This is a genomic window from Nocardia sp. NPDC127526 (assembly GCF_042672265.1).
Classification (GTDB): Bacteria; Actinomycetota; Actinomycetes; order Mycobacteriales; family Mycobacteriaceae; genus Nocardia.
Genome location: NZ_JBHXVO010000008.1, coordinates 228,819 through 285,379 on the forward strand (window position 1 = coordinate 228,819; position 56,561 = coordinate 285,379).

Annotated in this window: 52 protein-coding genes and 1 pseudogene (2 of these 53 cut by a window edge); 31 read left to right on the top strand and 22 right to left on the bottom strand. The window is 68.7% G+C overall.

What is annotated here, in order from left to right; translation table 11 throughout:
* Positions 1–200, top strand: the 3' end of a protein-coding gene (locus ACFVIV_RS17220) for an alpha-(1->3)-arabinofuranosyltransferase family protein (protein WP_379197252.1). Its footprint begins 4,531 nt before the window's first position; the window shows 200 of its 4,731 coding nt (coding positions 4,532–4,731); its start codon lies off the left edge, out of view; the stop codon is at positions 198–200.
* A 19-nt stretch (positions 201–219) separates the two neighbouring features.
* On the opposite strand, the gene ACFVIV_RS17225 is transcribed toward ACFVIV_RS17220, so the two are convergent.
* Entirely contained in the window at positions 220–1,461 is a 1,242-nt protein-coding gene (locus tag ACFVIV_RS17225; RefSeq protein ID WP_379197254.1) for an acyltransferase family protein, read from the bottom strand.
* Positions 1,462–1,651: 190 nt separating this feature from the next.
* On the opposite strand from ACFVIV_RS17225, the gene ACFVIV_RS17230 reads away from it, so the two are divergent.
* From ACFVIV_RS17230 to ACFVIV_RS17240, 3 genes and pseudogenes are all read left to right on the top strand, one after another.
* Complete coding sequence (locus tag ACFVIV_RS17230) at positions 1,652–2,827, top strand: DUF3068 domain-containing protein (protein ID WP_379197258.1); 1,176 nt, start codon at positions 1,652–1,654, stop codon at positions 2,825–2,827.
* Between the two features lie 222 nt (positions 2,828–3,049).
* Positions 3,050–4,441: a polysaccharide biosynthesis protein gene (locus ACFVIV_RS17235; protein ID WP_379197261.1), complete on the top strand. Its 1,392-nt coding sequence runs from the start codon at positions 3,050–3,052 to the stop codon at positions 4,439–4,441.
* 90 nt (positions 4,442–4,531) lie between these two features.
* Positions 4,532–5,317 (top strand): annotated as a pseudogene (locus ACFVIV_RS17240) (hypothetical protein); the annotation flags it as partial.
* 1,424 nt (positions 5,318–6,741) lie between these two features.
* Here ACFVIV_RS17240 and ACFVIV_RS17245 read toward each other — a convergent pair.
* Positions 6,742–7,923 (bottom strand): glycosyltransferase family 4 protein, encoded by a 1,182-nt coding sequence (locus ACFVIV_RS17245; protein WP_379197263.1) that lies wholly within the window; start codon positions 7,921–7,923, stop codon positions 6,742–6,744.
* 187 nt (positions 7,924–8,110) lie between these two features.
* Between ACFVIV_RS17245 and ACFVIV_RS17250 the strand changes: the two genes are divergently transcribed.
* Complete coding sequence (locus tag ACFVIV_RS17250) at positions 8,111–8,998, top strand: class I SAM-dependent methyltransferase (RefSeq protein WP_379197265.1); 888 nt, start codon at positions 8,111–8,113, stop codon at positions 8,996–8,998.
* Here ACFVIV_RS17250 and ACFVIV_RS17255 read toward each other — a convergent pair.
* Both ACFVIV_RS17255 and ACFVIV_RS17260 read right to left on the bottom strand, forming a co-directional pair.
* Positions 8,960–9,262, bottom strand: a complete 303-nt coding sequence (locus tag ACFVIV_RS17255; RefSeq protein WP_379197267.1) for a hypothetical protein — start codon at positions 9,260–9,262, stop codon at positions 8,960–8,962. The genes ACFVIV_RS17250 and ACFVIV_RS17255 overlap by 39 nt on opposite strands.
* 204 nt (positions 9,263–9,466) lie before the next feature.
* On the bottom strand, positions 9,467–9,670 hold the full coding sequence (locus ACFVIV_RS17260) for a hypothetical protein (protein ID WP_379197269.1): 204 nt from the start codon (positions 9,668–9,670) through the stop codon (positions 9,467–9,469).
* A gap of 264 nt (positions 9,671–9,934) precedes the next feature.
* On the opposite strand from ACFVIV_RS17260, the gene ACFVIV_RS17265 reads away from it, so the two are divergent.
* Complete coding sequence (locus ACFVIV_RS17265; RefSeq protein ID WP_379197271.1) at positions 9,935–11,368, top strand: aldehyde dehydrogenase; 1,434 nt, start codon at positions 9,935–9,937, stop codon at positions 11,366–11,368.
* A gap of 118 nt (positions 11,369–11,486) precedes the next feature.
* On the opposite strand, the gene ACFVIV_RS17270 is transcribed toward ACFVIV_RS17265, so the two are convergent.
* From ACFVIV_RS17270 to ACFVIV_RS17280, 3 genes are all read right to left on the bottom strand, one after another.
* Positions 11,487–13,313 carry a phosphoenolpyruvate carboxykinase (GTP) gene (locus ACFVIV_RS17270; protein WP_379197273.1) on the bottom strand — a complete coding sequence of 609 codons (1,827 nt, stop codon included), beginning with the start codon at positions 13,311–13,313 and terminating at the stop codon, positions 11,487–11,489.
* A gap of 224 nt (positions 13,314–13,537) precedes the next feature.
* Entirely contained in the window at positions 13,538–15,193 is a 1,656-nt protein-coding gene (locus ACFVIV_RS17275) for a hypothetical protein (RefSeq protein ID WP_379197275.1), read from the bottom strand.
* Between the two features lie 586 nt (positions 15,194–15,779).
* Positions 15,780–16,448 (bottom strand): hypothetical protein, encoded by a 669-nt coding sequence (locus ACFVIV_RS17280; protein ID WP_379197277.1) that lies wholly within the window; start codon positions 16,446–16,448, stop codon positions 15,780–15,782.
* Between the two features lie 251 nt (positions 16,449–16,699).
* Here ACFVIV_RS17280 and ACFVIV_RS17285 point away from each other — a divergent pair, with 251 nt between their 5' ends.
* The 4 genes from ACFVIV_RS17285 to ACFVIV_RS17300 are packed head-to-tail and all read left to right on the top strand — an operon-like array spanning position 16,700 to position 23,026.
* A complete protein-coding gene (locus ACFVIV_RS17285) occupies positions 16,700–18,043 on the top strand; it encodes a lipase family protein (protein WP_379197279.1) in 1,344 nt (447 codons plus the stop codon).
* Positions 18,044–18,102: 59 nt separating this feature from the next.
* Positions 18,103–18,906 (top strand): tRNA (guanosine(46)-N7)-methyltransferase TrmB, encoded by an 804-nt coding sequence (gene trmB, locus ACFVIV_RS17290; RefSeq protein WP_379197281.1) that lies wholly within the window; start codon positions 18,103–18,105, stop codon positions 18,904–18,906.
* A complete protein-coding gene (locus ACFVIV_RS17295) occupies positions 18,903–19,649 on the top strand; it encodes an NYN domain-containing protein (RefSeq protein WP_379197283.1) in 747 nt (248 codons plus the stop codon). Before trmB ends, ACFVIV_RS17295 begins: the two co-directional genes overlap by 4 nt.
* Positions 19,649–23,026: an MMPL family transporter gene (locus ACFVIV_RS17300; protein ID WP_379197285.1), complete on the top strand. Its 3,378-nt coding sequence runs from the start codon at positions 19,649–19,651 to the stop codon at positions 23,024–23,026. Before ACFVIV_RS17295 ends, ACFVIV_RS17300 begins: the two co-directional genes overlap by 1 nt.
* Positions 23,027–23,195: 169 nt before the next feature.
* On the opposite strand, the gene ACFVIV_RS17305 is transcribed toward ACFVIV_RS17300, so the two are convergent.
* The 6 genes from ACFVIV_RS17305 to ACFVIV_RS17330 form a co-directional block, all read right to left on the bottom strand.
* Positions 23,196–25,130 carry a DUF2339 domain-containing protein gene (locus ACFVIV_RS17305; RefSeq protein WP_379197287.1) on the bottom strand — a complete coding sequence of 645 codons (1,935 nt, stop codon included), beginning with the start codon at positions 25,128–25,130 and terminating at the stop codon, positions 23,196–23,198.
* Positions 25,131–25,382: 252 nt separating this feature from the next.
* Complete coding sequence (locus tag ACFVIV_RS17310) at positions 25,383–26,207, bottom strand: alpha/beta fold hydrolase (protein ID WP_379197289.1); 825 nt, start codon at positions 26,205–26,207, stop codon at positions 25,383–25,385.
* Between the two features lie 72 nt (positions 26,208–26,279).
* Positions 26,280–27,044 carry a DUF1707 domain-containing protein gene (locus ACFVIV_RS17315; RefSeq protein ID WP_379197291.1) on the bottom strand — a complete coding sequence of 255 codons (765 nt, stop codon included), beginning with the start codon at positions 27,042–27,044 and terminating at the stop codon, positions 26,280–26,282.
* A 60-nt stretch (positions 27,045–27,104) separates the two neighbouring features.
* Entirely contained in the window at positions 27,105–27,773 is a 669-nt protein-coding gene (locus ACFVIV_RS17320) for a response regulator (protein ID WP_379197293.1), read from the bottom strand.
* Positions 27,774–27,787: 14 nt separating this feature from the next.
* Entirely contained in the window at positions 27,788–28,963 is a 1,176-nt protein-coding gene (gene macS / locus ACFVIV_RS17325; RefSeq protein WP_379197295.1) for a MacS family sensor histidine kinase, read from the bottom strand.
* On the bottom strand, positions 28,947–30,167 hold the full coding sequence (locus tag ACFVIV_RS17330; protein ID WP_379197449.1) for an AI-2E family transporter: 1,221 nt from the start codon (positions 30,165–30,167) through the stop codon (positions 28,947–28,949). The genes macS and ACFVIV_RS17330 overlap by 17 nt, the downstream gene beginning before the upstream one ends.
* Positions 30,168–30,406: 239 nt before the next feature.
* Here ACFVIV_RS17330 and ACFVIV_RS17335 point away from each other — a divergent pair, with 239 nt between their 5' ends.
* The 3 genes from ACFVIV_RS17335 (at position 30,407) to ACFVIV_RS17345 (ending at position 33,530) form a co-directional block, all read left to right on the top strand.
* Positions 30,407–31,924, top strand: coding sequence for an adenylate/guanylate cyclase domain-containing protein (locus ACFVIV_RS17335; RefSeq protein WP_379197451.1), 1,518 nt, complete (start codon positions 30,407–30,409; stop codon positions 31,922–31,924).
* Between the two features lie 4 nt (positions 31,925–31,928).
* The gene (locus tag ACFVIV_RS17340; RefSeq protein WP_379197297.1) at positions 31,929–33,080 is read left to right on the top strand and encodes a YbhN family protein; all 1,152 of its coding nucleotides are present in this window, start codon (positions 31,929–31,931) and stop codon (positions 33,078–33,080) included.
* Positions 33,081–33,152: 72 nt separating this feature from the next.
* Positions 33,153–33,530, top strand: coding sequence for a DUF3054 domain-containing protein (locus ACFVIV_RS17345; RefSeq protein ID WP_379197299.1), 378 nt, complete (start codon positions 33,153–33,155; stop codon positions 33,528–33,530).
* A 173-nt stretch (positions 33,531–33,703) separates the two neighbouring features.
* Here ACFVIV_RS17345 and ACFVIV_RS17350 read toward each other — a convergent pair whose 3' ends face one another.
* Positions 33,704–35,272: an NTF2-like N-terminal transpeptidase domain-containing protein gene (locus ACFVIV_RS17350; RefSeq protein ID WP_379197301.1), complete on the bottom strand. Its 1,569-nt coding sequence runs from the start codon at positions 35,270–35,272 to the stop codon at positions 33,704–33,706.
* A gap of 450 nt (positions 35,273–35,722) precedes the next feature.
* Here ACFVIV_RS17350 and ACFVIV_RS17355 point away from each other — a divergent pair, with 450 nt between their 5' ends.
* From ACFVIV_RS17355 to ACFVIV_RS17375, 5 genes are all read left to right on the top strand, one after another.
* Complete coding sequence (locus ACFVIV_RS17355) at positions 35,723–36,346, top strand: hypothetical protein (RefSeq protein WP_379197303.1); 624 nt, start codon at positions 35,723–35,725, stop codon at positions 36,344–36,346.
* Between the two features lie 13 nt (positions 36,347–36,359).
* Positions 36,360–36,797 (top strand): type II 3-dehydroquinate dehydratase, encoded by a 438-nt coding sequence (gene aroQ, locus ACFVIV_RS17360; RefSeq protein ID WP_379197305.1) that lies wholly within the window; start codon positions 36,360–36,362, stop codon positions 36,795–36,797.
* A 321-nt stretch (positions 36,798–37,118) separates the two neighbouring features.
* Positions 37,119–38,048 carry an ABC transporter ATP-binding protein gene (locus tag ACFVIV_RS17365; RefSeq protein ID WP_379197307.1) on the top strand — a complete coding sequence of 310 codons (930 nt, stop codon included), beginning with the start codon at positions 37,119–37,121 and terminating at the stop codon, positions 38,046–38,048.
* Entirely contained in the window at positions 38,045–38,896 is an 852-nt protein-coding gene (locus ACFVIV_RS17370) for an ABC transporter permease (protein WP_379197309.1), read from the top strand. Before ACFVIV_RS17365 ends, ACFVIV_RS17370 begins: the two co-directional genes overlap by 4 nt.
* The gene (locus ACFVIV_RS17375; protein ID WP_084528515.1) at positions 38,886–39,122 is read left to right on the top strand and encodes a helix-turn-helix transcriptional regulator; all 237 of its coding nucleotides are present in this window, start codon (positions 38,886–38,888) and stop codon (positions 39,120–39,122) included. The genes ACFVIV_RS17370 and ACFVIV_RS17375 overlap by 11 nt, the downstream gene beginning before the upstream one ends.
* 12 nt (positions 39,123–39,134) lie before the next feature.
* Here ACFVIV_RS17375 and ACFVIV_RS17380 read toward each other — a convergent pair whose 3' ends face one another.
* Together ACFVIV_RS17380 and ACFVIV_RS17385 are read right to left on the bottom strand one after the other, a co-directional pair.
* On the bottom strand, positions 39,135–40,013 hold the full coding sequence (locus tag ACFVIV_RS17380) for an NAD(P)-dependent oxidoreductase (protein WP_379197311.1): 879 nt from the start codon (positions 40,011–40,013) through the stop codon (positions 39,135–39,137).
* A gap of 18 nt (positions 40,014–40,031) precedes the next feature.
* Entirely contained in the window at positions 40,032–40,907 is an 876-nt protein-coding gene (locus ACFVIV_RS17385) for an NAD(P)-dependent oxidoreductase (RefSeq protein ID WP_379197313.1), read from the bottom strand.
* A gap of 180 nt (positions 40,908–41,087) precedes the next feature.
* Between ACFVIV_RS17385 and ACFVIV_RS17390 the strand changes: the two genes are divergently transcribed.
* A complete protein-coding gene (locus tag ACFVIV_RS17390; protein WP_379197453.1) occupies positions 41,088–41,402 on the top strand; it encodes a winged helix-turn-helix transcriptional regulator in 315 nt (104 codons plus the stop codon).
* 19 nt (positions 41,403–41,421) lie between these two features.
* On the opposite strand, the gene ACFVIV_RS17395 is transcribed toward ACFVIV_RS17390, so the two are convergent.
* Positions 41,422–42,534 (bottom strand): glycerate kinase, encoded by a 1,113-nt coding sequence (locus ACFVIV_RS17395; RefSeq protein ID WP_379197315.1) that lies wholly within the window; start codon positions 42,532–42,534, stop codon positions 41,422–41,424.
* Between the two features lie 97 nt (positions 42,535–42,631).
* Here ACFVIV_RS17395 and ACFVIV_RS17400 point away from each other — a divergent pair, with 97 nt between their 5' ends.
* On the top strand, positions 42,632–42,961 hold the full coding sequence (locus ACFVIV_RS17400) for a GNAT family N-acetyltransferase (RefSeq protein ID WP_379197317.1): 330 nt from the start codon (positions 42,632–42,634) through the stop codon (positions 42,959–42,961).
* 91 nt (positions 42,962–43,052) lie between these two features.
* Here ACFVIV_RS17400 and ACFVIV_RS17405 read toward each other — a convergent pair whose 3' ends face one another.
* Entirely contained in the window at positions 43,053–43,811 is a 759-nt protein-coding gene (locus ACFVIV_RS17405; RefSeq protein WP_379197319.1) for a lysophospholipid acyltransferase family protein, read from the bottom strand.
* 158 nt (positions 43,812–43,969) lie between these two features.
* Between ACFVIV_RS17405 and ACFVIV_RS17410 the strand changes: the two genes are divergently transcribed.
* The 3 genes from ACFVIV_RS17410 to ACFVIV_RS17420 are packed head-to-tail and all read left to right on the top strand — an operon-like array spanning position 43,970 to position 45,845.
* The gene (locus ACFVIV_RS17410; protein WP_379197321.1) at positions 43,970–44,584 is read left to right on the top strand and encodes a YqgE/AlgH family protein; all 615 of its coding nucleotides are present in this window, start codon (positions 43,970–43,972) and stop codon (positions 44,582–44,584) included.
* A 44-nt stretch (positions 44,585–44,628) separates the two neighbouring features.
* Entirely contained in the window at positions 44,629–45,135 is a 507-nt protein-coding gene (locus ACFVIV_RS17415; protein ID WP_379197323.1) for a sigma-70 family RNA polymerase sigma factor, read from the top strand.
* Positions 45,132–45,845, top strand: coding sequence for an anti-sigma factor family protein (locus ACFVIV_RS17420; RefSeq protein WP_379197325.1), 714 nt, complete (start codon positions 45,132–45,134; stop codon positions 45,843–45,845). Before ACFVIV_RS17415 ends, ACFVIV_RS17420 begins: the two co-directional genes overlap by 4 nt.
* A gap of 99 nt (positions 45,846–45,944) precedes the next feature.
* On the opposite strand, the gene ACFVIV_RS17425 is transcribed toward ACFVIV_RS17420, so the two are convergent.
* The 3 genes from ACFVIV_RS17425 to ACFVIV_RS17435 all read right to left on the bottom strand — a co-directional run bounded on the left by ACFVIV_RS17425 (position 45,945) and on the right by ACFVIV_RS17435 (position 48,324).
* On the bottom strand, positions 45,945–46,715 hold the full coding sequence (locus ACFVIV_RS17425; protein ID WP_379197327.1) for an ABC transporter permease: 771 nt from the start codon (positions 46,713–46,715) through the stop codon (positions 45,945–45,947).
* Positions 46,715–47,665, bottom strand: coding sequence for an ATP-binding cassette domain-containing protein (locus ACFVIV_RS17430; protein WP_379197329.1), 951 nt, complete (start codon positions 47,663–47,665; stop codon positions 46,715–46,717). The genes ACFVIV_RS17425 and ACFVIV_RS17430 overlap by 1 nt, the downstream gene beginning before the upstream one ends.
* A gap of 134 nt (positions 47,666–47,799) precedes the next feature.
* The gene (locus ACFVIV_RS17435; RefSeq protein WP_379197331.1) at positions 47,800–48,324 is read right to left on the bottom strand and encodes an EXLDI protein; all 525 of its coding nucleotides are present in this window, start codon (positions 48,322–48,324) and stop codon (positions 47,800–47,802) included.
* A 138-nt stretch (positions 48,325–48,462) separates the two neighbouring features.
* Between ACFVIV_RS17435 and ACFVIV_RS17440 the strand changes: the two genes are divergently transcribed.
* From ACFVIV_RS17440 to ACFVIV_RS17455, 4 genes are read left to right on the top strand one after another with little or no spacing between them, the layout of a single operon-like run.
* Entirely contained in the window at positions 48,463–50,169 is a 1,707-nt protein-coding gene (locus ACFVIV_RS17440) for a thiamine pyrophosphate-binding protein (protein WP_379197332.1), read from the top strand.
* 2 nt (positions 50,170–50,171) lie between these two features.
* Positions 50,172–50,831, top strand: coding sequence for an SRPBCC family protein (locus tag ACFVIV_RS17445; protein ID WP_379197334.1), 660 nt, complete (start codon positions 50,172–50,174; stop codon positions 50,829–50,831).
* 10 nt (positions 50,832–50,841) lie between these two features.
* Positions 50,842–51,882 (top strand): 3-oxoacyl-ACP synthase III family protein, encoded by a 1,041-nt coding sequence (locus ACFVIV_RS17450; protein WP_379197336.1) that lies wholly within the window; start codon positions 50,842–50,844, stop codon positions 51,880–51,882.
* Entirely contained in the window at positions 51,879–52,967 is a 1,089-nt protein-coding gene (locus ACFVIV_RS17455) for an aminotransferase class I/II-fold pyridoxal phosphate-dependent enzyme (RefSeq protein ID WP_379197338.1), read from the top strand. Before ACFVIV_RS17450 ends, ACFVIV_RS17455 begins: the two co-directional genes overlap by 4 nt.
* Here the strand turns inward: ACFVIV_RS17455 and ACFVIV_RS17460 are convergent.
* The gene (locus tag ACFVIV_RS17460; protein WP_379197340.1) at positions 52,921–53,889 is read right to left on the bottom strand and encodes a bile acid:sodium symporter family protein; all 969 of its coding nucleotides are present in this window, start codon (positions 53,887–53,889) and stop codon (positions 52,921–52,923) included. The two genes, ACFVIV_RS17455 and ACFVIV_RS17460, sit on opposite strands and share 47 nt — an antisense overlap.
* A 107-nt stretch (positions 53,890–53,996) precedes the next feature.
* Between ACFVIV_RS17460 and ACFVIV_RS17465 the strand changes: the two genes are divergently transcribed.
* From ACFVIV_RS17465 to ACFVIV_RS17480, 4 genes are all read left to right on the top strand, one after another.
* Complete coding sequence (locus ACFVIV_RS17465) at positions 53,997–54,926, top strand: TIGR04222 domain-containing membrane protein (RefSeq protein ID WP_379197342.1); 930 nt, start codon at positions 53,997–53,999, stop codon at positions 54,924–54,926.
* Positions 54,927–55,162: 236 nt separating this feature from the next.
* Positions 55,163–56,059 (top strand): DUF692 domain-containing protein, encoded by an 897-nt coding sequence (locus ACFVIV_RS17470; RefSeq protein ID WP_379197344.1) that lies wholly within the window; start codon positions 55,163–55,165, stop codon positions 56,057–56,059.
* Positions 56,056–56,400, top strand: coding sequence for a hypothetical protein (locus tag ACFVIV_RS17475; RefSeq protein ID WP_379197346.1), 345 nt, complete (start codon positions 56,056–56,058; stop codon positions 56,398–56,400). Before ACFVIV_RS17470 ends, ACFVIV_RS17475 begins: the two co-directional genes overlap by 4 nt.
* 70 nt (positions 56,401–56,470) lie before the next feature.
* On the top strand, positions 56,471–56,561 hold the beginning of the coding sequence (locus ACFVIV_RS17480) for a hypothetical protein (protein ID WP_379197348.1). Its footprint extends 206 nt past the window's final position; 91 of the gene's 297 nt are visible here — the first part of the coding sequence; the start codon lies at positions 56,471–56,473; its stop codon lies beyond the right edge, outside the window.

The following is a 56,561-nucleotide window of genomic DNA, read 5'->3' on the forward strand; positions in this document are numbered from 1 at the left end:
CACGATTCCGGCCGCGCGGCTGGTCGCGCCTTCTCGTCGGCATCGCCGGTGCGGGAACGGCGATCTCCATGGCCGCGCTGTCCACCGGACCGTGGCGTTCGCCCGAGGGCTATCTGGGCGGTTCGCTGTGGGTGCAGCTGCCCGCGCTGGCGGCGATCGTCGCGGTCGGATTGGCCGCGCTGCCCACGCGGCGCGACTGATCGAGACCGCGCAGGGCCTTCAGCCGAAGCGGCGGCGGGTCCACACCCGCACCGGCTCCTCGATCAGCGCGTAGCTGGCGGCGGCCAGCGGCAGCGTGAAGAGCACGGTCAGCAGGTAGACCACCACGAAATCGCCCCGGAACGGCACGATGCCGAAAACCGGGAACACGATGGACAGCACGGCCAGATGCCAGATGAAGATGCCGTAGGACCAGCGGCCCAGGGCGGCGGCGGTGCGGCTCTCCAGCCAGCGGTGCGGAATATCCGGGCGCAGCACCAGCGGCGCCAGCAGGCCGAAACCGATGACGGTGCCCAGCGCCATCTTCCCCACGTACTGCCAGGGCTGGCCGTGCGTGAGCCCGGGCGGCCCGGCCAGATCGGTGGTCGCCAGCAGCATGGCGATCAGCGCGAGCGGCCACATGAGCCATCGATTGCCCGCGATCCGGCGCCACCGCGGCGCATCCTGATCCGCCAGTTCGGCCAGCAGCATTCCCGCGGCGAACCAGGGCAGATAGCCCGGCAGCCAGTTGTCGGCATTGGTGCCCTCGGGGGTCGGCACCGGCAGCAGATTCCAGCCCAGGCACAGCACGGCCACCGTCAGCACCGCGGGCACCCGCCAGCGCGCCCGCTGCCCGCGCAACCACGCCAATCCGAAGGCCAGCAGCGGAAGCACCAGGTAGAAGGCGACTTCCACGGACAGGCTCCACATCTGGGTGAGCCCATCGGTCAGCGTGTAGGGGACGAACACCTGCAGCAGGCCGAGATTCGCCAGCCATACCCGCAACCCGGCGGTATGCGCGGCATTGGGCAGCAGGATCAGCACCGCGAACACCACCGCCCAATAGGCGGGCAGGATGCGCGCCGCGCGATGCAGCAAATACCGTCCCGCCTTCGGTGCGGTCCCGAGGCCGCGCGCGGCCTTGGCGTGCGGGCGCCACAGCAGGAATCCGGACAGCGCGAAGAACACCGCGACGGCCATATCGAATCGCTCCCACACCCGGCCGAGCACCGGGTGCGCGGTGGCGCCTGTCTGGAATGCGACATGGGTCAGGACCACGCCGAGGGCCGCCAGGGCGCGCATGCCCTCCAGCGCCGGGACGAAACTGCCCAGCCGGGGGCGTGCGGAGGTGGTCGTCGCGGCATCCGATGCCGCCGTCACCTGCGCTTCGGGAATCGCGACGCCCTCCCGCTCACCAGGTGGTGAGTCGTCCGTCCGAACCGGGCGGGCCGGATCGGAGGAGGGGTGCAGCGTCGAAGTCATAGGGGTCCAGTTTGCATTGTCCCGCCCGTATCTGAGCACCCTGTGTTTGACTTAGGCGCGTTTCGCCAGGTTTTCCTGCCTCGGGGAGACGCATACCACGCCCGGACTGTTAGTGTCGGGGCTCACGAGTGCTGCGCGGCGACCGCAACGCTCACAAGAACGACCTGTTCGGATGACGAGGAGAACCTGCATGGCACTGAGTGCCGGTACCAGAAGGACGGTGGCCTGCCTGCTCGTAGGGCTGGGTGCGATGCTGCTCGTCGCCGCGATCATGATCCCCACCTATACGGTGAGCCGGCTCGCGAAGACCCCGCTGGACCTGGAGATCACGACCGTCGCGACCAATGTCCCGGGGACCCCCAGCGAGGTGCTGGACTCCAAGTCCCTGACTTCGGCAGAGGGCTCGGCGAAGGTGGACACCAACGTCCCCCTGGTCTCGCAGCGCTTCGTCACCGTCGAAGACCCCGCGAATGCGGAGGAGCTGACCATCCAGGCCGGTCAGACCCTGCGCCGCACCGACAAGCAGGGCGACACCGGCCTGCTCACCGCCACCATCGACCGCGTCACCGTGGACCGCAAGAGCGGTGAGCCGGTCAGCGAGGTCGACGGCGGACCCAATGGCGCCATCGCGGTGACCGTGGACAAGCAGGGCCAGTCCGTCATGGACCCGGTCCAGCACGTCGGCCTGCAGTACCGTTTCCCGATCGGCACCGAGAAGAAGACCTACCCCTACTTCGATCTCAACGCGCGCAAGACCTTCGACATCAACTTCGTCGAAGAGACCGAGATCAACAGCATGAAGGTCTACCACTTCCAGCAGACCATCCCGGTCACCGACCTGTCGACGGTCGCCAACGCCCCCACCAACAAGATCAGCGGTCTCACCGCCGCCAAGTGGGGCGTGGAAGGCGGGGACACCCCCATCACCATGACCCGCTTCTACACCAACACCCGCGACCTGTGGGTGGAGCCGGAGACCGGCACCGTGGTCAAGGGCGGCGAGCAGCTGCACCTCTACTACGCGCGCAGCGGTGACAAGCCCGAGGTGACCGCGCTCAAGGGCACCATCGTCTTCGACGAGAACACCGTCGAGTCGCAGATCGCCGTGGCCAAGGAGAACATCGACAAGCTGTCGCTCTACGGCCGCACCATGCCGATCATCCTCGGCATCATCGGCGCCATCGCCCTGATCGCCGGCGCCGTCATCGGCTTCCTCGGCGGCTCGGGCAGCGGCCCGGCCCCCGTGCGCCGCGTCGCCCCCGCGGGCGGCCCGGCACCGGCCCGGGGCGGCAACTTCGCCGATGCCCCGACCGAGCAGATCGACATCAGCAAGACCCAGCAGATCAATACGGACAAGAAGCCCTGATCCGCTGACCTGATCGAGCGGCCCCGCACCTTTCGGGTGCGGGGCCGCTCCATATTCACCCCGCCCACCGCGACACGGGGAAGGCGCGGCCGTTCCTGGCGCGGCGCCTGCCCCGAACCAAGCCGGCCCCGAAGTCCGCTGCGAACGCCCGGGAACCGCTGGTTCTACCGTGGGAGGCGGCCCTTCTCGTAGCACCCCGATACCAGGTGGGAGCATTGCATCGTGTCCGTTGTACGCCGTCTGCCCGTAGTAGCGGACCTGACCTTGGTCACGGCAGGCGCGATGACGGCGAACATCGCGGGCTATCTGCTGCAACTCCTCGCCAGCCGCTGGCTCGGCGTCACCGGCTACAGCCCCTTCGCCAGCCTGCTGGCCGTCCAACTCCTCTGCGCCGTCCCCGCGCTGGCCCTGCAGAATGTCGTGGCCCGCGAAATCGTCCGCGGCGCACCCCTTGCCGCCGCCCGCGGTCTGGCCCTGCGCTGCGCCGGACTGGTCGCGATCCTCGCCCTGGTGCTGGTCCCCGTCGTGAGCGCGGTCCTGAATGTCGGCCTGGCCGCCTCGGCCGCCGCCCTGTGCGCCGCGCCCGTGCTGGTCCTGCTCTCCGGTGAACAGGGTGTTCTCCAGGGCCGCAGCCGCTTCCGCGAACTGGCCATGGTGCTCGGTGGAGCGGGCATCGCGCGGGTCACCCCCGCGCTGATAGTGCTCGCCGCCGGCGGCGGAACCGCCCCGGCCCTGTGGGCCGCCGCCGCCGGTATCGCCATCGCCGCCGCCGCAGCCCGGCGCGCGGCGGATACGACATCGGTATCGACGAGTTCGCCCGCCGCTACGGCCCTTCCCCCGCAGCCCCTCGACCCCGGCGGGGCAGATCCCCGACCGCCTCTCGGCTCCGACGCGGCGGACCTCATCGGTACTCCCTCGGATTCGCAAGGCGCGGGCGGGAAGTCCGCGTCGAATCTGTCCGGCAGAGCGCGGAAGTATGTCGGGGACGTCGGCGTACTGCCGGTGTTCCGCGCGGCGCAGGTGCAGGCGGCGTTGATGGCGTTGTCGTCGGCGGATCTGCTGGTGTCGCGCATTGTGCTCAGCGAGGACGAGGCCGGGCGGTATGCGCTCGGGGCGATCGCGGCCAAGATCGCTTTCTGGCTGCCGCAGGCGGTCGGGGTCGTGCTGTACCCGAAAATGGCGCAGCCGCAGCATTCCGCGCGCGCCATGCGGTCGGCGCTGGCGGTGCTGGTCGGTGTCGGCGCTCTCGGGGTGCTCGGTGCGGCCGTGGCGGCGCCGCTCGCACCGCTGCTCGCCGGACAGGATTACGCGCCGGTGCAGGGCTATCTCTGGTTGTTCGCGCTGCAAGGCGCATTGCTCGCGGTGCTGCAGGGCGCGTTGCTCTCCGCGATCGCCGCGGACCGCACGGCCCCGGCCGCCATCACCTGGATCGGCCTGGCGATGGGCGTCACCGTCATGCTGATCTCCGCCCACTCGGTGCTGACCCTGATCACCATCGCCACGGCGACAGCGGCCCTCACCACCCTCGTCATCTCGGTCATAGCCCTGCGCACCGCCCGCACCGGAAACGAAAGCGCTGCGACCGTCCCCGATTCCGGGCCGGACGGCACGTAGGGTGCCCGTGTGAGCGAGGAGCCGAAGCCGCCGCGAACCCGCCTGCTGCCCATCCCGGCCACCTGGGTCCCCGCGGCCTACAGCCTGCTGCTGGCCGTACTCGTCCTCGGCCCCCTCCTGGGCTCCGGCTACCTGCTCCTCCGCGACGCCGTCAGCACCCCCCGCTCCTACCTCACCGACTCCGCCCTCGGCCTGGGCGACGCCGCCCCCCGAGCCGTCCCCCAGGACGCCCTGATCGCCGTCCTCTCCACAGTGATCGACGGCGGCCTAATCGTAAAAGCGATCCTCCTGTCAGCCATCTGGCTAGCAGGCTGGGGCGCGGCCGTCCTGTCCCGTGAACTCCTCCGAGCCCCCCTCGCCCCCCAACTGGTGGCCGCCACGGTCGCCATCTGGAACCCCTACGTAGCCGAACGCCTCCTCCAAGGCCACTGGAGCCTCCTCACCGGCTACGCCGCCCTCCCCTGGATCGCCGTACTGGCCACCAGAATCCGCACGGGTACAACACACACCCTGCTGACCTGGACCACACTCGCCGGTTGCCTGGCAGCCGCCGGGCTCACACCGACCGGCTCCCTACTAGCGGCCTGTGTCGCTCTGGTCCTGGTGGGGCGGCGGAATCTGCTTGGCACCCTTGCGCTCTGGATCGCCGCGTCCGCGCCCTGGCTGATGGCCACCGCCCTCTCGGGTGCGGGCGCCGAACCCTCCGATCCCGCAGGCGTCGCCGCCTTCGCCGCACGCGCCGAACCATGGCTCGGGACGCTGGGCAGCCTCGCCGGATTGGGCGGCATCTGGAACAGCACCGCGGTACCCGAGTCGCGCACAACGTTTTTCGCGCTCATCGGCACGGTCCTCCTGCTCGGCCTGGTCGCCACCGGCATACGCGCCGTCATCGGCCGCACCCCGGCACCCGCTGCCCTCCCGCTCGGGGGCCCGAACTCCGGTGACGAACACAGCACTCGCGCAGACGTATTCGATGCCGAGGGGATCGAGCCACCCGCCACGCATGCGGGCGAGGCGCGTACCGAACCGAGCGCGGATCCAGCCGGGCACAGCGCTCACCCGCCGAGTGGCGACGCTGAGCAGCGGCAGGCTCACCTACGCGGTGCGGGCACTGGGCGGAACCTCGATACATCAGGTGCCGCCCCGGTGCGGCAGGGCGCTCATGCACCGGGCGCGGGGGTTGCCAGGCCGGATGCCGAGGGAGTTGTTCGGTCGGCGCGTCGCAGGCTGGTAGCGCTCGCGGTGTTGGCGATCGTGCCGCCGGCACTCGGGGCGACGGGGTGGGGACTGTCGGCTGGAGAGTTTCTGGTGACGACGGTGCCGGGGGCCGGGCTGCTGCGGGATACGCAGAAGTTCGTGGCATTGGCTGTGCCTGCGTATGCGCTGTGCGCGGCAGCGGGCTGCCGGGTGGTGGCGCAGTGGATTGCGGCGGCTCGGGAGCGGGCCGAGGGTGTGACGGAAGGGGCGGACCCGGTCGGGCAGACGGCCGCGCTGGAGCGGAGCGCTGTGCCCGGCGACGAGGGAGAGGACGGCGGGCGGGGTCGCAGTCGATCAGGTGGGGTGGCAGCGCTTTTCATCGTCTTGCTGCTCATTGCGCTGCCGGATTTGGCCTGGGGAGTGGGTGGGGCGATGCGGCCGGTGCACTACCCCGCAGGGTGGGAGCGGGTGGCGGCTCTGGTTGATGAACCGGGGACCGGGGATGTGGCGGTGTTGCCGGGTGGGATGTTCCGGAAGTTCTCGTATTCCGGGGCGGCGCCGGTGTTGGATCCGGCACCTCGGATGTTGCCGCGGGATGTGTTGCAGACCGGGGAGTTGCCGGTGCGGGGGGCGACTGTTTCCGGGGAGGGGAGCCGGGCTCGGGAAGTCGAGCGGGTGTTGTTGCGGGGTGGGTCGGCGGCGGAGTTGGCGCGACTCGGGGTGGGGTGGGTGCTGGTGGAGGGCGGGACGCCGGGGCCGATGGGGGAGTCGAAAGACACGCTGGCGCAGTTGACTTCGGTGTATGCGGATCGGGATTTGCAGTTGTATCGGGTGCGGGGGGATTATTTCGCGGCGGACGGGTTTCCGGGGGCACGGGTGATTTCCGGTGCGGCGCATCTGTTGTGGGCCGGGCTGCTGGTCACCGGAATCCTGGCGGCGGGCGGGCAGATGCTGGGGCGGCGGGTGCGGGCCGGGTCAGTCTTCGGGGAACCCGAGCCAGAATCCGATGGCGATCAGGATGGCACTCACCACGGCGATCACCGGAATGATCCACATACGTAGAGACTACGTAGCGTAGTAGAGATTTGCCAGGGGTTCCGGCGCTACGAGAGTTGTTCCGCGGGAGCACTATTGACAAGGCCCGCGACGCGACCGCCGCCAGCGACCGCGGACAGCACCTGGTGCACGCCGTTTCCGGTTTGCTCCCAGGAGAATTCGCGGGCGCGGGAGCGCGCCTTCTCCCCCAGCACGGTGCGCGCCTCGTGGTCGTCGAGCAGATCGCCCACTGCCGCGGTGAGCTGGGCGACGTCGTCGACGAGCAGGCCGGTCACGCCGTCGACGATGGAATCGGTGAGCCCGCGGGAGCTGCGGTAGCCGACGGTGGGCACGCCGTGCTGCGCCGCCTCGATGACGGCCAGGCCCCAGCCTTCCTTGCGGGAGGGCAGCACGTGCACCCAGGCGCGGGACAGCAGTTCGTGTTTGCGGTCCTCGTCGACATGCCCGTGGAAGGTGACGGCGTCGGCGATGCCGAGCTCGCGGGCGTGGGCGCGCAGGTTGTCGGCCCACCAGCCGTCGCCGATGACATCCAGGTGCAGGTCCGGAATGCGCGCGCGCAGACCGGCCACGGCCGCCATGGCGTCCTCGATCTGCTTGTGCGGCACCAGCCGGGACAGCACCACGACGCTGGGGTGCGCGGTGCGGGTGGCGTCGTCCCCGGCGGGCAGGTGCGCGGGCACCGGTTCGGCGCCATTGCGCACCACCGCGATGCGGGCCGCTTCCACGCCGAGCGCGGTCAATTCCTCGGCCGAGGGCAGCGACACGGTCAGGTACTGGTTGCCGCGATGCACACGCGGCGACAGCGTGGATTCGATCCACCAGCCGATCCGCCCGATCAGCTTGCCCGCCACCGGCCACTGCTCGCGATGCCCGTGATGCACCAGCACCACGGTCGGCGCCTGGGTCGCGGTCCGGGCGAAGAAGGGGATCCCGTTCTGGGTGTCGATGACCGCGTCAGGGCGGATTCCGGCCAGCGGCCCGAGCCCGAATCGCCCCAGCGCGATGGCCGCGAGCGCCCGCGGGTACACCGTGTACCGCCCGCCCGCGCGGCTGATGTCGATGCCGTCGATCCGTTCCCGCTTGGCGGCCCCCGGATACCGCGCGGTCCGCAGCGTGACCTTCACACCCCGGGCGGCCAGCTGCGCCCCCACCTGCTCCAGATACCGCTCGCTCCCGCCGCCCTGCGGATGCCCGGTGTCGCGCCAGCACAGCAGCAGCACTTCACGCACGGGTTGATCTCCAGGGTCACTGACAGGAATTGCGGACAATGGGCTACACCCTATCGCCCGATGTCAATATTCGAGCCCTCAGTGGTCAAACGACCTGTTGTTACCGGCCGGACCCAGGGCGGGGTCCGGGGCCGCGAGCCCCGGGCGGGAGATGTCGCCGGCCGGTCGCTGTGCGAGACTGGCCGCCATGCTTCGCGCCGAAGACACCGGATCACGCCGCGCCGGACGACGTCCGCGTTTCGCCCGCCGGGCGACGCTGCGCCGGTCGCTACGGCTGCTCGGCAGCTTCCGCTTCGAGCAGACCGATCCGGCGCTGTTCTACGGCGGGGTGGCGACCGATACCGCCGATCTGGTCGGCGACTTCTACCGCGATCTGACCGGGCATTCGCTGCGCGGCGCCATCGTGCTGGATGTGGGCGGCGGTCCCGGGTATTTCGCCGACGAGTTCGCCAAGTCGGGCGCCCGGTATCTGCCGGTGGAACCGGACCCGTCGGAAATGCATGCGGCCGGGCTGCGGGTGGCCGGAGCCGTGCGCGGATCGGGCATGGCGCTGCCGTTCCGGGACGATGCCGTGGACGTGTGCATCTCGTCGAATGTGGCCGAACACGTGCCGCAGCCGTGGGTCATGGCCGAGGAAATGCTGCGGGTCACCAAACCGGGCGGCCTGATGGTGTTCTCGTACACCGTGTGGCTGGGCCCGTTCGGCGGGCACGAGACCGGGCCGTGGCACTACCTGGGCGGGGAGTACGCCGCGCGCCGGTATCGGCGCAAGCATGGCCGGGAACCGAAGAATCGCTTCGGGAAATCCTTGTTCGCGGTGCGCGCGTCGGATGGCCTGCGCTGGGCGCGCGAGACGCCGGACGAGGTGGAGATTCTGACGGTCTTTCCGCGGTATCACCCGCGCTGGGCCTGGTGGATGGTGCATGTGCCCGGATTGCGCGAATTGCTGGTCAGCAATCTCGTCGTGGTCGCCACCAAGAAGGCGGCGGTGAACTCCACGCCGACCGCGGTGAAACCCGTGGCGGGCGAACGGGATTCAGCGGTCCGCGCGACCGCGGCGCCAGAATCGGCGTAAGCCGCCGTCGCAATCGGGTTCGCCCCAGGGTGCCTCCTGGGTTGCGAGCCCGACGGTCTCCATGGCGGTGAGCCCGACCCGTCCGGCCAGAACATTCACGGCAGCAACCGCTTCGGCCGCTTGCAGCGCGGCGGTGGCCTGTTCAGTGGTGAGGGTCCGCCCCGGCAGGAATGACACCACCCAGCCGCCGGCGCCCACGCTTTTCGCCTGATGAGGGGTCAGATCACTGGTCATCAGCGACCGACCGACCACTTGCACCGCCATGACTCGGACTCCCCTGTGCGGTAACGGTTCATGTATCGAGCGAGCTATCCACGGTAGCTATAAAGCATGCTCGCTACGGGTGCTGAATGCAATAGTGCGTTCAGCGAAAAGCGAACCGACAGGTTGGGTTTCGTCCGATATGCGATGCTCGGAGTTAACCGCTGGTTTGCGATATCGCCTGCGCGCCCGCACTTCCGGCGGTACTCACAGATCCGGCACGACCAATCGCAGCACCGGCTGACCGTTCCGCGGCAACCGCGGCGTGGCCTCGACGACTTCCACACTCCACCCCGGCGGCAAGACCTTCTGCAACTGGCTCGCAGCCCGATGCATGGGCGTGCTAGCGGGAGCGGCAGCCGGACCGGTTAACTCCGGGAGAACGAAATCATCAATGTTCACATCGGCCATGCCATTCGCCTACCTTTCGCGCAACGAACCAGCAGATCTCAACAGCTAATTTGAAGCAACCGACCAGATTGGCGGCAAAACCAGAATCACGCCGAGCATAAGCCACCACGGGGCAAACCGAATCGCGATCCGCGATTCGAGCACGCGTGTCTGCCTACCGCGGTTGCAAACCGAGAATTCGAATTTCATTGCGGTCCCACTGAGCGGGACGGAATCGAGGCTGATGCGGGGACGGTTCAGAGACCAAAACTGTAACGTGTTCTCATGGATTACCAGAGTCTGTTCATCGGCGGCCGCTGGACCGCACCCGCCGGCGCCGAGACCCTCGAGGTGGTCTCACCGGCCACCCTGGAAACCGTCGGCAGCGTCCCCGTCGTGACCCGCGCGGACGTCGACGCCGCCGTCACCGCCGCCCGGCAGGCCTTCGACCACGGACCCTGGCCGTCCACCCCGCCCGCGGAACGCGCCGCCCTGCTGGCCCGCGTCTCCCAGCTCCTGGACCAGCAGGCCGGCGACCTCACCGCCGCCCTCTCCGCCGAAATGGGCGCCCCCGCCCTGGCCGCCACCACCCTCAACTACGTCCCCGGCAAGGCCACCCTCGACTTCTTCGCCGGCCTCGGCAAGGAATTCCCGTGGACCGAGACCCGCACCGGCATGTTCGGCACCACCCGCGTCTCCCGCGAACCGGTCGGCGTGGTCGCCGCCGTCATCGCCTGGAACGTCCCGATCTTCCTGGCCATCAACAAGCTGGCCCCCGCCCTGCTGGCCGGCTGCACCATCGTCCTCAAGCCCGCGCCCCTGACGCCCCTGGCCGCCAACCTGCTGGCCGACATCTTCACCGAAGCCGGTCTCCCCGAAGGCGTGCTGTCCGTACTCCCCGCCGACGCCGAAGTCTCCGAATACCTGGTCTCCCACCCCGCCGTCGACAAGGTGACCTTCACCGGCAGCACGGCAGTCGGCCGCAAAATCGCCGCGCTGGCCGGTAGCCGGCTCAAGCGCTGCTCCCTCGAACTGGGCGGCAAGTCGGCCGCGATCCTATTGCCCGACATGGATATCGCCGACATGCCGAAGCTCGCCTTCGCCGGCCTGATGAACAGCGGCCAAGCCTGCGTGGCCCAAACTCGCATCCTCGCTCCCCGCACCCGCTACGACGAAATCCTCGAAGCCCTCACCGAATCCACCAAAGCCTTCCCCCTCGGCCTCCCCACCGACCCCGCCGCCCAACTGGGCCCCCTGATCTCGGCCGCCCAACGCGACCGCGTCGAGAACTACATCGCCAAGGGCAAATCCGAAGGCGCCCGCCTCATCCAAGGCGGCACCCGCCCCGCCGACCTCCCCGGCTATTACGTCGAACCCACCGTCTTCGCAGACGTCGCAAACACCATGACCATCGCCCGCGAAGAAATCTTCGGCCCCGTCCTCTCCGTCCTCCCCTACGACACCGAAGAAGAAGCCATCTCCATCGCCAACGACAGCGACTACGGCCTGGCAGGCTCCGTCTGGACCACCGACATCGACCACGGCGCCGCCATAGCCGCCAAAATCCGCACCGGCACCTACGCCATCAACTGGTACGCCTTCGACCCCTGCGCCCCCTTCGGCGGCTACAAAACCTCCGGCATAGGCCGCGAAAACGGCCCCGAGGGCCTGGACGCCTACTGCGAACAGAAGTCCCTGCTGATGCCCATGGGCTCCTAGCGCGCATAAAACAAGCGGCCCGCCGCACCCAAAAATGGTGCGGCGGGCCGGTCGTTTGAAAGTCATGCGGCGGGCCGCCGTCTGGGGGTGTGGGGGGCGGAGCCCCCACGGCCGTCCGTCAGGCCAAACGCTGCTTCAGCGCCTCGAACTCGTCGCGCAGCCCCGAAGGCAGCTTGTCGCCGATGAACTCGAACCACTCCTCGATGGAGGGGATTTCCCGCTGCCATTCCTCGACGTTGACCGCGAGCGCCTCGTCGACGTCGGCGACGTTCACGTCCAGGCCCTCGAGATCGAGGTCGGCGGCGTGCGGGACATTGCCGATCGGGGTGGCCTCGGCATTCGCGGTGCCCTCGATGCGGTTGACGATCCACTCCAGCACGCGGGAATTCTCGCCGAATCCCGGCCACAGGAAGCGGCCGTCCGCGCCGCGGCGGAACCAGTTGACGTAGAAGATCTTCGGCAGCGCCTGGGCGTCGGCGTTCTTGCCGAGGGTGATCCAGTGGTTCAGGTAGTCACCCACGTGGTAGCCCATGAACGGCAGCATGGCCATCGGATCGCGGCGCACGGTGCCTACCTTGCCCTCGGCGGCGGCGGTCTGCTCGGAGCCGACGGTGGCGCCCATGAACACGCCGTGCTGCCAGTCGAAGGACTCGGTCACCAGCGGGATGGTGGTCTTGCGGCGGCCGCCGAAGAGGATGGCCGAGATCGGCACGCCCTGCGGGTCGTCCCATTCCGGGGCCAGGGTCGGGCACTGCGACATCGGCGTGCAGTAGCGCGAGTTCGGGTGCGCGGCCAGGGTTTCCGACTCGCGCTCGTACCAGTCGTTGCCCTTCCAGTCGATGAGGTGGTCCGGGGTGCCCTCCAGGCCCTCCCACCACACATCGTTGTCGTCGGTGAGGGCGACATTGGTGTAGACGGTGTTGCCGGCCTCCATGGTGGCCATGGCGTTCGGGTTCGAGCTGTGGTTGGTGCCCGGGGCGACGCCGAAGAAGCCGAATTCCGGATTGACCGCGTACAGGCGGCCGTCCTCGCCGAAGCGCATCCACGCGATGTCGTCGCCGAGGGTTTCGGCGCGCCAGCCCGGAATGGTCGGCTGGATCATGGCGAGGTTGGTCTTACCGCAGGCCGACGGGAAGGCGGCGGCGATGTAGTACGCCTTGTTCTCCGGCGAGATGAGCTTGAGGATGAGCATGTGCTCGGCCAGCCAGCCCTCGTCGTGCGCCATGGCCGAGGCGATGCGCAGCGAGTAGCACTTCTTGCCCAGCAGCGCGTTGCCGCCGTAACCCGAACCGTAGGACCAGATCTCGCGGTCCTCGGGGAAGTGGGTGATGTACTTGGTGTCGTTGCACGGCCACGGCACGTCGGCCTGGCCCTCGGCCAGCGGGGCGCCCACGGAGTGCAGGGCCTTCACGAACGGCTTGTCGGTGCCCAGCTTCTCGAGGGCGGCCTGGCCCATGCGGGTCATGACGCGCATGGAGACGACCACGTATTCGGAGTCGGTGATCTCCACGCCGAGCTTGGGGTCGGCGGCGCCGAGCGGGCCCATGCAGAAGGGCACCACGTACAGGGTGCGGCCCTTCATGCAGCCGCGGTACAGCTCGGTCATGGTGGCGCGCATCTCGGCCGGATCGACCCAGTTGTTGGTGGGGCCGGCGTCGGCCTCATCGCGCGAACAGATGTAGGTGCGAGATTCGACGCGGGCGACGTCGGAGGGATCGGAGAGCGCCAGGTAGGAGTTCGGCTTCTTGGCCTCGTTCAGCTTCTTGAAGGTGCCGGCGGCGACCAGCTGCTCGGATAGTCGGACCGCTTCTTCCTCGGACCCATCCGCCCAGACCACGCGGTCGGGCTGGGTGAGTTCTGCGACCTCCTGTACCCAGGCAAGCAGTTCCTTGTGCTCGGTGGGCGCGGTGCCATCGTGAAGACCAGGAATGGTCGCTGAGGTCATGAAACAACTCTCCTGAGATGGGTGGCTCACGGCGCTCGCGACACCGCGTGCCACCAAATGCGGCAAGGCACCCACCTGACTTGCCAGATGCACGTCCTGGCTGGACGGCGTGTACAAGGACCAAGCGGACGCCCAGGTTCCTGCCATAGAGGTTAACGCCATATATCCCGGCGGATGGAATCGGGTTGTCCAGTCGGTACCGGGTCGAAACCTCGGACCTGCGGCTATGCGAATCCGAGTACGGCGAGGTCACGTTCGCACGCCGTGGTGAGACCCGGTCTCCGGTGCGCCGCCTGCCGCAATTGCGCCTCCAATTCCCCGACCCGGAGGTCTGTTTCGACCATGCGCGCGGTGGCCGCCCCGACCACCTGCTCGGTGAGCCGCTCCTCCGCCGCCATCAGTGCGGCGGTCACCCGCTGTTCCAGCTGCGCCTTCACGTTCACCAGCGCTTCGGAGACCCATTGCTGCAGGTGAGCGCGTTCGGCGAGGTGCCGGCGGGCGCGCACCACCCAGCCGGCGACCGCGACACCGAGAACCAGACTGACCGGCACGATCGCGTAGTCGAGGGCCTCCCACCACGCCAGCGGCGCCACCACGAACCGCCCGAAACCGAAGCCCGCGGACGCGCCGAACGCGAGCACCAGATGGTCCTCCACACCCCGCCAGCGCGGCTGCGGATCCGGTCCGGCGCCGGGCGCGCGCGGACTCTCGCCGGTATCGATCTCCCACCCGGAAACCCCCAGCGCCTGCTCGATTTGCCGCGTCAATTCATGGACTCGAAGGCGAACGAGGCGGTCTATCTCATATGTGAGTTTTTCCACTGTTTCCGAAACACGCAACGGGAAACTCTTATGCGCGCCCCGCGGCAACCGTTCGACCTCCCCGCGCAGTCCCGCATTCACCGCCCGAATTCGCACGCCCACTTCGTGTACCAAATCCACCCGCGCCAAATGCGTTCGATTCCGCACCATGGCCAGCGCCGACCCGCGCCCGCCGTCCCCCACCGCCAGCAACCTCGCCCGCTCCTCCCGCAATGCCGCCACATCCCCGCCGCCCCGCAATTTCTCCAGCTGCTGCGCGATCCGCTCCCGCGTCTCCGCGAGCACCCGCTCCCGCACCATGGCCACCTGATCCCCGGCCGCACCGGCCCCGGCCGCCGCCACCAGCCGCGCGTGCAGCACCCCCACCCCGGACCGATCCACCAGCGCCCCATCCCCACTCGCCCGCCCTACCGCCGCCATCCGCGCCGACACCGCGATGATCTCGACCCCTGATTCACCCGCCCCGGTTCCCGCCGCCTCGGGTATCTCCGCCGCCAGCCGGGCGATATCCTGCGCCCGCACTGCCGCCCACTCCTCGTGGGCATGAATCCCGTTCAACGCGAACACGATCCGCGTCCCATCGGCCCACAGCCCGCGCACGGTACCCAGCATCTCCGCACCGATGGGCGACCCGCCGTCGAGCACGACGAGCGCTACCGCCGGCGGCGGAACCTCGTCATCGCCAGCAGATGCGGACCGCGTCGAATCACCCCCCGCCTCGAACAAGTCGATCCGCGGCGTGCACCGCGCCAACTCCGACCGCAGCAGCATGACGTTCACATCGCCCTCGCCGATCAGCGCAACCGATCCGCCGTCCGCCCGGGCAGCACTCCGCATCGCCCGCCACAACGCCAGCCCGTGCGGATTCCACCGCGCCACTACGGCCTCGACCCCCGCGGCGAGCCGCACCGCTTCGGAGCCCGGATCCTTCTCCAGCAGAACGTCTTCCGCTGGAGCAGGGCGCCCATCGAGCTGCGGCGCGGCCGTATCGCAGCTCGAGCCATCGGGCGACCGCGCCCCACCGGGCGGCAACTCGGCGCTCGGCGCTACCGACTCCACCGGCGGCAGAGACAGCGACGCGAACAACGCCGATATCGGCTCCGCCGAAGGCGATTCCGCCTCGAGCGATCGCGCCCTCGACTCGCCCGTTGGCCCGGCGGGTGCCGAACCTGCCGAATTCCGAGCCTGATCGGGCAACGACAACCCCGCCGAACGTCGCTCCCGCTCCGGCCGGTGCGGCGCCTCACGCGGCCCGAACGACCGATCGTGGGGCAGTGCACCGGGCACCACAGCCGGCCCGGGAAGCTCCGTGCGCTCGGGCGGGTTCGAGTGGTGGGCGGTCGCAGGGTCGTGGTCCAACACTGGTAGTTCGTTCCCGGCGCGGCGACGGCTTGCTCAGGCGAGCCCGAGCAACTCCGAGCGGCCTGCCGAAAGCTGCTTCCCTCAGCCGGAAATCGCGATGCCCGGCTGCCCGGACCGCTCCCTCATGCGATGACGCGCTCAGCACCGCTAGCGGTTCGAGTACCCGTCAAACGGCTCGGGGGCCGCCAGGTGGATCGGGCCTTTAGTTGGGGGGCAAGTGCCGGTTCGCAGCCCAGCGGTGGCACGGACCAGCTGCGTAGGAAGTGCTTCGTGCCGGGGTGATTCAGGATCGGCAGGGTGCCGATGTCAGCTCGTGGCGGCGGTGGAGTTCGTGGTGGACGGGGTCTATTCCGCTGGCGGAGTGGAGGATTTGCAGGAGGGAGCAGGGCGACAGGGCGGGGTCGTGGTGGAGGGCCGCCAGGGCGCAGGCGACGCCGTGGAGGGCCCAGCGCGCCAGGAGCAGTTGGCGGTTGGCGACGTCCGTGCCGGCCGCGGGGGTGGTGAAGAGGTCCGGGGCGAGGGTGCAGGCCGGGTCGGTGCGGTGCCGGTGCCGGCGCAGGGTTCGCATGTCGGCGTCGGTGAGGGTGCCGGCGCGGGTGCGGGTGGCCAGGGCGGCGACTATCGGGTAGACGGGCAGGCCGAGGGCGGCGCTGTGGGATTCGGCGGCGGTCGCGGCATCGGACCAGCGGGTGCCTATGGTGTCGGCCTTGTTCAGGAGGACGAGCGCCCGCTCGGAGGGCACGGTGGCGAGGGCGCGGCGGTCGGCCGGGCGGAGGGATCCGGCGAGGATATAGAGGACCAGGTCGGCGTCGAGTATCGGATCGGGTTGTCCGGGTTCGTCGATCGGCGCGGTTTCCTCGGCGGACAGCAGCGACAAGGCATTTCGTACCGTGGTCTTTCCGGCGCGGGCGCGGCCGGTCACCTGGATACGCAGGAGTCGCCCGGGCGGCACGCGGGCAGCCTAGTTCAGCGGGGTTGCGCGCGTGGGCGGTTCGGCCGGACGGGTGCGGGTTGTCCGCTCACCGGGACCCGACTCGGTGTGTGAAGCGGGTCTACCTGTGCGGCAGCACAATTCGGTGCGACTGCCCTTCACAGACACTCGTGCTTCACCTAATGTTGCCTTTTCGTCGGCTGTTACGCCGATCACGGCTTCGGCGATATTCCTCTCGCGTCCGGCAGCCGGGACACGAGGAGGAGGTTGCGATGACGCTCAGTGCCGAGACCATCGGGGGGACCGACACCCCTGGCAGACCCACGGCCGGCCGGCCGCTGCCGCCCAGCCGGGATCCGTTCTTCCGCGCGCCGCGGGGCTTCAATCTGCAAGCGCCGGGCACGATCCTGCGCAGCCGGCCGGTGGAGCTGGCACTGCTGGGCGTCGTGCCCCAGCAGGTGACGGCGTGGCAGCTGCTCTATCGCAGCAGTGACCTGCACGGCCGGCCGGAGGTCGCGGTCACCACGGTGCTGCTGCCCAAGGGCGCTGCGCCGGACGCGGATCGGCCGCTGCTGGCATTCCAGTCGGCGCAGGACGCCGTGACCGATCGGTGCGCGCCCTCCTATGCCTTGCAGCGCGGCGCGCTGGCGCCGGGGTCCATCACGCAATTGGAGTGGATGCTGGTCGCGGGTGCGCTGCGCCGCGGCTGGGCGGTGACCATTGCCGATCACGAAGGCCCGGACGGCAATTTCGGTGCGGCCCGTGAACCCGGGTATCGCACGCTCGACGGGGTGCGCGCCGCACTGCGGTTCGCGCCGCTGGGCCTGCGGTCGGAGACCAAGGTCGCGGTGTGGGGGTATTCGGGCGGCGGCATGGCCAGTTCGTGGGCGATCGAGATGGCCCCGGAATACGCGCCGGAGCTGAATATCGTCGGCGCGGTGCTGGGCGCGCCGGTCGGCGATCCCCGGAATGTGTTCCTGCGGTTGAACGGCAGCATGTACGCCGGATTCCCGGCCATTGTGATCGCGGCCCTGCATCGGGTGTATCCCGCGCTGGCGGAGGTGGTGGCCAGGGATTTCACGCCCGAGGGCCGCCGCATTCTGGAGCGCGCGCAGAGCCTGGGCCCGATCGCGGCGCTGCCGCTGCTGATCGGCCGCCGCATGGACGACTACCTGCTGCGACCGCTGGCCGAGGTGCTCCCGGACCTGGAGCCGATGTTCGACGACATGCGCCTGGGCAATTCGACGCCGGCCTGCCCGGTGCTGGTGGTGCAGCCGATGAACGATCAGATCATTCATGTGACGGGCATCGACGGCCAGGTGCGGCGCTATCGGGAGGGCGGCGCGGCGGTCTGGTACGTGCGGGACCGTCTCAGTGAGCATTTCTCGCTGCTGCCGCTGTCGACCCCCTTGAGCCTGGATTGGCTGGCCGATCGGCTCGCGGGCGAGCCGCTGCAACCCCCCACGACAAGAACCGTCTGGTCGGTAGCCCTGGCGCCCTCGCGCTGGCGCGGCATGCTGGAAATGGCCACTACCGCAATGCGTGTCACGTTCGGCCTGGCCCTGGCGCCGGAGCCGGCGCCGCCGACCACCGAGGCGTCGGGCCTGGCAGCCTGAGTGAGGGCACATGCCCGAACTCGTGGTCGATTGCTGCGCTAATCATCCAATACTGGACAATGGGCCCCGTGAACGACGCCGCGAACCACACTGCCGAGTCAGTCCCCGGGCCGCGGTCCGCCGACCGAGCCGGTGACGCCGATCACCGCACCGGCAACCGCCTCTACCCCCGGGTCACCAGTTTCCGCTCCCGCCGCGGCGCGCTGACGCCGTCGCAGCAGCAGTCCTGGGAACGGATGTGGCCGCGCATCGGCCGGGACGTCTCCGACGAATCTCTCGACGCCGACGCCTGGTTCGGCCGTTCCGCGCCGCTGATCATCGAGATCGGCTGCGGCACCGGCACCGCCACCGCCGCCATGGCGCAGGCCGAACCGCAGTTCAACCTGATCGGCGTGGAGGTCTACAAGCCGGGCCTGGCGCAGCTGGTGCAGCGGGTCGAGCGCGAAAACATCGACAACATCCGGTTGTTGCGCGGAGATGCGGTCGATGTTCTGGAACACATGATTGCTCCACAGTCGCTGACGGGCGTTCGGGTGTTCTTCCCGGACCCGTGGCCCAAGGCGCGCCATCACAAGCGACGGCTGCTCCAGCCGGCCACCCTGACACTCATCGCGAGTCGCCTGAAGACCGGCGGCGTGTTGCATGTCGCCACCGACCACGCCGATTACGCCGAGTGGATTGCCGAGGTCGGAGCGGGAGAATCCCAGCTCATCGGCATGAATGAGACCACCGGAGGGGATCCGGAGGCGTATCGTGAAAAGGCACCAATCGGTTTTGAACGCCCGATTACCAAGTTCGAAAGCAAAGGACTCCGCGCGGGTAGCGCCATCAGCGAGTTCATCTGGGGGAAGATCGAATCATGAGCGTCAGTGAGATGGCCCCGGAGGTCGCGGATGTTGCCGAAATAATGCACGGCACTGCCTCGGGGGAACTAACGGGCGGCCCGGGAATCACCGGCGGCCCCGCGGATGTGCGCCGCGTGCTGCTCGTCTGGGACGCGCCGAACCTCGATATGGGGCTGGGCGCGATTCTCGGCGGCCGGCCCACGGCCGCCTATCGCCCCCGCTTCGACGCGCTCGGCCGGTGGCTGCTGGCCCGCACCGCGGAACTATCCGTGGGCAGCCCGACCCGGGTCGAACCCGAGGCCACCGTCTTCACCAATATCGCCCCCGGCACCGCCGATGTGGTGCGACCGTGGGTGGAGGCGCTGCGCAATGTCGGCTATGCCGTCTTCGCCAAACCCAAGATCGACGAAGATTCCGATGTCGACTCCGACATGCTGGCCCATATCGAACTGCGCCGCCGCGGTGCGGGTTTGGCCGGCATCATGGTCGCCTCCGCCGACGGCCAGGCCTTCCGCGCGCCGCTGGAGGAGATCGCCGCCACCGGCGTGCCGGTTCAGGTGCTCGGATTCCGCGAGCACGCGAGTTGGGCGGTCACGTCGGATATTCTCGAGTTCATCGATCTCGAGGACATCCCGGGCGTGTTTCGTGAACCGCTGCCCCGGGTCAGCCTCGACTCGCTGCCCGACGAGGGAGCCTGGCTGCAGCCGTTCCGGCCGCTGTCGGCGCTGCTCACCTCCCGTCCCGCACAAGGAGTCGCTTAGTGTTCACCCGCTGGGGCGACCTGGTCTACAAGCTGCGCTTCACCGTTCTGGGCGTAGCCGTCGCCGGCTTCCTCGCACTCGGCGTGTTCGGGTTGGGGCTCGGAGACCATCTCAGCTCCAGCGGCTGGTTCGACCCGCACTCGCAGTCGGTGAAAGCGGCCGAGCTGAAAGACCAGGTGTACGGGCGCGATCACAGCGCCGACATCCTGCTGCTGTTCACCGCGCCCGAGGGCGAGACCATCGACAGCGAGGACTTCAGTAAGAAGGTCGTCGACAAACTCAACAGCCTTCCCAAGGAATACCCGCTCATCACCAAGGTCAACGGCGCCTATTGGCAGACCGATACCGGTGAGTGGATTCCGAATGTCGCGGGCAGCAAGGACAAGAAGTACGCCTTCGCCGCCCTGTCCCTCGAGGGCAATAACGACACCGAGATGCTGCGGAACTACAACAAGGTGAAGAACGCCTTCGAGATTCCGGGCGTCAAGGTCGAGGTGGCCGGTCTGCAGCCGATCGCCTTCACCCTCAACGACACCATCGCCAGCGACGTGAAACGCATGGAGCTGCTGGCGCTTCCGGCCGTCGCGGTACTGCTGTTCTTCATCTTCGGCGGTATCGTCGCCGCCTCGCTGCCGCTGATCATCGGCGGGCTCACGATTCTGGCCTCCAACGGCATCATCATGGGGCTGACCAAGTTCACCGAGGTGAACTCGTTCGTCTCCGCCGTGGTGTCCATGATCGGCCTGGGCCTGGCCATCGACTACGGCCTGTTCATCGTGAGCCGGTTCCGCGAGGAGCTGGCCGAGGGCTACGACACCAAGGCCGCGGTGCGGCGTTCGGTCATGACGGCCGGGCGCACTGTGACCTCCTCGGCGACCATGATCATCGCCGCCAGCGCGGGCATGCTGCTGTTCCCGCAGGGCTTCCTCAAGTCCGTCGCCTACGGCACCATCGCCGCGGTGCTGCTGGCCATGGTCTCCGCGCTCACCGTGCTGCCGGCCCTGCTGAGCATTCTCGGTCCGCGCGTGGACATGCTGGGCCTCAAGTGGATTCGCCGCACCAAGACCGCCGACGAGGTGGAGAACAGCTTCTGGGGGCGGATGACCGCGTGGGTCATGAAGCACCCGCTCAAGGTCGCCATTCCGCTCACCATCGTGCTGCTGCTGCTCATCATTCCGGTGAAGAACCTGCAGTTCGGCGGCATCTCGGAAACCTATCTGCCGCCGGACAATCCGACGCGCCTGGCGCAGGAGCACTTCGACGAGGTGTTCCCGCTGCGCAAGTCGGATCCGGTGCAGCTGATCATCGTCACCGACAGTTCGCGCGATATCGGCCCGATCCTCTCCCAGGCCAATCAGGCGCCCGGACTGGTGAAGAACGCGCAGTTCGGCATTCCGGCCAAACCGCCGAACGGGTCGAACGTGTGGGTCTCCGAGGCCACCGTCGTGGACAGTGCGCATCCGGAGGAGACCGTCGACTTCCTGCGCTCGATGGAAGTCCCCGAGGGCGCGCAGGTCATGGTCACCGGTCAGCCCGTGATGATGATGGACTCCATCAACTCGCTGCTCGATCTCATGCCGTTGATGATCGCGCTGGTGCTGCTGGTCACCACCATCCTGATGTTCCTGACCTTCGGCTCGCTGGTGCTGCCGCTCAAGGCGGCGCTCATGAGCGCGCTCGGCCTCGGTTCCACGCTGGGCATTCTGACCTGGATCTTCATCGACGGTCACGGCGCGAGCCTGCTCAACTTCACGCCGCAGCCGATCATGTCGCCGGTGCTGGTGCTGATCATCGCGATCATCTACGGCCTATCGGTGGACTACGAGGTATTCCTGTTGTCCCGCATGGTGGAAGCGCGCACCCAGGGCGCGAGCACCACCGAGGCGGTCCGCATCGGCACCGCGCAGACCGGGCGCATCATTACCGCGGCGGCGCTCATCCTGCTGGTGGTGACGGGTGCGTTCGCCTTCTCCGAACTGGTGATGATGCAGTACATCGCCTACGGCATGGTGGCCGCGCTGTTCATCGACGCCACCGTGCTGCGCATGCTGCTGGTGCCCGCCACCATGAAGCTGCTCGGCGACGACTGCTGGTGGGCGCCCGCCTGGATGAAGAAGATCCAGCAGAAGATCGGCCTCGGCGAACCCATCCTCGACGATGAGCGCCCCGGCGGCGGCGAAGTCATCGACCTGGTCAAGACCACCCCCGTCACCGACCCGGTCACCATGCAGATGCCCGCCCTCACCCCCAGCGGCGCCCTCCCCCGCATCGGCCGCTTCAAGCCCAAGCCCCGCACCGTCGATGTCGACAGCGAGGCCCCGACCCAGAAACTGGGCGACGCCGCCCCGACGACCCCCGTCGCCAAACAGGCTCCCGCCCAAGGTGTTACACCGCGATCGAGCGGCACCACCCCGGCGCAGCCCGGCAACGGAGGTCCCGCCGCTTCCGGCAGCGGAGGTCCCGCACCGTCCGGCAGTGCCGGCCCCGCCGCATCCGGCAACGCCGGTTCGGCCGTATCCGGCAATGCCGGCCCCATTCCGTCCGGCAAGGCTGGTTCGGCCGCGTCCGGCGGTGCCGATTCCGCCGCGTCCGGCGGTGCTGGTTCCGCAATGCCCGGCAGTGGGGGTCCGGCCGCCAGCGGCGGTGGTTCCGGATCGGCGAACGGTGCTGCCGCGCCGTTCGGCAGCGGGCTGCCCGGCCGCCCGGGTGGCGATGTCTCGCCGCGGCCGGATGGCGGAATACCGGCTCCGCGACCGGCTTTCGGGGCACCGTCCGGCGGTGCTCAGCCCGGCGGTGGCGCACCCGCCGCCGGTGGTCAGCCCGACCGCACCCCCGATGTGGGCTTCACGCTCTCCGGTTCCGGTGCGCCCGCGGCGAATTCCGGTCCCGCCGGAATGCCCCGCCCGGCAGGCGATCAGCCCGCCTCGCGCGGTCAGGACGGTTCCTTCGCCCAGCAATCCGGCTTCGCCGCACAGCCGCTGCAACCGGCCATGCCGTCGATCTCGCAGCCGGCTTCGCCTGCCCCGCAACCGGAATCGCAGTCGCAGGACTCGGCCGCCGGCGCGGACCGGGTGCTGCCGCCGCCCGGTGTGCCGAAGCTGCCGCCGCATCCGGCCACTCGCGCCCAGCTGTACCAGCCGCACGATCCCGAAGCGGCCCAGCCCGCGGATGCGGCGGAACAACCGCACCCGACCCACCATTCGGTGGACGACCAGCCCCAGGCAGGCGGCGGCCGCAGCAGCATCGAGCAGTGGATGTCGGACCTCCGCTCCGCCAAGCGCCGTCCGGGCAAGCCGGACGACGAGGGCAAGCATCGCGGCGGCGAAGGCCGCACCGTGAGCGTCAACGAACTGCTCCGCCGCCAGAACCGCGACTGATCGCCGAAGCGGCCGATGACCAACGACGAACGCCCGGCCGGACTCCTTTGTCCGGCCGGGCGTTTCACGTATCCGACCTGTACATGCCCAGGCGCGTGAAACCTGGTTCCACCCGGGCGTCCCAGCAGACCGGGATCTCCGACACTGGGGCGGAAACCCGGCCAAACTTCTAGTGCGACGGCGCCCCGTTGTTCCCGGCCTCGGCGAAGGCGCGGGCGTAGCGGGTACCGGCCAGCAGCAGGAGGACGCCGACCACCAGGAAAGCTCCGGCGCGAACCAGCCCGTCCAGCGTGGCCAGATCGAACAGGAACAGCTTGGCCAAGGCGGCCGCCGTGACCAGAAGCCCTGCGGCCAGAGCCACTTTCGCCTGTTGCGGCGTGCGCGACAGGCGGCGCAGCCCGAACAGCAGCGCCGTGGTCGCGGTAGCCATCCAGACGACGGTGGCAATGCCGTGCCCGGCGAGGAAGCCCTCCGGATTGCCGGTGGCGACACCGATCGAGACCGCCAGCGCGGTGACGGCGTACAGACCCGCGATACCACTGATCACGGCCAACGCCGTGGTCTCGGATTCATTGGCCGCCAAGCCCAACCGGCGCACACACCAGAACACGACGGCCAGCACCGCGAGCGCCGCGACGGCGGCCAAGGCTGTCGAAATGCCCAGCTGGTCTTCGGCATACCGCTGCTCGGCGAGCATCTCCGGCGTGGCATTGGAGAGGAACGCCAGCGTGCCGAGCACAGCGAAGGCCGCACCGATACCCGCCGCCACCCGCGAACGCTGCTGACCGGCAACCGCCAGGAAGGCGAGCGCGACCAGGTACAGGGCGATCGGCAGAGTCTGCACCCGGGTGGCGCCCAGGCACGCCTCCAGCACAGCGCAAGCCCCGGCCACCGCGGCAACTGCCGCACAGTGACCCGGAATACGCACGCGGTCAGCGACTTTCGGCAGCCACGGCAGCACGGCGACCAGGAGCAGCGCCGCCGCGAACGCGGCCGAAACGATGACGGCGGTCCGCCGCTCGAACATGGTGGGCGCGGCCAGCAGCGGCACGGTAGCCGCCGCGAACGTCAGACTCGCCGTGATATCCCCCGCGCGGCGACGAACGACGAGAACCGTACCCGCCAACCCCACCACCGCCACGGCGATCGCAGCGGCCAGCACCTCGTACCGATGCCCACGCGGTTCATCACCGAGACTCGCCATCGCGACAGCGATCAAGGTCACCAGCACCGCCGGAATGGTGCGAACAACGTGCAGATACGGCCAATCCCGCACCAATTGCACAGGCAGTGCAGCGATCTGAAGCACGATCAGGAAAGCGAGCAGCGCCAGCTCAGTGGTCACCGCCGGCGATAGCAGCGCCGCGCCCAGCACGACGAGCACCGCCAGCGCCTGCGAGCGCCACCGCAGCGCAAGGGCCACACCACCGGCCGCAATCCCGAGTGCGACGGCGTACCCCACCACCGGATGCAGCCACCCGTAAACCGCCGTCACCGCAACGACATCCAGATATCCCCCAGCGATACCCGTAGCCGCCAGCGCGATAGCCCCCACCTGTCCCCCGGCCCGCCCGTGCACCCGCATCCCCACGGCCACCAGTGCCGCCGAGAACGCCGCCCCCGCAACAACTCTCGGCACCGGCCCGAAAAGCCCGGCCTGCGCCGCCAGTACCAGCAACATCACCACACCGATCAGCGTGACGCCCACACCCGCGACCGCCAGCACCCGGCTGATCACCCCCTCCCGCTGCCACCACGGCGTCCGCGGCTCCCGTGCGGGTAGTCGGCGCGGCGGCTGCGCAGCCGGATACGGCTGATACATCGGCTGCCCGCCACCCATCCAGCCTCCGTGCACCCCACCGGGCACGGACCCCGTCGGTGGCGGGGGCGAGCTCGGCATGGCGCCGCCCGCTGTCTGTGGTTCGGCAGCGGGCGGGGTGTGGGGTTGCCGGTATGGCTCGGTGGTGGTTTGGCGGCTGTGGTCGGCGAGGACCTGGCGGTGGAGTTCCTCGAGGTCGCGGCCGAGCAGACCCAGGTGAGTGCTGAGCGAGGCGAATTCGGTCGACAACCGGGCGAGCAGTCGCGGATCGATGGCGGTATTCATGCCGGCAATGCTTCCGACCGGGGAGGTTGCCGCGCATGAGTAGAAGCACCCGGCGAGCCGACGATTCCTACGGAATCACACGACAGTCGTTCGTTTGGTCGCGGCCGGGAATCATCGGGCCGTCTCACTCCCGGACCTGATCGTGGCCGCCACTGCCGAGCGGCACCGCCATACCGTGCTTCATTACGACGGGGACTGCGACATGATCGCGAAGATCACCGGCCAGCCCACTCGCCGGGTGGTCGCGCCTGGTCAGGCCGATTGAACGGCGGTTGTCGCGCGGGCGGCGGTGGCGCGGATTTCCTTGGCGATGGAGTCCGGGTCCTCGAGCATGGGGACGTGGCCTACGCCGGGGAGGGGGCGGACCGTCAAGAGCGGAGTGTCGGTGAGGGGGGCGTAGACGTGTGGGGGGAGGACGCGGTCGTGTTCGGGGAGCAGGATGGTGACGGGGGTGTCGAGGGTGTCCAGGGCGGTGAAACCACATGGGAGAGCCGGATCTTCGGCCAGGTCGGCGAGGATGGTGCAGTTGGCGGGGGCGGCGGCCATGGCGGTGGCGAGGCGGTTGGGGACGGCTGCGGGGCGGTGGGCCAGGAGGGGGACCAGGAGGCTGCGGATCATGGACGGCATGACCGGGGGGCGGTCGGTGTCGAGGCCGATGAGGGGGCCCAGGGCGCGGTAGCGGCGGAGCAGGGAGGCGGCGGCGGAGGGGCCGGCCCACAGGCCCGCGGGGGCGACGGCGGTGACCGAGCGGGCGCGGCCGCGAGCGGCCAGTTCGAGGGCCAGCCAGCCGCCTACCGAGTTGCCGGCCATGTGGGCGGTGGTCCAGTCGGCTTCGTCGAGCAGTGTTTCCACGGCGTCGGCCAAGGAGGAGAAGGTGGCGGGGCGGGCGGGGGCGGGGCCGCCCCAGTGGCCGGGCAGGGTGGGGGCGAGGATGTCGAAGCCGTCGCGGCCGGCGGAACCGGCGAGGCCGTCGATGACCGGAGTCCAGGACTGCCAGGTGAGGACCAGTCCGTGCAGCAGGAGCAGTGGTTCGCCGCGGCCGATGCGGATACAGGGCTCCGGAACCGAATCTGTCACGCCGCCTTCCACCATGTGCGTGACGATACCCGCCGTAAATTGTTGCCGCCCGGTCTGTTTCGCTGAGCGGAGTCAGGCGCCGTTGAAGAAGCGCTTCCACTGTGCTGCGAACGGATACTTGGCGGTCACCGATCCGAGGCGGAGCCGGCCGTGCACGACCAGGTGCAGCGGGCCCATGGGCGGCCCGGTGCGCACCTTGTTGTTGATGCCGCCGCCGATGACGTCGAGATTGTTCAGATCGACGGTGGCCTCCGACGGCACGATCAGCTCGATGGAGGTCATGATGTCGTCGACCTGGATCTCCACCACCTGGGTGGTCATCTGCGCCTGGGTGAAGTCGAGGGTCACGCTGCCCATGAAGTCGTTGAGCACCAGCACCGGCGGCACCTGCCAGGTGCCCTTGCGGGTCAGGCCGGACAGCCGGGCGCGGATCACATTGCCGCCGGCCTGCTGCGGCCCGCCCTGCACCTGCGCGAAGCGCTGCTGGATGTGCGCGAACCGCTGCTGCGCGTGCGCCATCCGAGCCTGCGCGTGGGCGTAGCGCGCCTGCGCCGGCCCGAACGGCGGCCGCGCCGGGTACGGCGGGGCCGCGGGCGCGGGCTGCCCGGCCAGCCGGATGCCGGGCAGATCGACGAGCACGGCATTCAACTCGCCGCGCGTCTTGGCGGCGAGAGCCGTGTCCATGCGTTCGGTGAATTCCCCCAGCGACAGCATGCCGAGCCCGACCGCCCGTTGCAGCAGTCGCCCGACATGTTCGCGTTCGACATCCGACACCCGCAGATCCCGGTCGCCGACCACGGGGGTCTCGACGCCGGAAACAGATTCAGGACCACCCATGGATTCGAGGCTAGCGAGCCTGCGGGCCCGCGCGCATCAGGGCAATCCCTGAATCCGGCCCTACTCGAGGCCCTGTTCGATGGCGTAGCGGGTGAGCTCCACCCGATTCCCGAGTTGCAGCTTGCGCAGCGTGGACTGCACATGGTTCTCCACGGTGCGATGGCTGAGGCTGAGCCGGGTGGCGATCTGCTTGGCGGACAAGCCCTTCGCGACCATGCGCAGCACCTCGGTCTCCCGGTCGGTGAGGGCGGGGCGGTGCGGTTCGTCGCGATCGGGCGGGGTGTTGGCGATGCGCCGGTATTCGCCGAGCACGAGCCCGGCCAGGCCGGGCGTGAACACGGCCTGCCCGGCGGCGGTGGCGCGCACGGCGTCCTCGAGTTCGGCGGCGGAGGCGCTCTTCACCAGGTAGCCGATCGCCCCGGCCTTGATGGCGTCGAGCACGTCGTCGCGCTCGGCGGAGGCCGACAGCACCAGCACCCGGGTGCGCGGGGAGACGCGCAGCACTTCGGCGGTGGCGTCCGCGCCATTGCCGTCGGGCAGCTGCATGTCCATGAGGACGACCTCGGGGGTGACCGCCGCCGCGCGCCGGCCGGCCGCGCCGACGCCGTCGGCGGTGGCGACCACCTCGAATCCGGCCTCGGCGAGGTCGCGGGCGACCCCGTCGCGCCAGATCGGGTGATCGTCGACCACCATGACCGTGATCCGCTCGTCCGCCTCGTCTGCTGACATCTCCGCCTCCCGATTCATCCTGCCCTGGGTATCCGGAATTCCCACTCGGCTCCATCGTCCTCGCCGGCGGCGGCTTCGAAGAGCAGATGCGCCGTCCCGCCGATGGCCGCGATCCGGCCGATGATCGACCGGGAAACACCCATGCGCCCTTGCCCTTCGGCCTCGGCCAGGCGTCCGGCCGGAATGCCGGGCCCGTCGTCGCGCACGCTGACGATCAGTTCACCGCCGGTATCCTCCAGCAGCACATAGGCTTTCGCGCCCGCCCCGGCATGCTGGACGACATTGGCGAGGGCCGCGGCCACGGCGGCGGCGATCTCGCGGGCCTCCCAGCGGCCGATCAGCACCGGATCGCCGGGGGTGGACACGAAGACCGACGGCGTGGCCTGGGCGGTCAGCAGCGGGCGCAGGTCCTCCTCGGCGGACCCGGGATCGGCGCGCTCGCCCTGTTCGGAGAGCAGCACCCGCAGCGCCACCTCCTGCTCCCCCGCGCGCTGCGCCAGATCCGCGGTGGGACCGCCGATTTCGGCGCCGCGCCGCTTGATGTAGCTGAGCACCTGGAGCACGCCGTCGTGCACTTCCCGGGACAGCCGCTCGCGTTCCTGCGCGGCGGCGGTGAGCCGCACGGCGCGCTGCAGCTGCTGCTGGGCCCGGCGCGCGGTATTGGCGGCCAGGCCGATGGCCAGACCCACCGAGACCAGGACCGGCAGCGTCGCATCGCGCCAGACATCCAATTCCCATTGGGATCTGGCGGTGATGATGGCCCCCGAGATGAGCAGTCCGGAGCCGACGCCGCCGATCGGCCCCCACAGAATGGCCGAGGACATGACCGCATTGGCGGTCCACAGCGTGGTGGGCAGGGTCTGGTGGTTGTGATACCAGTCGTAGTCGGCCACCAGCCGGGTGGCGAAGATGAGCGCGACAATGACCAGGTGGTCGCCGATGACGACCGCGGTCCGGGCCCGCTTCAGATTCCGGAAGTGCGTCTGCGACAACAGGACCGCCGAGACGCCCGACCAGACCGCCATGGCGGCGATGAGCACCCAGCTCAGCCGCCGATCGGTGTAGTGCGGCACCGAGGCGATCTGCTGCCCGACCGCGTACAACAGGGTGACCAGCCGGAAGGCCTGCGCCGCCCGCCACAGCGGGCCGGTGGCCGCGTCGTGGGGATCGGGTTCAGTCCTTGCCGTCACCGCTGGAACTCCCGGCGCCACTGGGACTCTCGGTGGTGCGGTCGGCCGCGGCGGTACGGTCCTGGGCCTTGCCGTCGCGGCCGAGCGGGGGCAGCTTGTACCGGTTCGGATCCGGCTTATCCGGTTCGGCGCTGTACATGCGCTGATGCGGATCGGCGGTGGTCAGCTCCTGGTACAGCTCCTCCGGCGAATCCGCCAGCAGCGACCGGATGGCGGTATTGAGCAGCGCCACCAACGGCACGGCCAGCAGACCGCCCGCGATACCGGCCAGCACCACGCCCGCTGCAATGGCGAGCACCACCGCCAGCGGGTGGATGCGCACCGCGCGGCCCATCAGCAGCGGTTGCAGCACATGGCCTTCCAGCTGCATGACCGCGATGGTGATGCCGAGCACGATCAAGGCGGTGACCAGGCCCTTGGTCATGAGCGCGATGAACACCGCCACCGCGCCCGCCATGAACGAGCCGATGATCGGGATGAACGCGCCGATGAACACCAGCGAGGCCAGCGGCAGCGCCAGCGGCACGCTCAGAATGGCCAGGCCCGCGCCGATGCCGATGGCGTCGACCAGGGCCACCAGCACGGTGGCGCGCACGAACCCGGTCAGCGTGCCGAATCCGAGCCGGCCCGCGGTGCGCACCCGCTCCCGGTTCCGCTTGGGAATGATGCGCGTGCAGAACTCCCAGATCTGATCCCCGCCGTAGAGGAAGAAGATGAGGATGAACAGGGTCAGGAAGGTCCCGGTGAACAGGTGCCCGATGACCGTGGCGGTGGTGAGCGCCCCGCTGGTCAGCGTGTCCTGATTCGATTCGATGGTGTTGACGATGGTGTTGCCCGCATTGCGGATCTGATCGTCGCTCATGTGCAGCGGCCCGTTGATGAGCCAGTCCTGGATCTGCTTGACGCTGTTCTTGAACTCGTCCGACAGCTGCGGCACACCGGTGACGAACTGCTCCACCACGAAGGTCATGATTCCCGCGAGCAGCCCGAGCGACCCCACCAGCACCACGAACACGCCCAGCGACCGCGGCACCCCGAACCGCTGCATCATGTCCACCAGCGGTGACATGAGCGCCGCCGCCAGCAGCGCGATGGCCAGCGGAATGGTGACGGTGGACAGCCGCTGCGCGATCCAGGCGACGGTGATGACGGCGGTGAAGATGAGCAGCAGCCGCCAGGACCATTCGGCGGCTTCCCGCACGATCGGATGGACGGCCTCGGCATCCCGGCGGCGGACCGATTTCGGCTTGCCGGAATCCTGGCCGGAATCTAGGGACCCTGCCTGCGCCTCGCTCACGTCAGCGAGCCTACTGTGCACAACCCCCTGCCGCCCCGACCCGCGCCCGGCGTCCGCCGAGTTCACGGGCGCTGAAGATTCGCGCAGGCCGGACCGCCGCTAGATTAGTGGGCGTGTCAGCGCCCTTGGAAGCGGTCAAACAGACCATGCGAACCCGCTGGCCGCTGTACCTCGTTTCGATGCTCGCGGCCAATGCGTTCGGTGCTGTCCTGGTGTGGGCGTTCATTCAGTACGGGCTGCCGGTGCCGGAGGGCGAGACCAGTGCGACCCGGGAGACGGGGCTGCTGATTCCGGGGCTGATCTTCGTGATCGGCGGGGTGCTGAGCCTGACCGCGTCGGCGCTCATGCTGCGGCCGGTCATGCGCTGGCAGATGCGGGGCGGGCCGCCGAGCCGGCAGGAGCAGATGGCCGCGCTGCACGCGCCGTTGCGGCAGTCCATCCTGCATCTGGTGCTGTGGCTGATCGGCGGCGCGATCATGGCCTCGCTGATCATTGTGCGGGCCCCGGAGCTGGCGGCCGCGGTGATCGTGACCGAATGCATGGCCGCCACCATTGTTTTCGGCTTCACCTACATGCTGGGCGAGCGGATTCTGCGGCCGGTGGCGGCCGAGGCGCTGACGGTGGGCGCCTTCGATCACACGCTGACCCCGGGTGTCGGCACCCGGATGGCCATGACCTGGGGCATGGGCACCTTCGCGCCGGTGATCGCCATTGTGCTGCTGTGCGTCACGCAGATTTCTTCTCGTGTTCAGTTTTCCGCGCAGTCGCTGGCGGTCTCCATTCTGCTGTTGTGCGGAGTGGTGATCATGCAGGCGCTGGCGCTTTCCATGCTCACCGCCTCGAGTATTTCCGATCCGATCCGGCAGCTCAGCCAGGCGATCGATCGCGTACAAGAGGGCGCGCGGGATGTGCAGGTGGAAGTTTTCGACGGTTCGGAAATCGGTCTGCTGCAAGTTGGCTTCAACCGAATGATGGATGAAGCGGCCAAACGCCGTGAACTTCAGGAATTGTTCGGTCAGCATGTCGGCGAGGATGTGGCGCGGCGCGCATTGGAGTACGGCACCGAACTCGGTGGTGAAACCCGATTCGTGGCGGTGCTGTTCGTGGATATGGTCGGATCCACCGCGACGGCCGCGGAACGCCCGCCCACCGAAGTGGTCAGCCTGCTCAACGAGTTCTTCCGCATCGTGGTCGATGTGATCGACCGCCACCACGGTTTGATCAACAAATTCGTGGGCGACGCCGCGCTGGCGATCTTCGGCGCGCCCCTGGACCGCCCGGACGCGCCCACGGCGGCCCTGGCCGCCGCCCGCGAGCTGCGCGAAGCCCTGCGCGAGGTGCCCGGGCTGGATATCGGAATCGGTGTTTCCGCTGGTCTGGCGGTCGCTGGAAATATCGGTGCGGCAAATCGATTCGAGTACACGGTGATCGGCGATCCGGTCAATGAGGCGGCCCGGCTCACCGAACTCGCCAAGGAACGCCCGGAACGGGTGCTCACCTCACGCAGCGCACTCTATTTCGCCGACGAGAACGAACAGCGGCTGTGGCAGACCGGGGAGGAGGTGCAGCTGCGCGGCCGTCGGCGGAAAACCCGGCTGGCCTGGCCCGGGGAAACCAGCGACCAGGTGGATGCAGACGTGGCCGCGGCCAGTTCGTTAGGCTGACGACGTGACGGCCCATGGTGACTTGGCCGGCGAACCAGCGCCGCCCGCGGAGAACTCCCGCCGTGGCAGGTTCTGGTGGGCCAAATGGATTGTCGGGGCCGGGCTGCTCGCGCTGCTGATTTCCGAAGGCGTTTATCTATATCCGCGCCTGACCGATTCCTGGAAGAACCTCACCGAAATCCATTGGGGCTGGGTCGTTGCCTGTATCTGGATGCAGGCGATTTCCATGGCCGGATACGGGCGCATCCAGAAACAACTGCTGCACGCCGGCGGTGTCGAGGTGAGCCAGCGGAAATCGGTGTCGGTGGTGTACGGCTCCACCGGGATGGCGCTGACCCTGCCCGCCGGACAGGTGTTCTCCACCGCCTTCACCTATCGCCAGACCCGGCGCTGGGGGGCCAGCCCGATCGTGGCGTCCTGGCAGCTGGTCATCTCGGGCGTGGTGGCGGCCGCGGGGCTGACCCTGCTGGGCGTCTTCGGCGCGCTGCTGGTCGGCAATCGGATCGGGCCGGGCAAGGTGATCCTCTCACTCGGCGCGGTGGCGCTGCTGGTGTGGGGGTTCAACTACGTCTCCGCGCATCCCGGCACCCTGGAATCGTCGCTGCGGCGAATCCTGCACCTGGTCAACCGGATTCGGCGCAAGCCCGCCGACGAGGGCATGGACAAGGTGGGCGAGATCCTGGACCAGCTGGAGCTGGTGGATCTCGGCAAGCGCGACGGGGCGCTGGTGACGTTCTGGGCCATCGTGCACCGGCTCGCCGATGTGGCGTGCCTGGGCGCGGCCTGTTACGCGGTGGGCGCGGATCCCAGACTCGCCGGGCTCATGCTGGCCTTCGCGGCCGGAAAGGCCGTGGGCACCATTCCGTTCGCGCCGGGCGGCATCGTGTACGTGGACGCCACCCTCATCTACTCGCTCACCGTGGCCGCGAGCCTGCCCGCCTCCCAGGCGGTGGCCGCGGCCTTCCTGTATCGGCTGATCAGCTTCATTCTGGTGGCGATCGTGGGCTGGATCGTCTTCCTGTTCCTGTTCCGCAAGCCGCAGGCCGGGGATGCCGAATACGAGCGGGAGTTCGAGCATCACCGCGCGGGCGGGCCGCTGGTCGCCGACCGGCGGCGGCCCAACCCACCGCCCGCCCAGGAGAATCCGGGCGCCTGAGCGGGGCGTGGCCGCGACCGTAGCGTGTGTCCCTGCAAAGTCCGCCGCGCGCCGCCCGTTAACCTGTGGCCCGTGAAGAAACTGGTGCCTTTCGCGGTCGATGCAGTGCTCGTCGTCGTGTTCTGCGCGATCGGCCGCAGCAGTCACGACGAGGCCGTCCTCGCCGGACTGGTGCGCACCGTGTGGCCGTTCCTCACCGGCCTATTACTCGGCTGGGTCATCGCCGTCGCGGTGGCCGCGGGACGCGAAGGCATGACCGCCGCAAAGCGTTTCGACGGCGGCGCGGTCTGGCCCACCGGCGTCATCGTCTGGCTCAGCACCCTCATCGGCGGCATGCTGCTCCGCGTCGTCAGCGGCCAGGGCACCGCCCTCAGCTTCGTCCTCGTAGCCGCCACCGCCCTCGCCCTCTTCCTGCTGGGCTGGCGCGCCGCCATGAAAGCGCTCCGCTGAACCCAACTCTCGGAACTCTCAGGGGCTTCGCCCCCGAACCCCCGAGGGCGGACAGAGGGCGGTCCACCGCGCCGAACTTCCCGACTGCGCCCTCGAGTGGCCGGGGGCTGTCCACCTCTCCCCCCAACATGCAACCGGGCCCCGTCCGTTAGGACGGGGCCCGGTTCCTGTTTTCAGTCGTCGGGCGAAGCCAGTGCTTGTAGCAACCGTGCCGCCATGCGGGCGGGCGCGTCCCCGCTGTCCACGTCGTCGATGTGGATAGCGAAGGCCAGGTCGCCCATGGTGGCTATGAGCCAGCCGCCGGAACCCGCGGTGGCGCTGATGGCTTGGACGCCGGCGTAGCGGCCGAGGGCGGCGTTCTCGGGGGCGGCGGTGCCCTCGGCGAGCATGGCGCGGACGCGGTCGGTGACGTTGGCGGCGAGGGGCTGGATGTCGGCTTCGGTGGTGGCGGGGCTGCCGATGGCGATCATGGGGCGGGGCAGCTGGCCGTTGGCGATGGCGGCGGCCGCGATGGCCATGCCCCAGGGGCTGGCCAGCAGGGAGTCGGCGGCGCCGCCGCGGCTGACGGTTTCGGCGCCCTTGCCGGTGGGGAGCCGGCCGGTGGTCTCGTCGAGGCCGGGGACCTGGAAGTCCAGGCCGACGCCGAGCATGGTGGCGGCCTCGGCGGCATCGCTCACCGAGACGTCCTGCGGGGCTTTGTTCTTGGCGACCGCGGCCACGTTCTTGAAGATCTCGATCAGCCCGCCGACCGGGTACAGGCCGGTGAATGCCACCGAACCGTGCGCGCTGGCGTAACTGTTCTGGGCCGCCGCGACCACCGCGCCCGAGGAGGGCTGGATGGCCACGATCGAGGCGGGCGTGCCCGCGCTCACCACGGCGTCCTCGGTCGCGCGCTGCAGGCGCTGATCCATGGTGGCCGGGATATCGGGGCCGGGCGGGCCCTGCGCGCCGGCCAGCTGGGTGACGAAGGCGCCGTCGGGTTCGAACAGCTGCACGCCCCAGCCCGCGGTCTGATCGCGCGAGTCCTGCCAGACCTTGCGCAGCGAGTCCAGCAGCGGCGACCACACGCGGCGGTCCGCGGAAATGAGCTTGGGCTGCTTCTCCAGCACCACACCGGGAATCACGGCCATGCGCGGTTCCAGGATGGCGAAGTCGCCGTCGCGCAGGTTCACCGCGACGATCGGCTTGCCCTGTGAGGCGGCCAGCTGCTGCATGAGGCTGTCGCCGGTGATGAGCGGCGCGACCGGTTCGATGGCGGCGGCCAGCGCATTGGCGGTGCCGACCTGATCGCCGGTCTTGGACGGATCGATCTTGACGACATTGATGGTCTGCTCGGTCATGAGCGGCGCGCCGACAATGTCGTTCACCCGTGGCGCGGGCACGGCGTAGGTGCGGACCAGCTTGACGGTCCGCTTGCTGTCCAGCTGCGGCATGATGAGCGCCGGATCCCACGAGATGCGCCAGCCGACACTGAGTTTGCGGACCTGGCCCTGCAGATCGTACTTCCAGTCCTTGTGCTCGCCGAAGTTCCAGGCGCCGGTCATGGAGAACATGCCGGTACTGCCGTCGAGGCCGATGTACTGGGTGAGTTCGTAGTCGGGTTTACCCGGCTCCAGGCCGCTGAAGACCTGCTTCAGCGTGGTGGACGCGCCATTGGGATAGGACGTGAGCCGTGCCGCGCCCTCGTAGTCCTTCTCGTCGAGCAGGGTGGCGAACCGTTCGACGACGGTCTCCGGGCCCATTGCCCGTTGTTCCCGAAAAGCACATGACCCCATCGCAATCGCGAGGGCAGCCACCCCCGCGAGCGCGATTGCGCCCCGTATACGGAAGCGGCGGGATCCCCACACATCCATATCGCCCACTCTTCACTCTTGCCACATCAGCAACAGGACCACGGTACCTCGAACTCTGTGTTCGGGGTTCCACCTTTCCACCAGGCGTACACCTACTACGGACCACCTTAGTGCCGATTTCGGCCGGGAGGGACCAGATACATGATCACCGGTCGGTTACAGACCCTGGCGTAATCGAGACGTCGCGGACCGTGCGGTTCGCACAGGTGACACGCGGTTCCCGATCTTCGCGGGCGCTCCGGTGAACCCCGTTCTCCCAGAGCGCAATCCATCCGGCAGGAAAGCACGTAATGTTGTAATCAGCATTACAACTCCATCCAGTAAGTGAGTGTGACCGCCATGAGACACGGACATCGCGGACGCGAATTCGGCCGCCCCGGCGGCTGGCAGCAGGCCGACCTCCCCGACGCCGCGGATGCCGAGGACTGGTTCGCTGGGAGATTGCCGGCTGACTGGTTCACCGGTCCGGTAACCCTCGAGATCGATCGCGACGAGATCGTCGTGATCGGTGAACTCCCCCTTCCCGCACCCGAGAACGACGCCGGCGACGCCCCCGCGGACGCCCCGGTCGATATGGCCAAGCCGGAGGCTCCGGCCGGGATCCCCAAGGCCACCATCGAGGGCCTGATCTCCCGCTTCCGGGAATCCACCCGCCCCGCCCGCATGCAGATCGCGCAGGAGGCCCAGCACCGCTACCACCGCAGCGTGGCCTGGGGCATTACGGTCGGCGGCGAGCGAATCATGTTCACCCACCTGTCGGTTCCGGTCATGACCCGGCTGCGCCAGCCCGAACGCAAGGTCCTCGATACCCTCGTCGACGCCGGCGTGGCCCGCTCCCGCTCCGATGCCCTGGCCTGGACGGTGAAGCTGGCGGGCAAGCACGCCGAGCAGTGGTTGGCGGAATTGCGCACGGCCATGCGGCAGGTCGACGACCTGCGCGCGGAAGGACCACAGGGTCTCTAATACAGTCGGCCCTATGGCTGACACCGGTCCGATCCTCGTGCTCAACGGTCCGAACCTGAATATGCTCGGCACCCGCCAGCCCGAGGTGTACGGCGCCGACACCCTCGACGACGTGGTGGAGCTGTGCCGCCGCACCGCGGCGCGGTTCCACCGCGAGATCGTGGCCTTCCAGTCCAATCACGAAGGGGCGCTGATCGACCGCATTCACGCCGCGCGCGGCGTGGAATCCGGGATCGTCATCAACCCCGGCGGGCTCACGCACACCTCGGTGGCGCTGCGCGACGCCCTGGTGATCCCGGAGGTCCCGATCGTCGAGGTCCACATCAGCAATGTGCACGCCCGCGAGGAATTCCGGCACCACTCCTACGTATCCCCCATCGCCACCGCCGTCGTAGCGGGCATGGGCATCCACGGCTACGCCGCAGCCATCGAGTTCCTCTGCACACGCTGATCCGCTGACGCGAAGACAAGGAAGCAGCCCCGCGACCTAACGGTCGCGGGGCTGCTGCGTTGCGGGGGCTCGAGGGCGTGGCCCCCGCGAAGGTTGGACGTGGCCCCGCGAAGGTTGGGCGTGGCCCCGCGAAGGTTGGGCGTGGCCCCGCGAGGGTTGGGCGTGGCCCCGCGAGGGGTTCGGGGGCGGGAGCCCCCTGGGGATTGGGGGTTCGGGGGCGGAGCCCCTGAGAGTCACGAGAGTTGTAAATAGCTTGTTCGCGGCGAAATGTAGTAGGTATGCTACACATGATCCGATACCCACTATGGAGGGGTGGACGGCATGACCGTCGGCGAAGGCGTCGTTCTCGACGTCCAAGAACTGCGAATGCGCTACGGGACCCGGGATGTGTTGCAGGACGTCACATTCCAGGCGCATCGAGGTGAGGTGCTGGTGCTTCTCGGCCCGAATGGCGCAGGTAAGACAACGACCATCGAAATCCTCGAGGGTTTCCGGATGCGCTCCGCCGGGCGGGTCGAGGTGCTGGGCACCGATCCCGCGCACGGCGACGAGGCATGGCGGGCGCGACTCGGCGTGGTGCTGCAGTCATGGCGCGATCACGGCAAGTGGCGGGTGCGGGAACTGCTCGACTACCTGGGCATGTTCTATGCCCCGTACGCCACGGACACCATCGAACGACCGTGGAAGACCGAGGAACTCATCGCCGCCGTCGGCCTCACCGAGCACGCCGACGCGAAGATCATGACCCTCTCCGGCGGTCAGCGCCGCCGCCTGGATGTCGCCATCGGCATTGTCGGCCGCCCGGAACTGCTGTTCCTGGACGAGCCCACCGCCGGTTTCGACCCGCAGGCCCGGCGCGAATTCCACGATCTGGTGCACCGGCTGGCCGACGACCAGAACACCACCATCCTGCTCACCACCCACGATCTGGACGAGGCGGAGAAGCTGGCCGACCGGATTCTTATTCTGGCCGGCGGCCGCATCATCGCCGACGGCTCGGCCGATCAGCTCTCCCGCCGCATCGCCGGTGAGGCCGAGGTGAAGTGGACCCGCGACGGCCAGCGGTTCGTGCACACCACCACCGAGTCCACCAAGTTCGTCTACGAGCTGTTCCAGCAGCACGGCGCGGACATCGGCGAGCTGGAGGTGCGGCGCGCCTCGCTGGAGGACACGTACATGACCCTGGTGCAGCGGTTCGAGTCCGGGCAGGGCGAGACCGATCTGCGCAGCCTGGAGGAGGTGACCCGATGAATCCGATGACGGTGGCCGTCAAGGCCGGATTCCGCCGCGGTGGAATCGAACTGCGGCAGTCGTTCAGCAATGGCATGGAGCTGTTCGCCCAGTTCTTCTGGCCGCTGTTGACCCTGGTGGCCCTGTTCTTCATGCGCAACGGCACATTCGAGACCAGCGGCCTGAACCTGGGCGCGCTGGCCCTGCCGGGCGTGCTCGGCATGCTGGTCGCGTTCACCGGCATGTTCGGCATCGCGCAGTATCTGACGCTGGATCGCGAGGACGGCACGCTGCTGCGCGCCAAGGCGACGCCCAATGGCATGGTCGGCTATCTGCTCGGCAAGATCGTGACCACCTCCGGGCTGGCGCTGATCCAGGTGGTGATCGTGCTGGCGTTCGGCATGATCGTGGTCGGCGGGGTGGAATTGAACAGCCTCGGCCGCTGGCTCACCCTGATCTGGGTGCTGGCGCTGGGCCTGCTGGCCACGCTGCCGCTGGGCGCGATCATCGGCTCGGTGTTCGAGAGCCCGCGCGCAATGGGTTTCGTCTCGTTCCCGATCATGGGACTCGTGGCGATCTCCGGTGTCTTCTATCCGATCACCTCCCTGCCCGGCTGGCTGCAGGGCGTGGGTCAGGTGTTCCCCATCTATTGGCTCGGGCTGGGCATGCGCTCGGCCATGCTGCCCGGTGACGCGGTGGCGGTGGAGCTCGGCGGGTCGTGGCGGCTCCCGGAGACGGCGGCGGTGTTGTGCGCCTGGGCCGTGGCCGGTCTGCTGATCGCGCCGATCGTCCTGCGCCGCATGGCGCGCCGGGAGTCCGGGGCGAATCTGGCGGTCCGCCGGGAGAAGGCGCTGCAGCGTGCCTACTGAGGTCATCTACAACCGGATCGCCATGTTGCGCGCCGAGCGCGGTATCTCGCGCCGGGAGCTGGCCGAGGCGCTCGGCGTGCACTATCAGACGATCGGGTATCTGGAGCGCGGCGAGTACAGCCCGAGTCTGCATCTGGCCCTGCAGATCTCGCAGTATTTCGAGGTGCCGGTGGAGGTGGTCTTCTCGACCACCCCCTTCCCGCGGCTCGGCTCCGAAACCGCCTGAGCGGCACGGTGATCAGCCGGTGACGGGTGCGCCGCGCAGAATGGCGTAGGTCGAAGCCCGCTGATCCCCTTGCGCATTGGCGCGCAGCGCCTTGCTCCCGAAGACGCGGGCCGCGTGCAGCAGGGTGGCGTCGACGCCGAGAGCTTCGCTGGTCTCGACGACGTGCCGGGCGCCCGCGTCCATCATGCGCAGGTGGGCCGGATCGGTGAACCCGCCGGCTGCGGCCAGTGCCGCGACCCCGGCGTAGAACGGCGCGGTATCGCCCATGGCGCGCTGGGCGTAGGGCACGAACCGGTCGATCGGCTCGCCGGAGCGGTCGATCATGGCCAGCGCCTGTTCGTAGGCGAGCAGATTGGGCAGGAACATGGCGTAGACCGCCTGGTAGTACAGCTGCGCGAGACCGTCCTCCGCACCGAGGTATTCGGGGGCGGACAGGTGGGCGAGCCGCTCCGCGTGGGCGTCGTAGGCCTGCTGCGGACCGCTGTAGAAGATGAATGCCGCCGGCCCGCCGAGGCCTTCGGGCTGGGCCATGACGCCGCCGGCGAGGAACTGCCCGCCGTGGGCGCGGACCCAGGCCGCGCCCCGGCGGGTGTTGTCCGGGGTGTCCGAGGACAGGTTCACGATCACCCGCCCGGACAGCCGGTGCGGGGCCTGTCCCAGGACGTCGTACATCGCCCCGTACTGGGTCAGGCTCAGCACCACCAGCTCATTGGCGTCCAGCGCCTCCGCCACGGTGGTGGCGGACCGCGCCCCGAGTTCGACCATGGCAGTGGTCTTTTCGGGGCTGCGGTTCCAGACCGTCACCTCCAGGCCCGCCGCCAGGAGGCGGCGCACCATGGCCCGCCCCATCGGGCCGAGACCGATCACCGTCACACCGTGTTGCCGGGACATGCTGTGCTCCACCATGATTCAGTTCGCACCGTTGCGAAGCAGTTCGTAGGTGGAGACGGCCCGACCCGCCTTATCGCTGGCGGCGACCGCCTTGCGCCACAGATTCTGCGCGGTGTGCGAGAGGACCGCGTCCACGCCGACCTCTTCGCTGGCGTCGATGATGTGCTGCGCGCCGGCGTCCATCATCTTCAGGCTGGCCACATCGGCCCAGCCGCCGTTCTGGTTGGCGACCGAGAACTCCTCCATGAAGTAGGGGAACGCGGCCGCGGAACGCACCGCGAACGGCACGAACTGGGCGATATCGTGGCCGGAGCGGGAGATCATGGCGGTCGCCTGATCGAAGGCCAGCAGCCAGGGGTGGAAGATGGTGAGCAGACCCTGGTAGAAGATCTGCGCCAGGCCGTCGTCCAGGCCCAGGTACTCCTGCGGGCTGAGCGGCAGCAGCAGCTCGGAGACCTTGTCGAAGGTCTCGCGCGGGCCGCTGTAGAAGATGTACGAGGCCGGGTGCTCGATATTGTCACCGGCCGACATGACGCCGCCGGAGATGAATTCCGCACCGTGCTCGCGCACCCAGGCCGCGCCGGCGCGGGCCTTCTCCGGGGAATCGGAGGACAGGTTGGCGATCACCTTGCCGCGCAGGCGATCCTGGGCCTGGCCGAGCACGTCGTACATGGCGGCGTAGTGGGTCAGGCTGACCACGGTGACCTCGTTGGCGTCGATCGCCTCGGCGACGGTGGCGGCGCGCTTGGCGCCGAGTTCGACCATGGCCTCGGCCTTTTCGGGGCTGCGGTTCCAGACGGTCACCTCGACGCCGGCCTTCAGGAAGGCCTTGACCATCGACTGGCCCATCGGGCCCAGGCCGATGACGGAGACGGAACGGTTCTGCTCAGACATGGTGTGTCCTTTTCGAAGATCGCGGTGATTGTGTCGGCGCCGGAATCGATACTGCGCGGAGTCGGTAATCTCGGGAAGACCGCACGTTCGAGTGGGGTTGCTTACCTGAAGGTTCGAAATACGGTCAGGAGTAGCGCGGTGAGCCAATACGGTGACGCGGATCACGATGACGTGTGCGGCATGTCCCTCGCCATCGATGTGGTCGGCGGGAAGTGGAAGCTGCACCTGATGTGGGTGCTCGGTGAGGGGCCGCAGCGGTTCGGCCAGATTCGCCGCATGCTGACGGGCGTGAGCGAGAAGGTGCTCGCGGAGAACCTGCGGCAACTGGAGGCCGGCGGCGTGGTGCACCGCGAGATCTATCCGGAAATCCCGCCGCGCGTGGAGTATTCGCTCACGCCGCTGGGCGAGGAGTTGGCTCTCGCGCTGAAGCCCCTGGAGCAGTGGGGCGATCGCAATCGCGGCCGCATCCTCCAAGAGCTCAGCACCGCCGTGTAATACCGGCGCGCGGGTGACGTCAGCGCGCCAGCCGCTCGCCGATCCGTTCCAGCAGGGCGGCGGCCTCGGCCATGGACCGGACCGGATCGGGTTCCAGGTCCGACAGTGCGTAGGCGGCACTGAATCCGGCCGATCGCACCTGGTCGGGGGTGAGCTGGACGCGGCCCGCGACGGCCACGACCGGGACGCCGGCGTGCAGGGCGGCGCCCGCGACGCCGATGGGCGCCTTGCCGTGCAGGCTCTGCGTGTCCAGGGACCCTTCGCCGGTGACGACCAGATCGGCCCCGGCGAGCTGCGCGTCGAAGTCCACCAGCCCGAGCACCACGTCGATGCCGGGCCGCGCGACCGCGCCGAGCACCGCGATGGCCCCGAATCCGGTGCCGCCCGCCGCGCCCGCGCCGGGCTTGCCCGCGAATTCCGGACCGAGGAGCTCGGCCCAATGCGTCAGCGCCACTTCGAGAACCGCGACCTCATCGGGTCCGGCGCCCTTCTGCGGTCCGTAGACCGCGGCCGCGCCGGTGGGCCCGAGCAGGGGGTTGTCCACATCGCTGGCGAGGATGACGCGCGCCTGCGCCAGTCCGGGATGCAGGCCGGTCCGGTCCACCCGCACGGCTTGTGCGAGTTTCGCGCCGCCGCAGGCCAATTCCCGGCCGTCGGCGGTAAGGATCCGCAGGCCCAGTGCTTGCAGCAGCCCCGCGCCGCCATCGGTGGAGGCGCTGCCGCCCAGCCCGAGCACGATCTCGCGGGCCCCGCGGTCCAGGGCGTGCGCCATGACCACGCCCAGGCCGTAGGTGCTGGCGTACAGCGGATCCGGTAGTCCGCCCGGTAGTTTCGCGAGTCCGCAGACGGCGGCCAATTCGATGACGGCGGTGTCGCCCCGCATGGCGTAGGCGGTGGCGAGCGGTTTCAGGGTGGGGCCGGGGGCCTCCAGGGGCACCCGCTCCCAGCCAGCCGCCAGGAAGGCGTCCACGGTGCCGTCGCCGCCGTCGGCGACCGGTAATTGCCGGACCCGGGTCTGCGGGGCGGCGCGTTCGATGCCCGCGGCGAGTGCGGCGGCGACTTGGGCCGCGGTCAGCGAGCCCTTGAACTTGTCCGGGGCGAGGATCACCCGGCGCGAGTGCGTGTCGGTCACTTTCACAGTGTGCGCAATATCGGCGATAACGACACGCCAGTCACAACCGTCTCGCAATACGGACAAATTGCAGCAAGCAAACGTTAGCGTCGTGGCTATGTCGAGTGAGTCGGACGCATCGATCGAGGTTCGCAAAAACACCGAGCTGGATCGCTTCGAGCTGTACGTCGACGGATACCTCGCCGGTGTCACCTCCTACCAGGACACCGCCAATGAACGCGCCTTCGTGCACACCGAGATCTACCCCCAATACGAGGGTCAGGGCTTCGGGCGCAAGCTGGTGCAGGGCGCGCTCGAACGGACCCGGGACGAGGCGTACGGCATCCTGCCGCTGTGCCCGATGGTGCACCACTTCGTGGAATCGCGCCCGGAGTATCTGGCGTTGGTGCCGCAGTGGTCGAGACAGCGATTGGGGCTACCCCAGTGACAGAGATGAGCCAACTCTCGTAGCTCTCAGGGGCAAGCCCCTGAAACCCCGGTGACTCGGGGGTCAGGGCAAGCCCCCTGAAACCCGGCCTCTAGTACGCCTTCACCGCACCGTCGAGCGCGATCTGGAGTTCGTCGCGCACCACCCGGGTGATCTCGGCCGGTTTGGTCGGCAGCTCCGACACCGGGGCCCCGAAGTAGAAGCTGGCCGACTTGGCCTCCTCCTTGCTGGGCTCCACCTTCGGATCCCGCGGACCGTAGCTGAGCCCCAGGCTCACCAGCACCGGATTCGCCCCGAGCTTCTTGGCCCGGAATGCGATGTGGCCGATGCCCGTACCCACGGTCTGCACCCGGGTGTGGTCGACGTCGTTGCAGGTGCCCTCCGGGAAGACCGCCACCCCGTCCCCGCGCGCCATGCGCTCGGCGCACACATCGATCATGCGCTGCCCGGCGGCGTTCACGGCGCGAATGCCGTGGTCCTTGCCGCGGAAAACGGGGATGCCGCCCATCATGTCGATGCGGCCGCGCTGCTTGTCCTCCAGGAACAGTTCGTCCTTGGCCAGCACCCGGGTGTGCCCGATGGCGGGCCGCAGGGCGCTGCGCCAGGCCGCGGCGGCCACGGTGTAGGGGTCGAGCTGGGAGAGGTGATTGATGGAGATGAGCAGCGGCCGCCCCTGGGAGATGAACGCCCGCAGCTGTTCCCGCGCGCCCGGCGCGTAGGAGATGCGCGGCCGGTAGCGCCGCCCGAGCAGCCAGTAGGCGGCCCGCGCCTTCAGGAGATTCTGCTGGTGATCCCGATAGAAGTCGTACACCGCGTCACTGTTCTCGAGGACCACCTCGGGACGTTCCATGCCGCCACCCTAGCGAGCAACCGCCGCCCGCGCCGCCCGGAAATTCGGGCCGCTCGGGCGGTGCGCGCGCCGTCCCCGGGGGCGTCGCGATGCGGCGCAATTGGGCACTCGAGAATTAAGGGCCGCAATTGCGCTGTGCCGGTGCGATGATGGGCTCTGTGGCACGCGCAGAGGAACACGGTGATCGTTCTCGACGCGAATTCCGGCACGAGGACCAGGTCGTCAGGCCCGGGACTCTGCTGGTGTCCGCAACCGACCTGGTGGAGCCGGCCTTCCGGCGGACGGTCGTGTACATCATCGAGCACAATGACGCCGGCAGCCTGGGTGTGGTGCTGAACCGGCCGAGTGAAACCGCCGTCCGCGACGTGTTACCGAATTGGGCCGAGCTAGCGGCGGCGCCGCGAGCGCTGTTCCTGGGCGGCCCGGTGAAACGCGATGCCGCCTTATGCCTGGCCACCGTGAAAGTGGGCGCCTCCTTTGCCGGCATTCCGGGCCTGCGCCGGGTGGACGGCCGGGTGGCGCTGGTGGATCTGGACGCCGATCCGGACACCATCGGCCCGCTGGTCGACGGCATCCGCATCTTCGCGGGCTATGCCGGCTGGACCTTCGGTCAGCTGGAGGGCGAACTGGATCGCGGCGACTGGATCGTGTTGTCGGCCCTGCCCACCGATCCGCTCGCGGGCCGGGTCGATCTCTGGGCGCGGGTGCTGCGCCGCCAGCCGCTGCCGCTGTCGCTGCTGGCGACCCATCCCATCGAGCTGGAGCGGAATTGAACTGAATCCACCGGCTGTGTCGTGGACGGGTGCGGAGGTGACCGATGCCCGACGATCAAGCGGCGCTGCTCCGCGCGCTCTACGACGAGCACGCGGCCGCGCTGTGGCGCTATACGTTCGGGCTGGTCGGAGATCCGGGGCGGGCCGAGGACATCGTGCAGGAGACCCTGCTGCGCGCCTGGCAGCGACCGGCGGTGCTCGACCAGTCCACATCCTCGGCCCGCGCGTGGCTGTTCACGGTGGCCCGTAACCTGGCCGTGGACGAACATCGCAGCGCGCGCAGCCGCCGGGAGTTCCGCACCGATCATCCGCCGGAGCAACCGGTGGCCGATCAATCCGATCGGGCCCTGGACGGCTGGCTGGTCGCCGACGCGCTGGCGCGGCTGACCGTCGATCACCGCGATGTCATCGTCCGCGCCTACTACCGCGGCCTGTCCACCAATCAGATCGCCGCGGAGCTCGAGATACCGGAAGGAACGGTGAAATCCCGCATGCACTACGGCATGCGGGCGCTGCGCCTGGTGTTGCAGGAAATGGGGGTGACGAGATGACCGAGAGCCACGAACTCTGCGATGGCTACACCACCTGGGACGGTGCGTATGTGCTCGGCGCCCTGGCCCGCGATGAGCGCCGCGAATACGAGGACCATCTGGCCGGCTGCGAATACTGCCGGGCGGCGGTCGGGAAGCTGGCCGGACTGCCCGGGCTACTGGCCCTGGTGGACGAGGAGACCGCGGTTTCCATTGCGGCGCAGGAGGATCCGCCCGATTCCGTGCCCCCGCCGCCGGAGCGGATGCTGCCGGGATTGTCCGCGCGGGCCGAGCGGCAGCGCAGGCTGCGGCGGTGGCGCACCCTCGGCACGGCGGTGGCGGCGGCCGCGGCGGCGGTGCTGATCTCGGTGCCGGTGACCGCGGAGCTCGCCGGGCGGGATCGGCCGGCGACGCAGCAGGTGGTCGCCGCGGGCGAGCTGCGACCGCAGGTGGAGACGCCGATCATCGCGACCTTCAAGGTGCTGCTGGTGGACGGGCAGACCCGCGTGGACATGACGTGCAGCTATCCGCCGTCGGATCAGATCTACGCCTGGCAGCTGTCGCTGTGGGTGGTGCGGCAGGACGGGACGCAGTCGAAACTCTCGGAGTGGACGGCAAAACCGGGTCAGGTGTACACCCCGGACGGGACCACCTCCGTCGAGCCCGGCCAGTTGCAGACCGTGGAGATTCGCAATGCCGCGGGCAAGGTGTTGCTCGCGGCGGCGTTGTAAACCCTTGGTGTAGAAGTTCTTTCCGGAACAGACGAAGACGGCGCACCCCTCATCGGGTGCGCCGCCTCCGCTCCCGCGCCATTGCGGGGCCGGTTGGACTCAGGCGTCGGTCTTGCGCTTGAACGCCGACGCGGACCACAGGTAGCCGCCCACGCCGATCACCAGGATCCAGGCCAGGGCGACCCAGCCGTTCTTGCCGATCTCGGTGCCCATGAGCAGGCCGCGAATGGTCTCGGCAATGGGGCTGAAGGGCTGGTACTCGGCGAACTGCTTCACGCCGGTGGGCATGGTGTCGGTGGGCACCAGGCCGCTGCCGAGGAAGGGCAGCATGATGATCGGCATCGGCAGGTTGGAGGCGCTCTCCGGGTTCTGGGCGATCAGGCCGAAGGCCACGCCCAGCCAGTTGAGCGCGAAGATGGTCACGCCGACCAGGCCGAAGGCGGCCAGCCATTCCAGTACATTGGCGTCGTGCGAGCGGAAGCCGATGAGCACGGCCACCAGCGTCATGACGCCCACGCCGAGCATGCCCTGGATCCAGGTGCCGGCGACTTGGCCGGTCAGCATGGAAGTCTGCGAGATGTGCATGGTGCGGAACCGGTTGACCAGGCCCTGGGTCATGTCCATGGCGACCGAGACCGAGATGCCCGCGACCAGATACGCCGGAATCATGAGCATCATGCCGGGGGCCAGGTAGTTGATGTACTTGTCGCCGCCGGTGGAGGATTCGAGCGCGCCGCCGAAAATGTAGTTGAACAGCAGCAGCAGGAAGACCGGCATGACGATCAGGCTGATGGTCATGGACGGATACCGCTTGGCGCGCAGCAGGTTCCGTCGGAGCATGGTGGTCGAATCGGCGAGTGCGGTGGACATTACGCGTTCTCCTTGGCGTAGCCGCCGGTCAGGGCGAGGAAGACATCGTCGAGGTCGGGGGTGTGCACGGACAGGCCTTCGGCTTCGACCCGGATCTCGTCGAGGCGGTCGAGCACCGCGCGCACGGACTTCACCGCGCCGTCGCTGGGGATGGCCAGGGTGAGGTCGCCGTTGATCTGCGCGCCGTCACCGAAAGCCGCTGCGGCGGCGTCGAGTTGGTCGGTGTCGGCGAAGTCGAGCTTGATGTAGCCACCGGGGACCAGCCGCTTGAGCTGATCGGCGGTGCCCTGGGCGACGATGCGGCCCTGGTACAGCACCGCGATCTGGTCGGCCAGCTGATCGGCCTCTTCCAGGTACTGGGTGGTGAGGAAGATGGTGACGCCGCCCGCGACCAGATCGCGGATGATATCCCACATGACGCGGCGGCTGCGCGGGTCCAGGCCCACGGTCGGCTCGTCGAGGAAGATGATGCGCGGATCGCCGACCAGGGTCATGGCCAGATCGAGGCGCCGGGTCATGCCGCCGGAGAAGGTGTTCGCGATCTTGTCGGCGGCCTCCGCCAGATCGAAGCGCTCCAGCAACTCGTCCGCGATGCGCACGCTCTCACTGCGCGGCATATGGTGCAGATCGCCCATGAGGATGAGGTTCTCGCGGGCGGTGAGCAGTTCGTCGACCGCGGAGAACTGCCCGGTCACGCCGATCGCCGAGCGGACGCCCGCCGGCTGGGTGGCGAGATCGTAACCGCCGACATTGATTTCGCCGCCGTCGGCGCGCAGCAGGGTGGACAGGATCTGCACGGTGGTGGTCTTGCCGGCGCCGTTCGGGCCGAGCAACGAGAAAATGCTGCCCTCGGCGACCTTGAAGTCGATGCAGTCGAGCACGATGTGCTCGCCGAAGGATTTGCACAGGCCGGAGACCGCGATGGCCGCCGGTTGCTCGTTGTACAACATGGGGTCCCTCTCATCAATAAGTAGGCATGAATGCATGCGTCAGCTGAGCCGTGCCCGCTCGAGGCGGCGGACAAAGCGTCTTACCTGTTCAGTTGTGTGACAGTTGTTTTCGAATCAGATGCCGAGAGTTCGGATCAGATGTCGAGATCCTCGACGCGGGAATGCTCGGCGGCGTCGGTCACGCGGATGTACAGCTTGTCCGGGATCTTGCCTTTCAGGTCCTCGATCTTGTCGACGACCTCCAGGTCGAAATCACCCCAGTCCTGTTCTCCGATACCCAGGAAGCGGCGCCAGTTCTGCCAGTTCTTCAGGTCCTTGAGGAGACCGGTGTCGGTTGGGAAGTCCTCCCAGTTCGAGAAGTGGCTGTGCACCGCGAACGCGCCTTTGCGAGTGCGGTACACCCGGATGTCCTCGACGCGAGCGTCGGTAACCTGGTGCCACTCGGCCAGCAAGGCGCCGGAGAAGCGGACCTGCCGCACTCCGTCCTTGCCGACCTTGAGGATTACCTCGTCGTAACCCTCCAGGCGGCCTTCCTCGAGCTCGATGAAACGCCGCAGCGCCGTTACGATCGCGCCCGAAAGGTTGCCCCCGACCAGCTCTTGGGCCCGCTGGAACAGCTTGGTGTCCTCGTCGGAAACGTAAATCGTCTTGTTCGGCATGAACCCACTATACGTAGACGTATACATACATGGCAAGAGGGTTGAGCCAACTCTCGGCTCATTGAACCGTCAGCTATCCGCGTTCGTATCCCGAATAGAGACTCGGGCATCCGGTGCCAGCCACCGAAGGGAGCGCCGATGCACAGCGGAACACGGGTCGTGGACCACCTTGTGAAGGCCATCTCCCGGCTTGGCGTGCGACACGTCTTCGGCGTGGACGGGGCCAATATCGAGGATCTCTACGATGCCGCGTTCGACCATCGGGAGCTGATCACGGCGGTGGTGGCCAAGCACGAGTTCTCGGCGGCGACCATGGCCGACGGGTATGCGCGGTCGACCTCCGGACTGGGGGTGGTGGCGGCCACCTCGGGCGGGGGCGCCGTGAATCTGGTGGCCGGGCTGGCCGAATCCTTCGCCTCGCGGGTGCCGGTGCTGGCGCTCGTCGGGCAGCCGCCGACCGTCCTGGAAGGCAAGGGCGCCTTCCAGGATTCGAGCGGGCGGGCCGGCGCGTTCGACGCGGTGCGGCTGTTCACGCCGATCACGCGGTACTGCGCCCGGGTCGGCGCACCCGCCGACCTGCCCGCTCACCTGACCCGGGCCGTCGCCGCGGCGCGGGCGGGCGGGCCCGCGGTGCTGTTGCTGCCCAAGGATGTGCAGCAGGCCGATCTGGTCGCACCCCCGTTCACGCCGCCGGCGCGCGGCTACCGCCGCGATATCGAGGGGTTGTGGCGGGTCCTGCACGCGGTGCGGGCGGCGCGGTCCACCGGGAAGGTGGTGATCGTCGCCGGGGATCAGGTCGCCCGCGACGACGCGCGGGCGCAACTGGCGCGAGTCGCCGCGGTGCTGGATGCCGCGGTGGGCGTGGCCCCGGAGGCCAAGGACGTCTACCACCACGGCGATCCCGGATTCTGCGGTGTCGCGGGAAGTATGGGGCATCCGGAGCTCACGGACGCGCTGCACAATGCGGCGCTGTGCCTGCTGATCGGTACGCGCATGCCGATCACCGCACGCGCCGGGCTGGACGAGGTGCTCGCGCATGTGTCCCTCGCCAGCATCGGCGCCGCCGCGCCGTTCCTGCCGTCGGTTCATGTGCGCAGCACCGACCTGGCCATCACGCTCGCCGAGCTGGGCACCGAATTAGCGCGTCCGGCAACTGCTTCCGGCGCTTCGACATGGACCCCGCCGACCGCCGCGGATGCACGGCGCGGGCGGACGCTCACCGCCATCACCGTCCCACCCTCGGACGGGCCGGGACTGCGATACCGGGAGGTCGTGGAGACCATCAACGCGGCGCTGCCCGACGGCGCGGACGTGTTCGCGGACGCCGGGAACACCGGTGCGGCGGTGGTGCATCACCTGCGATTGCCGCGCGGCGGCCGATTCACCGTCGCACTGGGGATGGGCGGGATGGGCTATGCCTTCGGCGCCGGAATCGGATCGGCGTTCGCGCGCGCACAGCGCCGCGACGGTACGCCGCGACGGACCTTCGTCATTGCCGGGGACGGCGCGTTCTTCATGCACGGCATGGAAATTCACACCGCCGTCGAATATCGGCTGCCGATCACCTTCGTGGTCTTCAACAACAACGCGCACGCCATGTGCATAACTCGCGAACAGCTGTACTACGGGGATCGCTACAGCTTCAACAGGTTCCGGCCGGCGCATCCGGGCGCCGGCATGGCCGCCATGTTCCCGGATCTGTGCACGCACGCACCCACCACCCCGGCCGGGCTCGCCGCCGCCCTGCGGCATTGCGGCCACCGCGGACCATCGTTCATCGCGGTGGACTGCGATCCCGACGAAATACCGCCCTTCACGCCATTTCTGGCGGCATCGAGGAGTTGACCGTGACCACCAGCGCTCTGCCCGCACTCAGCGATATCCCCGACGAGGTCGTTCCCGGCGTCCTGCGCATCGAGAATTCCGACCGCGAGGCCACCACCCCGATCATTCTCGACATGCTGCGGTCGGTGTACCCGCACGATCGGATATTCGGCGAATACTGCACGGTCCAGGGCTATATCGACGCGCCGCCGCGCGAGCTGTACGACTATCTGGCCGACACCCGGTGCCTGGAAGAGTGGACCTACAGCCTGCGCGGATTCACCGAAACCGACGAACCGGGGCTGTGGATTTCCTATGACCGGCTGGGCGACAACACCCGCATCTACACGCGGACGGTCGCCAATCCACAGGCCATGACCGTGGATTACCACTGCGCCTGGGATCAGGGCGAGCACCTGTGGATGATCTACCTGATGCGGGTGGTGGACGCGCAGGTGGTGTTCGACAAGCCCGGCTCGGTGGTGCTGTGGACGAACTGTCACCACCCGTTCTACGAACGGAATCCCTACGCCGACACCGCACCCGAGAAACGCAAGGTGTGGGTCGGGGACTTCTGGGAGATGTTCTCCGCCGGGCATCAACTGGAGCTGGACAACCTCAAGGCCATCGCCGAGTACCGGGTCACCCACGGACTGCCCGTGACGCCCGCCTGGATGAAATGAGCCGGGCGCCATGGACTTCACCGATCCCAATCTGAGGACGCCGCCTGTCAGCCTGGTCGATGTGGCCGGTTATCTGCCGGGCGAACCGGTCGGCACCGAATACTTCACACAGTTCTCCCGCTCCGAGCGGATGGCCAAGAACGTCATGTTCCGCGCACCCAAGGCGCGGCACCATGTGGGTCGCGACGAGACGGCCGTGGACATGGTGGAGCGCGCTGTCGCGCCGCTGATCGAACGCCATGGCGCACAGGAGATCTCGAAGATCGACGTGCTGCTCACCCATACCCAGCTGCCCGACAATCCGGCGCTGGGACCGGGCCCGGAGGTGGCGCGCCGGCTCGGCATGCGGCCGGGCTGGGTGTTCGACGTGCACAATGGCGGCTGCGCGGCCTTCATCCACATGATGTGGCTGGCGCGCACCATTCTCCAGACCACCGGTGCGCGCACCGCTCTCATCGCGGCCACCCAGAACTGCGCGGGCACGGTGTTCACCCAGCCGGATATCCGCAAGCTGGCGCAGGCGCCGGTGCCCGGCGACGGCTGCGGCGTCGGGCTGCTGGTGAAGAACAACAGCGCACCCATCCTCGATATCGAATGCCGCACCTACCCGGAGTTCGCCGGGGATATGGATTTCAGCACCGGCTCCGAGCGCAGGTACTGGGAGCCGGGCGCGGGTCAAGGGTGCGTCACCTTCACCGAGTCCAAGGTCGCCAAGGTGTTCACCCGGGGCAACCGGCTGGTGCCGGAAGTGGCGCTGGCGGTGTGCGACCGCATCGGGGTGAAGGGCCGCGATATCGATACCTTCGTCACCAATCAGCCCAATCGGCTGTTCCTGCGCAACTGGACCGAGGCGCTGGAACTGCCCGCCGAACGCCATCCCGACACCTTCGATCGATGCGGAAACCTGTTCGCGGCAGGCATTCCCGTCACGCTGGACGCGGAGAACTCGGCGGGGCGGGTGCGCAATGGCTCGGTGGTGCTGATGGCGGCGTTCGCGCACGCCGGGGATTTCGCGGGCGCCGCGGCCGTGCGCTGGGGAGCGGCGCGATGAGCATGCCGTGGCTGGACACCATCTCGTACGACTTGAGTTTGAGCGAGAACCCTTTCCCGCCACTGCCTTCCGTGCGGGATGCGGTCGAGGACTGCATGCTGCGGGCGAACCGGTATCCGGAGTTCCTGCCCCGGCAATTGCCGGGCCTGATCGCCGGACATCTCGGCGTGCGGGCCGATCAGGTGGTGGTCGGATCCGGCGCGACCGGCGTGGCCATGCAGATCATGCAGACGCTGCCCGCGCCGGGATCCCCTTTCGTCTATGCCGCACCGACATTCGACGGGTATCCGATCATGGCCGGGATGATCGGCTTGCGCCCGGCGCCGGTGCCCCTCGATGCGAGCGGACGCCAGGATCTGTGGGCCATGGTGCGGGCGGTGGACGAACGCACCGGGCTGGTGGCGGTGTGCCGGCCGCACAATCCGACCGGGACCGTCGTGCCGGCCAGTGAGCTGAAGGCCTTCCTGTGCGCGATACCGCCGCGCGTGCCGGTGATCCTGGATGAGGCCTATGTCGAATTCCTCAGCGCGGCGGCGACTCTCGACACCGTGGAGTTGGTGCACAGGCATCCGAACGTGCTCGTGCTGCGCACCTTCTCCAAGGCGTACGGGCTGGCCGGGCTGCGCATCGGATACGCCTTCGGATCGCCGGAGCTCGTGGCGCGGGTGCACCGGCTGCAACTGCCCTTCGGCGTACCCGCCGGCGCCGTGGCGGCGGTGGCGGCCTCGTATGCGGCGCGGGCCGAGCTGGGCGAGCGCATCCTGCGCATCACCACCGAGCGGGAAATACTGCGAACAGCATTGCGGCGCAGCGGTATCCGGGTTCCGCGCAGCAGTGCCAACTTCCTGTACCTGCCGGGCCGCGATATCGGGGCGGCCCTGGCCCGCGCCGGAATCCTGGCGAAGCGCTATCCCGACGGCAGCGCGCGCATCGCGGTCGGCGATGCGGCGGCGGGCCGCGCGGTGCTGCGGGCGCTCGGTGCGCGATCGGCGCCGAATGTGCATCCGCTGCGCCGCGACGACAGCCGGGCCTCGGCGCTCACGGTGCGGTCCGAGCCCAGCGTTGTGCGAGCGCCGCACAGGTGATCAGCTGGATTTGATGGAAGAGCATGAGCGGCAGCACGATCAGGCCGACCGGTGCTGCCGCGAACAGCACGGTGGCCATGGGCAGACCGGTGGCCAGGCTCTTCTTGGAACCGCAGAACACCACCACGATCCGATCGCCGCGGTCGAATCCGGCCAGCCGCCCGGCGACCATGGTCGCGGTGATCACCAGCGCCAGCAGCGCGGCGCACACCCCGGCCAGCAGCAGAATCCGCAATGGCGACAAGGTCTGCCAGATGCCTTCGACCATGCCCGCGCTGAAGGCGCTGTAGACGACCAGCAGGATCGACCCGCGATCCACCAGCTTCGTCGGTTCCGCGTACCGGGCCAGCCAGCCCTCGATCCTCGGCCGGATGAGCTGGCCGAGGAAGAACGGGACCAGCAGTTGCAGCACGATATCGATGATCGCGGACGGATCCACCTGTGCCTGCCCGGTGGTGTTCATCAACAGGATCACCAGGGCCGGTGTGAGGAACACGCCCAGCAGATTGGACAGCGTGGCGCTCACGATCGCCCCCGCCACATTGCCCTTGGCGATGGAGGTGAACGCGATGGACGACTGCACCGTGGACGGCACCAGGCACAGGAACAACAGCCCCGTATACAGATCATCGGTCAGCACCGCGGGCACCAGCACATGCGCGGCCAGCCCGAGCAGCGGGAAGAGCACGAAGGTGCAGGCCAGCACCACCAGGTGCAGTCGCCAATGCTTGAGACCGGCGAGCGCCTCCTGTGGATGCAGCCGCGCGCCGTAGAGCAGGAACAGCAATGCGATAGCGATCTTCGTCAGCCAGTCCACCACCGCCGCGGCGTCGCCGCGCGCCGGAAAGACGCTGGCCACAACCACGGTGGCGAGAATCGACAGGATGAACCCGTCGATATAGAACTTGCTGAGGAATCGCACTTACCCAGGCTAATCACCTGGAAAACTCGCTTGTTCACACCCCGCTCGCAGGCGCGATACTCAAGGGTGATCGACTTTCCTGACGACTCCCGAGGGGGGAATCGCCGATGATCACCTGGACCGCTCCGGCCGGGGCCGAACTCCTTGCCGCCGAACTCATTGCCGCCGATACCTGGGGAATCCCGTCACAAGCCTTCCTCTGGGCCTATATCCTGGCCGGCTTCGCCGCCGTGAGCTACGGATTGATCCAGCGCGCCAGGATCATTCGCGCGAGCGGCGGCCCGGATCGCCCCGATCAGCCGCTGTATCCGATCGAGACGGCCATGCTGGTCGACGACCGCCGCCCGCTCCTGGTCGGGCTCGCCCAACTGCGCGAACACCGGCTCATCGGACCCTCCGGTGCGCCCACCGGGCCGCGCACCCTGGATCAGCGGACCCTCGACCAGCTGTCGCGGGACCTGTACGCACGCTTGTACTCCTCGAGCGATCGGAAGGTGACCGACCTGACCAGCGCCGTGAAGGGACCGGTGGACGCGCTGCGCATCACGCTGCGCGAACGCGGCTACCTGTTCACCGGCGCGGAGCGAAAAGCGCTGTATCTCGCGGCTGTTCCGATCTTCGCACTACTCCTGATCGGTGGCCTGCGCGTCTATGCGGGCCTGGAGAACGAGCGCGCCGTCGTGTGGCTCATTCTCGCCATGGTCGCCCTGCTCATCTTCACCCGCCTGGTGGTGCACGCCCCGCGTTTGACCCCGCGCGGTCGCGCCTCGCTGGAGGATGCCCAGCAGCGCTACAACTACCTCCAGCCCAACAACTCCCCCGCTTACGGCGCCTACGGACCGGGTACCGTGCCGCTGGCCGTCGCCCTCTTCGGCGCGCAGGTGCTGTGGGCGGTCGATCCCGAACTCGCCGATGCCACCAACACCGTGGCCAGCAGCGATGGCGGCAGCTCCGGAAGCAGCTGCTCCTCCGGTGGCGGTGACGGCGGCGGAAGCAGCTGCGGCGGCGGCGGATGCGGCGGCGGCTGCGGCGGATGACCTGGAAGGAATACCGCTGCCGGGCATCAGGATTCGGCAGCAGCGCCGCGCAACCGGGAAGCCGGGCAACAGGGCCGGGCAGCGGACCGCGGCCGGCGGTGTCGCCGATGCCGGGCGACGCCGGATCGCAGCCGAATCGGCGGTCGACAGCGCTCGGCCGTACCAGCCCGAATATCGAAGTGCGGCCGGGGCCGACGAGCAGCACCGGGCCGGAGGCAGTGGAGCCGCCGGCGCCGATGGACAGCACCGGGCCGTTGCCGGGCACGGCACTGGGGATCGGGTGGCGGCCGGAGATCTGCGGGATCATCGGGGCGCTGGACGGGATCGGGTTCTGCGAGGTGATCGCGGAATCGCTGGTCGCCCCGCAGCGCAAGCGGTGGCGGATCGGGGCCGGGGCGACTGACGGCGTAACAGTTCCCGACGACCTCGAGCTACTGATTGCACAGGGGATATTCGCTGTGCCACATGGCATTTCACTGTCCCTCGGCGGCGCCGATCCAGTGGATGCCAGGCGGGTCGCGCATCTGGCCGATTGTGCGCGGGCGCTGGGGTCTCCGCTGGTGAGCGAGCACATCGCCTTCGTGCGGGCGGGCGGGATGGAGGCCGGGCATCTGCTGCCGGTGCCGCGCACCCGGGAGGCGCTGGATGCGCTGGTGCGCAATATCTCCCGGACGCAGCGTGAGCTGGAGGCGCCGCTGGCGGTGGAGAACATCGCGGCGTTGTTCGAATGGCCGGATGCGGAATTCACCGAAGCGGAGTTTCTCCAGGAGTTGGTGGAGCGCACCGGTGTTCATCTGCTCATCGATATCGCGAACGTTTACGTCAATGCCCGCAACAGGTCTCGTGATCCGCTGACCGAATTGCTGCGGCTGCCCGCCGAGCGGATCGCCTACTGTCATGTGGCGGGCGGGTGGGAATCCGGCGGCCGCTATCACGATACGCACGTCCATCCCGTGCCACCGGAGGTGCTGGCGCTGGTCGGCGAATTCACTGCGCGCCATGCGGTTCCGCTCATGCTGGAGCGCGACGGCAACTATCCACCCGTGGCCGAACTGCTCGCCGAATTGAATGCCATCGCGGATGTCTCGCAGCGTCCGCCGATCACCCTCCGCGCCGGAACGCTGTCATCATGAGCGATTCCCCCGCGAGCTCACTGGCACAGCAGCAGGAGGCACTGGTCCGGGCGCTGGTCGCCGGGGCGGAGGTCCCGCCGGGTTTCGATACCGCCGATATCGCCGCCACCGCGCATGCCTTGCTGCACAAGCGCGCCGGGGAGGTGGCCCGCCGCTTCCCGCTACTGGCCCACCGCTGCGGCCCGGACTTCACCGCCCGCTATGTCGACTGGGCGCGCACCCGCCCCAAGATCACCACCGCCGACGATGCCGCCGCCTTCGCCGCGCACCTCGGCCTGCCCGACCCGCGTCCGCCGCGCGGCGCGCGGGCAGCACTGCGCCGGTTCCTGCCCAACCGGTGAATTCATGCACAAGTGCTAATGTCGGAACTAGTTTGCTGGAGATGTCCTTACCACCCGGAAAGGAAGTTCCATGACTACCGCACATGCCGCTCACACCGACCACGCCCATGAGCACGGTGCGAGTTGCGGCCACGTCGCTGTCCCGCACGGCGACCACGTCG

Bases quoted from the DNA above. Each gene is read 5' to 3' on its own strand.
- ACFVIV_RS17225 (WP_379197254.1), bottom strand. From the start codon at position 1,461: ATGACTTCGACGCTGCACCCCTCCTCCGATCCGGCCCGCCCGGTTCGG.
- ACFVIV_RS17230 (WP_379197258.1), top strand. From the start codon at position 1,652: ATGGCACTGAGTGCCGGTACCAGAAGGACGGTGGCCTGCCTGCTCGTA.
- ACFVIV_RS17250 (WP_379197265.1), top strand. From the start codon at position 8,111: ATGCTTCGCGCCGAAGACACCGGATCACGCCGCGCCGGACGACGTCCG.
- ACFVIV_RS17255 (WP_379197267.1), bottom strand. From the start codon at position 9,262: ATGGCGGTGCAAGTGGTCGGTCGGTCGCTGATGACCAGTGATCTGACC.
- ACFVIV_RS17260 (WP_379197269.1), bottom strand. From the start codon at position 9,670: ATGGCCGATGTGAACATTGATGATTTCGTTCTCCCGGAGTTAACCGGT.
- ACFVIV_RS17265 (WP_379197271.1), top strand. From the start codon at position 9,935: ATGGATTACCAGAGTCTGTTCATCGGCGGCCGCTGGACCGCACCCGCC.
- ACFVIV_RS17270 (WP_379197273.1), bottom strand. From the start codon at position 13,313: ATGACCTCAGCGACCATTCCTGGTCTTCACGATGGCACCGCGCCCACC.
- ACFVIV_RS17285 (WP_379197279.1), top strand. From the start codon at position 16,700: ATGACGCTCAGTGCCGAGACCATCGGGGGGACCGACACCCCTGGCAGA.
- trmB (WP_379197281.1), top strand. From the start codon at position 18,103: ATGGGCCCCGTGAACGACGCCGCGAACCACACTGCCGAGTCAGTCCCC.
- ACFVIV_RS17295 (WP_379197283.1), top strand. From the start codon at position 18,903: ATGAGCGTCAGTGAGATGGCCCCGGAGGTCGCGGATGTTGCCGAAATA.
- ACFVIV_RS17305 (WP_379197287.1), bottom strand. From the start codon at position 25,130: ATGAATACCGCCATCGATCCGCGACTGCTCGCCCGGTTGTCGACCGAA.
- ACFVIV_RS17315 (WP_379197291.1), bottom strand. From the start codon at position 27,044: ATGGGTGGTCCTGAATCTGTTTCCGGCGTCGAGACCCCCGTGGTCGGC.
- ACFVIV_RS17320 (WP_379197293.1), bottom strand. From the start codon at position 27,773: ATGTCAGCAGACGAGGCGGACGAGCGGATCACGGTCATGGTGGTCGAC.
- ACFVIV_RS17335 (WP_379197451.1), top strand. From the start codon at position 30,407: ATGCGAACCCGCTGGCCGCTGTACCTCGTTTCGATGCTCGCGGCCAAT.
- ACFVIV_RS17350 (WP_379197301.1), bottom strand. From the start codon at position 35,272: ATGGGCCCGGAGACCGTCGTCGAACGGTTCGCCACCCTGCTCGACGAG.
- ACFVIV_RS17355 (WP_379197303.1), top strand. From the start codon at position 35,723: ATGAGACACGGACATCGCGGACGCGAATTCGGCCGCCCCGGCGGCTGG.
- aroQ (WP_379197305.1), top strand. From the start codon at position 36,360: ATGGCTGACACCGGTCCGATCCTCGTGCTCAACGGTCCGAACCTGAAT.
- ACFVIV_RS17365 (WP_379197307.1), top strand. From the start codon at position 37,119: ATGACCGTCGGCGAAGGCGTCGTTCTCGACGTCCAAGAACTGCGAATG.
- ACFVIV_RS17370 (WP_379197309.1), top strand. From the start codon at position 38,045: ATGAATCCGATGACGGTGGCCGTCAAGGCCGGATTCCGCCGCGGTGGA.
- ACFVIV_RS17380 (WP_379197311.1), bottom strand. From the start codon at position 40,013: ATGTCCCGGCAACACGGTGTGACGGTGATCGGTCTCGGCCCGATGGGG.
- ACFVIV_RS17385 (WP_379197313.1), bottom strand. From the start codon at position 40,907: ATGTCTGAGCAGAACCGTTCCGTCTCCGTCATCGGCCTGGGCCCGATG.
- ACFVIV_RS17390 (WP_379197453.1), top strand. From the start codon at position 41,088: ATGTCCCTCGCCATCGATGTGGTCGGCGGGAAGTGGAAGCTGCACCTG.
- ACFVIV_RS17400 (WP_379197317.1), top strand. From the start codon at position 42,632: ATGTCGAGTGAGTCGGACGCATCGATCGAGGTTCGCAAAAACACCGAG.
- ACFVIV_RS17405 (WP_379197319.1), bottom strand. From the start codon at position 43,811: ATGGAACGTCCCGAGGTGGTCCTCGAGAACAGTGACGCGGTGTACGAC.
- ACFVIV_RS17415 (WP_379197323.1), top strand. From the start codon at position 44,629: ATGCCCGACGATCAAGCGGCGCTGCTCCGCGCGCTCTACGACGAGCAC.
- ACFVIV_RS17420 (WP_379197325.1), top strand. From the start codon at position 45,132: ATGACCGAGAGCCACGAACTCTGCGATGGCTACACCACCTGGGACGGT.
- ACFVIV_RS17425 (WP_379197327.1), bottom strand. From the start codon at position 46,715: ATGTCCACCGCACTCGCCGATTCGACCACCATGCTCCGACGGAACCTG.
- ACFVIV_RS17430 (WP_379197329.1), bottom strand. From the start codon at position 47,665: ATGTTGTACAACGAGCAACCGGCGGCCATCGCGGTCTCCGGCCTGTGC.
- ACFVIV_RS17435 (WP_379197331.1), bottom strand. From the start codon at position 48,324: ATGCCGAACAAGACGATTTACGTTTCCGACGAGGACACCAAGCTGTTC.
- ACFVIV_RS17440 (WP_379197332.1), top strand. From the start codon at position 48,463: ATGCACAGCGGAACACGGGTCGTGGACCACCTTGTGAAGGCCATCTCC.
- ACFVIV_RS17450 (WP_379197336.1), top strand. From the start codon at position 50,842: ATGGACTTCACCGATCCCAATCTGAGGACGCCGCCTGTCAGCCTGGTC.
- ACFVIV_RS17455 (WP_379197338.1), top strand. From the start codon at position 51,879: ATGAGCATGCCGTGGCTGGACACCATCTCGTACGACTTGAGTTTGAGC.
- ACFVIV_RS17465 (WP_379197342.1), top strand. From the start codon at position 53,997: ATGATCACCTGGACCGCTCCGGCCGGGGCCGAACTCCTTGCCGCCGAA.
- ACFVIV_RS17470 (WP_379197344.1), top strand. From the start codon at position 55,163: ATGGACAGCACCGGGCCGTTGCCGGGCACGGCACTGGGGATCGGGTGG.
- ACFVIV_RS17475 (WP_379197346.1), top strand. From the start codon at position 56,056: ATGAGCGATTCCCCCGCGAGCTCACTGGCACAGCAGCAGGAGGCACTG.